This window comes from Rubellimicrobium mesophilum DSM 19309 (assembly GCF_000600335.2).
GTDB classification, from domain to species: Bacteria; Pseudomonadota; Alphaproteobacteria; order Rhodobacterales; family Rhodobacteraceae; genus Rubellimicrobium; species Rubellimicrobium mesophilum.
On sequence record NZ_KK088557.1, the window covers coordinates 1 to 54497 of the forward strand.

Annotated in this window: 56 protein-coding genes and 3 pseudogenes (1 of these 59 running past the window's edge); 32 read left to right on the plus strand and 27 right to left on the minus strand. The window is 72.1% G+C overall.

What is annotated here, in order from left to right; genetic code table 11:
* Positions 1–146: 146 nt before the first annotated feature.
* Positions 147–1232 (minus strand): isocitrate/isopropylmalate dehydrogenase family protein, encoded by a 1086-nt coding sequence (locus tag RUMESO_RS05390; RefSeq protein WP_037278711.1) that lies wholly within the window; start codon positions 1230–1232, stop codon positions 147–149.
* A 264-nt stretch (positions 1233–1496) separates the two neighbouring features.
* Between RUMESO_RS05390 and RUMESO_RS05395 the strand changes: the two genes are divergently transcribed.
* Positions 1497–2279, plus strand: a complete 783-nt coding sequence (locus RUMESO_RS05395; RefSeq protein WP_211262786.1) for a GntR family transcriptional regulator — start codon at positions 1497–1499, stop codon at positions 2277–2279.
* 467 nt (positions 2280–2746) lie between these two features.
* Here the strand turns inward: RUMESO_RS05395 and RUMESO_RS05400 are convergent, their stop codons facing one another.
* From RUMESO_RS05400 to RUMESO_RS28375, 7 genes and pseudogenes are all read right to left on the minus strand, one after another.
* A complete protein-coding gene (locus RUMESO_RS05400) occupies positions 2747–3607 on the minus strand; it encodes a Gfo/Idh/MocA family protein (RefSeq protein WP_211262787.1) in 861 nt (286 codons plus the stop codon).
* 21 nt (positions 3608–3628) lie between these two features.
* Positions 3629–4093, minus strand: a pseudogene (locus tag RUMESO_RS27695) (Gfo/Idh/MocA family oxidoreductase); the annotation flags it as partial.
* 16 nt (positions 4094–4109) lie between these two features.
* Positions 4110–4352, minus strand: coding sequence for a Gfo/Idh/MocA family protein (locus tag RUMESO_RS27700; RefSeq protein ID WP_211262789.1), 243 nt, complete (start codon positions 4350–4352; stop codon positions 4110–4112).
* 67 nt (positions 4353–4419) lie between these two features.
* Positions 4420–4800, minus strand: a pseudogene (locus tag RUMESO_RS28370) (Gfo/Idh/MocA family protein); the annotation flags it as partial.
* On the minus strand, positions 4797–5702 hold the full coding sequence (gene iolE / locus RUMESO_RS05410) for a myo-inosose-2 dehydratase (protein WP_037278712.1): 906 nt from the start codon (positions 5700–5702) through the stop codon (positions 4797–4799). The pseudogene RUMESO_RS28370 and the gene iolE (RUMESO_RS05410), both read right to left, overlap by 4 nt.
* An 8-nt stretch (positions 5703–5710) precedes the next feature.
* Positions 5711–5905: a Gfo/Idh/MocA family oxidoreductase gene (locus tag RUMESO_RS05415; RefSeq protein WP_051521051.1), complete on the minus strand. Its 195-nt coding sequence runs from the start codon at positions 5903–5905 to the stop codon at positions 5711–5713.
* Positions 5906–6045: 140 nt separating this feature from the next.
* Positions 6046–6753, minus strand: a pseudogene (locus RUMESO_RS28375) (Gfo/Idh/MocA family protein); the annotation flags it as partial.
* Between the two features lie 93 nt (positions 6754–6846).
* On the opposite strand from RUMESO_RS28375, the gene RUMESO_RS28380 reads away from it, so the two are divergent.
* The 3 genes from RUMESO_RS28380 (at position 6847) to RUMESO_RS05430 (ending at position 8980) form a co-directional block, all read left to right on the plus strand.
* Complete coding sequence (locus tag RUMESO_RS28380) at positions 6847–6918, plus strand: LacI family DNA-binding transcriptional regulator (protein WP_082483377.1); 72 nt, start codon at positions 6847–6849, stop codon at positions 6916–6918.
* 317 nt (positions 6919–7235) lie between these two features.
* Complete coding sequence (locus RUMESO_RS05425; protein WP_082483378.1) at positions 7236–7970, plus strand: helix-turn-helix transcriptional regulator; 735 nt, start codon at positions 7236–7238, stop codon at positions 7968–7970.
* A gap of 74 nt (positions 7971–8044) precedes the next feature.
* Positions 8045–8980: a DMT family transporter gene (locus tag RUMESO_RS05430; RefSeq protein ID WP_051521053.1), complete on the plus strand. Its 936-nt coding sequence runs from the start codon at positions 8045–8047 to the stop codon at positions 8978–8980.
* A 198-nt stretch (positions 8981–9178) separates the two neighbouring features.
* Here the strand turns inward: RUMESO_RS05430 and RUMESO_RS05435 are convergent, their stop codons facing one another.
* Both RUMESO_RS05435 and RUMESO_RS05440 read right to left on the minus strand, forming a co-directional pair.
* Positions 9179–9883, minus strand: a complete 705-nt coding sequence (locus tag RUMESO_RS05435; RefSeq protein WP_037278714.1) for an SDR family oxidoreductase — start codon at positions 9881–9883, stop codon at positions 9179–9181.
* A gap of 81 nt (positions 9884–9964) precedes the next feature.
* Positions 9965–10678, minus strand: coding sequence for a GntR family transcriptional regulator (locus tag RUMESO_RS05440; protein WP_037278716.1), 714 nt, complete (start codon positions 10676–10678; stop codon positions 9965–9967).
* Between the two features lie 199 nt (positions 10679–10877).
* Between RUMESO_RS05440 and RUMESO_RS05445 the strand changes: the two genes are divergently transcribed.
* From RUMESO_RS05445 to RUMESO_RS26160, 9 genes are read left to right on the plus strand one after another with little or no spacing between them, the layout of a single operon-like run.
* Positions 10878–11690: a substrate-binding periplasmic protein gene (locus tag RUMESO_RS05445; protein WP_156362696.1), complete on the plus strand. Its 813-nt coding sequence runs from the start codon at positions 10878–10880 to the stop codon at positions 11688–11690.
* 55 nt (positions 11691–11745) lie between these two features.
* Positions 11746–12522 (plus strand): amino acid ABC transporter ATP-binding protein, encoded by a 777-nt coding sequence (locus tag RUMESO_RS05450; RefSeq protein WP_037278720.1) that lies wholly within the window; start codon positions 11746–11748, stop codon positions 12520–12522.
* 10 nt (positions 12523–12532) lie between these two features.
* Positions 12533–13201: an amino acid ABC transporter permease gene (locus tag RUMESO_RS05455; protein ID WP_037278722.1), complete on the plus strand. Its 669-nt coding sequence runs from the start codon at positions 12533–12535 to the stop codon at positions 13199–13201.
* Between the two features lie 10 nt (positions 13202–13211).
* Complete coding sequence (locus RUMESO_RS05460; RefSeq protein WP_037278724.1) at positions 13212–13877, plus strand: amino acid ABC transporter permease; 666 nt, start codon at positions 13212–13214, stop codon at positions 13875–13877.
* Positions 13878–13905: 28 nt separating this feature from the next.
* A complete protein-coding gene (gene dapA / locus RUMESO_RS05465) occupies positions 13906–14811 on the plus strand; it encodes a 4-hydroxy-tetrahydrodipicolinate synthase (RefSeq protein WP_051521054.1) in 906 nt (301 codons plus the stop codon).
* Between the two features lies 1 nt (position 14812).
* Positions 14813–16045: an NAD(P)/FAD-dependent oxidoreductase gene (locus RUMESO_RS05470; RefSeq protein ID WP_082483371.1), complete on the plus strand. Its 1233-nt coding sequence runs from the start codon at positions 14813–14815 to the stop codon at positions 16043–16045.
* Positions 16046–16056: 11 nt separating this feature from the next.
* Positions 16057–17532: an aldehyde dehydrogenase family protein gene (locus tag RUMESO_RS05475; RefSeq protein ID WP_211262790.1), complete on the plus strand. Its 1476-nt coding sequence runs from the start codon at positions 16057–16059 to the stop codon at positions 17530–17532.
* On the plus strand, positions 17529–18560 hold the full coding sequence (locus RUMESO_RS05480; RefSeq protein WP_037278725.1) for a proline racemase family protein: 1032 nt from the start codon (positions 17529–17531) through the stop codon (positions 18558–18560). The genes RUMESO_RS05475 and RUMESO_RS05480 overlap by 4 nt, the downstream gene beginning before the upstream one ends.
* Positions 18557–20077, plus strand: a complete 1521-nt coding sequence (locus RUMESO_RS26160) for a glucose 1-dehydrogenase (protein WP_211262791.1) — start codon at positions 18557–18559, stop codon at positions 20075–20077. Before RUMESO_RS05480 ends, RUMESO_RS26160 begins: the two co-directional genes overlap by 4 nt.
* A 389-nt stretch (positions 20078–20466) precedes the next feature.
* Here the strand turns inward: RUMESO_RS26160 and RUMESO_RS05490 are convergent, their stop codons facing one another.
* Both RUMESO_RS05490 and RUMESO_RS05495 read right to left on the minus strand, forming a co-directional pair.
* A complete protein-coding gene (locus tag RUMESO_RS05490; protein WP_037278727.1) occupies positions 20467–21435 on the minus strand; it encodes an NAD-dependent epimerase/dehydratase family protein in 969 nt (322 codons plus the stop codon).
* Between the two features lie 389 nt (positions 21436–21824).
* Positions 21825–22514 (minus strand): hypothetical protein, encoded by a 690-nt coding sequence (locus RUMESO_RS05495; RefSeq protein WP_037278728.1) that lies wholly within the window; start codon positions 22512–22514, stop codon positions 21825–21827.
* A gap of 410 nt (positions 22515–22924) precedes the next feature.
* On the opposite strand from RUMESO_RS05495, the gene RUMESO_RS05500 reads away from it, so the two are divergent.
* The 3 genes from RUMESO_RS05500 (at position 22925) to RUMESO_RS05510 (ending at position 26368) form a co-directional block, all read left to right on the plus strand.
* A complete protein-coding gene (locus RUMESO_RS05500) occupies positions 22925–24451 on the plus strand; it encodes a methyl-accepting chemotaxis protein (protein ID WP_037278729.1) in 1527 nt (508 codons plus the stop codon).
* A gap of 153 nt (positions 24452–24604) precedes the next feature.
* Positions 24605–25720 carry a THUMP domain-containing class I SAM-dependent RNA methyltransferase gene (locus tag RUMESO_RS05505; protein ID WP_037278730.1) on the plus strand — a complete coding sequence of 372 codons (1116 nt, stop codon included), beginning with the start codon at positions 24605–24607 and terminating at the stop codon, positions 25718–25720.
* 318 nt (positions 25721–26038) lie between these two features.
* The gene (locus RUMESO_RS05510; protein ID WP_037278731.1) at positions 26039–26368 is read left to right on the plus strand and encodes a hypothetical protein; all 330 of its coding nucleotides are present in this window, start codon (positions 26039–26041) and stop codon (positions 26366–26368) included.
* 200 nt (positions 26369–26568) lie between these two features.
* Here RUMESO_RS05510 and RUMESO_RS05515 read toward each other — a convergent pair whose 3' ends face one another.
* The 3 genes from RUMESO_RS05515 to RUMESO_RS05525 all read right to left on the minus strand — a co-directional run bounded on the left by RUMESO_RS05515 (position 26569) and on the right by RUMESO_RS05525 (position 30983).
* Positions 26569–27459, minus strand: coding sequence for an MBL fold metallo-hydrolase (locus RUMESO_RS05515; RefSeq protein ID WP_037278733.1), 891 nt, complete (start codon positions 27457–27459; stop codon positions 26569–26571).
* Positions 27460–27546: 87 nt separating this feature from the next.
* Positions 27547–29229: a response regulator gene (locus RUMESO_RS05520; RefSeq protein WP_082483372.1), complete on the minus strand. Its 1683-nt coding sequence runs from the start codon at positions 29227–29229 to the stop codon at positions 27547–27549.
* Positions 29214–30983, minus strand: coding sequence for a PAS domain-containing protein (locus RUMESO_RS05525; protein ID WP_051521056.1), 1770 nt, complete (start codon positions 30981–30983; stop codon positions 29214–29216). Before RUMESO_RS05525 ends, RUMESO_RS05520 begins: the two co-directional genes overlap by 16 nt.
* A gap of 336 nt (positions 30984–31319) precedes the next feature.
* On the opposite strand from RUMESO_RS05525, the gene RUMESO_RS05530 reads away from it, so the two are divergent.
* Positions 31320–32531 (plus strand): M10 family metallopeptidase, encoded by a 1212-nt coding sequence (locus tag RUMESO_RS05530; protein ID WP_051521057.1) that lies wholly within the window; start codon positions 31320–31322, stop codon positions 32529–32531.
* A 112-nt stretch (positions 32532–32643) separates the two neighbouring features.
* Here the strand turns inward: RUMESO_RS05530 and RUMESO_RS26850 are convergent, their stop codons facing one another.
* Together RUMESO_RS26850 and RUMESO_RS26855 are read right to left on the minus strand one after the other, a co-directional pair.
* On the minus strand, positions 32644–33006 hold the full coding sequence (locus RUMESO_RS26850; RefSeq protein WP_245639158.1) for an ABC transporter permease: 363 nt from the start codon (positions 33004–33006) through the stop codon (positions 32644–32646).
* Positions 32940–33458, minus strand: coding sequence for an ABC transporter permease (locus tag RUMESO_RS26855; protein WP_245639159.1), 519 nt, complete (start codon positions 33456–33458; stop codon positions 32940–32942). Before RUMESO_RS26855 ends, RUMESO_RS26850 begins: the two co-directional genes overlap by 67 nt.
* 175 nt (positions 33459–33633) lie before the next feature.
* On the opposite strand from RUMESO_RS26855, the gene RUMESO_RS27705 reads away from it, so the two are divergent.
* The 6 genes from RUMESO_RS27705 to RUMESO_RS05550 all read left to right on the plus strand — a co-directional run bounded on the left by RUMESO_RS27705 (position 33634) and on the right by RUMESO_RS05550 (position 36882).
* The gene (locus RUMESO_RS27705) at positions 33634–34926 is read left to right on the plus strand and encodes a DUF2793 domain-containing protein (protein WP_037278737.1); all 1293 of its coding nucleotides are present in this window, start codon (positions 33634–33636) and stop codon (positions 34924–34926) included.
* 298 nt (positions 34927–35224) lie between these two features.
* Positions 35225–35425, plus strand: coding sequence for a hypothetical protein (locus tag RUMESO_RS26870; RefSeq protein WP_245639160.1), 201 nt, complete (start codon positions 35225–35227; stop codon positions 35423–35425).
* A 2-nt stretch (positions 35426–35427) separates the two neighbouring features.
* Positions 35428–35694 (plus strand): polysaccharide biosynthesis/export family protein, encoded by a 267-nt coding sequence (locus tag RUMESO_RS26875; protein WP_245639161.1) that lies wholly within the window; start codon positions 35428–35430, stop codon positions 35692–35694.
* On the plus strand, positions 35679–35924 hold the full coding sequence (locus RUMESO_RS26880) for a hypothetical protein (protein ID WP_245639162.1): 246 nt from the start codon (positions 35679–35681) through the stop codon (positions 35922–35924). Before RUMESO_RS26875 ends, RUMESO_RS26880 begins: the two co-directional genes overlap by 16 nt.
* Positions 35861–36199, plus strand: a complete 339-nt coding sequence (locus RUMESO_RS26885; RefSeq protein WP_245639163.1) for a hypothetical protein — start codon at positions 35861–35863, stop codon at positions 36197–36199. Before RUMESO_RS26880 ends, RUMESO_RS26885 begins: the two co-directional genes overlap by 64 nt.
* A 26-nt stretch (positions 36200–36225) precedes the next feature.
* Positions 36226–36882 (plus strand): ABC transporter ATP-binding protein, encoded by a 657-nt coding sequence (locus RUMESO_RS05550; protein ID WP_037278738.1) that lies wholly within the window; start codon positions 36226–36228, stop codon positions 36880–36882.
* A 41-nt stretch (positions 36883–36923) separates the two neighbouring features.
* On the opposite strand, the gene RUMESO_RS05555 is transcribed toward RUMESO_RS05550, so the two are convergent.
* The 4 genes from RUMESO_RS05555 to RUMESO_RS05570 all read right to left on the minus strand — a co-directional run bounded on the left by RUMESO_RS05555 (position 36924) and on the right by RUMESO_RS05570 (position 40700).
* On the minus strand, positions 36924–37445 hold the full coding sequence (locus tag RUMESO_RS05555) for a DUF4142 domain-containing protein (protein ID WP_051521058.1): 522 nt from the start codon (positions 37443–37445) through the stop codon (positions 36924–36926).
* Between the two features lie 83 nt (positions 37446–37528).
* Positions 37529–38566, minus strand: a complete 1038-nt coding sequence (locus RUMESO_RS05560; RefSeq protein ID WP_051521059.1) for a patatin-like phospholipase family protein — start codon at positions 38564–38566, stop codon at positions 37529–37531.
* 82 nt (positions 38567–38648) lie between these two features.
* Positions 38649–39764 carry a Gfo/Idh/MocA family protein gene (locus RUMESO_RS05565; RefSeq protein ID WP_037278739.1) on the minus strand — a complete coding sequence of 372 codons (1116 nt, stop codon included), beginning with the start codon at positions 39762–39764 and terminating at the stop codon, positions 38649–38651.
* 120 nt (positions 39765–39884) lie between these two features.
* Positions 39885–40700 (minus strand): HpcH/HpaI aldolase family protein, encoded by an 816-nt coding sequence (locus RUMESO_RS05570; protein WP_037278741.1) that lies wholly within the window; start codon positions 40698–40700, stop codon positions 39885–39887.
* A gap of 412 nt (positions 40701–41112) precedes the next feature.
* On the opposite strand from RUMESO_RS05570, the gene iolE (RUMESO_RS05575) reads away from it, so the two are divergent.
* The gene (gene iolE, locus RUMESO_RS05575; protein ID WP_037278743.1) at positions 41113–42012 is read left to right on the plus strand and encodes a myo-inosose-2 dehydratase; all 900 of its coding nucleotides are present in this window, start codon (positions 41113–41115) and stop codon (positions 42010–42012) included.
* A 47-nt stretch (positions 42013–42059) separates the two neighbouring features.
* Here iolE (RUMESO_RS05575) and RUMESO_RS05580 read toward each other — a convergent pair whose 3' ends face one another.
* Positions 42060–42440, minus strand: coding sequence for a response regulator (locus RUMESO_RS05580; RefSeq protein WP_037278744.1), 381 nt, complete (start codon positions 42438–42440; stop codon positions 42060–42062).
* A 28-nt stretch (positions 42441–42468) separates the two neighbouring features.
* On the minus strand, positions 42469–42795 hold the full coding sequence (locus RUMESO_RS24935) for a hypothetical protein (RefSeq protein ID WP_037278747.1): 327 nt from the start codon (positions 42793–42795) through the stop codon (positions 42469–42471).
* A 150-nt stretch (positions 42796–42945) separates the two neighbouring features.
* Between RUMESO_RS24935 and RUMESO_RS05590 the strand changes: the two genes are divergently transcribed.
* Positions 42946–43482, plus strand: coding sequence for a sigma-70 family RNA polymerase sigma factor (locus tag RUMESO_RS05590; RefSeq protein WP_211262792.1), 537 nt, complete (start codon positions 42946–42948; stop codon positions 43480–43482).
* Between the two features lie 11 nt (positions 43483–43493).
* Here the strand turns inward: RUMESO_RS05590 and RUMESO_RS05595 are convergent, their stop codons facing one another.
* The gene (locus RUMESO_RS05595) at positions 43494–44285 is read right to left on the minus strand and encodes a Crp/Fnr family transcriptional regulator (protein ID WP_037278749.1); all 792 of its coding nucleotides are present in this window, start codon (positions 44283–44285) and stop codon (positions 43494–43496) included.
* Positions 44286–44362: 77 nt separating this feature from the next.
* On the opposite strand from RUMESO_RS05595, the gene RUMESO_RS05600 reads away from it, so the two are divergent.
* The 3 genes from RUMESO_RS05600 (at position 44363) to fni (ending at position 47210) form a co-directional block, all read left to right on the plus strand.
* Entirely contained in the window at positions 44363–44755 is a 393-nt protein-coding gene (locus RUMESO_RS05600; protein ID WP_037278750.1) for a response regulator, read from the plus strand.
* A complete protein-coding gene (locus tag RUMESO_RS05605) occupies positions 44752–46116 on the plus strand; it encodes a sensor histidine kinase (RefSeq protein ID WP_051521060.1) in 1365 nt (454 codons plus the stop codon). Before RUMESO_RS05600 ends, RUMESO_RS05605 begins: the two co-directional genes overlap by 4 nt.
* Before the next feature lie 62 nt (positions 46117–46178).
* On the plus strand, positions 46179–47210 hold the full coding sequence (gene fni / locus RUMESO_RS05610; RefSeq protein WP_037278752.1) for a type 2 isopentenyl-diphosphate Delta-isomerase: 1032 nt from the start codon (positions 46179–46181) through the stop codon (positions 47208–47210).
* Positions 47211–47398: 188 nt separating this feature from the next.
* Here fni and hpnE read toward each other — a convergent pair whose 3' ends face one another.
* Genes hpnE through RUMESO_RS05625 form a run of 3 tightly spaced genes read right to left on the minus strand, consistent with a single transcriptional unit; the run spans position 47399 to position 50354 of the window.
* Positions 47399–48658 carry a hydroxysqualene dehydroxylase HpnE gene (gene hpnE, locus RUMESO_RS05615; protein ID WP_037278753.1) on the minus strand — a complete coding sequence of 420 codons (1260 nt, stop codon included), beginning with the start codon at positions 48656–48658 and terminating at the stop codon, positions 47399–47401.
* The gene (locus tag RUMESO_RS05620) at positions 48655–49518 is read right to left on the minus strand and encodes a squalene/phytoene synthase family protein (RefSeq protein WP_051521061.1); all 864 of its coding nucleotides are present in this window, start codon (positions 49516–49518) and stop codon (positions 48655–48657) included. Before RUMESO_RS05620 ends, hpnE begins: the two co-directional genes overlap by 4 nt.
* Entirely contained in the window at positions 49515–50354 is an 840-nt protein-coding gene (locus RUMESO_RS05625) for a squalene/phytoene synthase family protein (protein WP_169791135.1), read from the minus strand. The genes RUMESO_RS05620 and RUMESO_RS05625 overlap by 4 nt, the downstream gene beginning before the upstream one ends.
* A gap of 277 nt (positions 50355–50631) precedes the next feature.
* Here RUMESO_RS05625 and crtI point away from each other — a divergent pair, with 277 nt between their 5' ends.
* The 4 genes in view from crtI to RUMESO_RS05645 are tightly spaced (each overlapping or abutting the next) and all read left to right on the plus strand, a layout consistent with a single transcriptional unit that may run on beyond the window.
* A complete protein-coding gene (gene crtI / locus RUMESO_RS05630) occupies positions 50632–52176 on the plus strand; it encodes a phytoene desaturase family protein (RefSeq protein WP_037278757.1) in 1545 nt (514 codons plus the stop codon).
* Positions 52173–53696: a phytoene desaturase family protein gene (locus RUMESO_RS05635; protein ID WP_037278758.1), complete on the plus strand. Its 1524-nt coding sequence runs from the start codon at positions 52173–52175 to the stop codon at positions 53694–53696. Before crtI ends, RUMESO_RS05635 begins: the two co-directional genes overlap by 4 nt.
* Entirely contained in the window at positions 53693–54475 is a 783-nt protein-coding gene (locus tag RUMESO_RS05640; RefSeq protein ID WP_051521062.1) for a lysophospholipid acyltransferase family protein, read from the plus strand. The genes RUMESO_RS05635 and RUMESO_RS05640 overlap by 4 nt, the downstream gene beginning before the upstream one ends.
* Positions 54472–54497, plus strand: the 5' end (the start) of a protein-coding gene (locus RUMESO_RS05645) for a glycosyltransferase family 2 protein (protein WP_037278760.1). It continues 1081 nt past the right edge of the window; only the first 26 of its 1107 coding nucleotides appear in the window; the start codon lies at positions 54472–54474; its stop codon lies beyond the right edge, outside the window. The genes RUMESO_RS05640 and RUMESO_RS05645 overlap by 4 nt, the downstream gene beginning before the upstream one ends.

Sequence of the window (54497 nt, forward strand, 5' to 3'; positions counted from 1 at the left end):
CCCCAGCCCCGCCCCCTCCTGCGCCACCCCCGGACCCGCCAGCAGCGTGCCCGCCGCCACAACCGCAACCATCCTGCGCGTCAACCTGAGCATGGGTCTCCTCCCCCTTGTGTCGCTCGTCCTCGATCGTTCGGCCGCGGCCCTCCTCAGGGCGCCGTCTTGGGTTCTCCGGTCGGCGCGAGCCTTTGGCAGAGCTGCTCCGTGAACCCTTCGGTTCCAAGCGTGCCGCCGAGGTCGCGCGTCCGGGTCGCCGGATTCCTGATGGTCTCTTCCACCGCCGCCTCGACCAGCGACGCCCCCTGCGAAAGCCGGGCGTCGCCGTGGCGCTGGCCCAGCCATTCCAGCAGCATGGCCAACGACAGGATCAGCGAGGTCGGGTTCGCCACCCCCTGCCCCGCGATGTCCGGCGCCGAGCCGTGCTGCGCCTGGGCCACGCAGATGCCGTCCCCTGCGTTGATCGAGCCGCCGAGGCCAAGCGACCCGCAGAGCTCGGAGGCCTCGTCCGAAAGGATGTCGCCGAACATGTTGGTCGTGACGATCACGTCGAACCTGTCGGGCGAGCGGATCAGGTGCGCGGCGGCGGCATCCACGATCAGCTCCTCGAGCTGCACCTCCGGGAATTCCTGCGCGACCTTGCGGACCTCGCGCAGGAACAGCCCGTCCGACAGCTTGACCACGTTGGCCTTGTGGACCGCCGCGACCTTCCTGCGGCGGCCGCGCGCCAGATCGAAGGCCGCGCGGGCCACGCGCGACGAGGCGCGTGCCGTGATCTTCCGCACCGACAGGGCCATGTCGGGATCCGGCATGAACTCCCCGCTGCCGGCGAACATGTTGCGGTCCGAGTAGAAGCCCTCGGTGTTCTCGCGCACGATCACGAGGTCCATGGGCTTGCGCAGGATCGAGAGGTCCGGCAGCGACCGGCACGGGCGGATGTTGGCGAAGAGCTCGAACTTGGTTCGAAGCTCGCCCGAGGGATTCAGGCCGCCCCTGTCCTTGGGCGGATACTCGTAGTGCGAGACCGGCCCCAGGATCACGCCGTCCACCTCGGGGATGCGGCGCATCACCGCCTCGGGCAGGGTGGTGCCCTGCGTGGCCAGGGAGGCAAGGCCGATGTCCATGCTCTCGACCTGAACATCGAGCGACAGCCGCACCCGCACGGCGTCGAGCACGCGCAGGGTTGAAGCCGTGATCTCGGGGCCGATTCCATCGCCCGGCAGCACCAGCAGTCGCATTCGTCCCCCTACGCCTGGACGCCCGCCTCAGGTTGGTCTTTTGATCCTTGCAAATGCCGACTACGCGCCATTTTGGTATTTCACAAGCGTAAAGACCCGATATGATGCGTGGCATGGATACCAACCCGACCCCTCTCGTCCTCCGCTTGGCGAACGGCATGGTCGAGGAGATGCGCGCCGATGACCTGAAGCCGGGCGATCGCGTGACCGAGCGCAAGCTCGCGGAGCGCTTCCGCGTCGTCCCGCTCGCCGGTCCGCAGCGCCTTGTCCCTGCTCGTGAGGGCCGGTGTTCTGGTTCCAGGGGAACGCGGCTGCCGGATCGTCGATCTCGGGGCGGCCGAGGCCCTGCCCGTGCTGCGGGAGCCGCCGAGCGAGGACGAGGCCGCCTATCGGCGAATCGCCGACGACCGGGTCGCCGGCGACCTGCCGGAGCGGATCACCGAGAACGAGCTCCTGCGGCGCTACAGCCTCACCCGCGCGCGCCTGACGCGGCTCCTGAGGCGGATGGCGCAGGAGGGCTGGATCGAGCGGCTGCCAGGTCATGGCTGGACCTTCCTGCCCATCCTCACCTCGCTCGAAGCCTACGAGGACAGCTACCGCTTCCGCCTCGTCATCGAGCCGGCGGCCCTGCTCGAGCCGCGCTGGACGCTCGACCGACATGCGCTGGAGGCTCGGCGCGCCGAGCAGGTCTGGCTGATCGACGGTGGCGTGTTCGAGGTGCCCGACACCAGGCTCTTCGAGATGAACAGCGGCCTGCACGAGACGATCATGGAATGCAGCCGCAACGCCTTCTTCATCGAATCGCTGCGCCGGGTCGACCGCCTGCGCCGCCTCATCGACTATCGGCAGATGCTCGACCGCGACGTGACGCGGGAGCGCTGCCAGGAGCATGTGGCCATCCTCGACCGAATCCTCTCCCGGAAGAACGAGGAGGCATCCGATCTCATGCGGCGCCACCTGAGCAAGCTTAGGGGCCTCAAGACGGTGGCACGGGAACGGCGGGCCGTCGATCCTGTGCCGCAGGCGCAACCAGCATCCCTATCCTAGGCGGCTTTCCGTCGTCCTGCTGGCTCGCCCTCCGCGTCTCCGATCCCGCAAGGGAACCATTGGGCGGCCGACCCAGAGGCGGCCCATCCACGTCACGTTTCCGGTGATGAGCCATCGGCCCCGCCGCTGCCCTTCGCCTGCGCCTCCAGCCAGGATGGGGCGCCTGAACCGGCCCGGATCGGGCGGCAGGGGTCATCGAGCCCGCTGCGGGTCCGACGTGCTCATAGGTCCTGGATCTGGCCGGTTCCCGTCCGGCACACCCTTGGGCGCGTGCTCTCTCGCTATTCCGACAAGCCCGCTGCCGCGAAGTCGATGCCGACCGACGCGCGGATCAGGTCGAGCGTCTCCATGGTGTCGAGCGAGGCGTCGAGCGGGCGGCAAAGGGTTTCGGTCCGGCCCGCGGCGATGCAGCGCGCGACCTCGGCGGCCTCGTGGAACAGCCCCTCGAAGTGCCGCCCCGCAGGCTCCTAGTAGCGCAGGACGACGTCGTTCCCGCGCGACCGCAGCTCGAAGGGACCGGGGAGGTTGAACTCGCTGCCGAAACGGAGCGTGGCCTCCGTGCCGATGATTGCGGCCTGGGTCGGGCTGAAGCCATAGGGCGACGTGGCCATCGTGCCGATGTTCCCGGCCGCGTTGCTCATCACGACGGCGAGCTGGCCGTTGACGCCACTCGGGTCCGGCTGACCCAGGCCTGCCACGCGACCCGGCACCCCCATCAGCTTCGTGATGAGCGAGACCGGGTAGGTCCCGAGGTCGAGGAGCGGCCCGCCGGCGAGCTTGGGGTCGAACAGGCGATGGCTCGGGGGCAGGTATTCGCCGTATTCGGTCCAGACCGAGCGGACCTCGCCCAGTACGCCCGACTCGAGGACCTGCTCGATCACGTCGAACTTCGGCAGGAAGTAGGTCCAGAGCGCCTCCGCGAAGAACACGCCCTTGGAGCGGGCGAGCGCCACCATCTCGGCCGCCTGCGCGCGGGTGAGCGCGATGGGCTTCTCAACCAGCACGGGCTTGCCCGCATTCAGCGCCAGCAGCGCGTGCTCGTGGTGCAGGTTGTGCGGCGTGGTGACATAGACGACGTCGACCCCGGGGTCCGCCACGAGGTCCTCGTAGCTGCCATGCGCGCGAGGGATGCCATGCTGCGCGGCAAAGTCCCTGGCGGTCCCAGCGCTGCGCGACCCGACGGCGGCGATGATCTGGCGAGTATGGGCCTGCACGCTGGCGATGAACTGGCGGGCGATCCAGCCGGTCCCGAGGATGCCCCATCGCAGCGCGGGCGCCTCCATGGGCGAGGGCACGCGCGAGGGCGGCAGGGCGGTGGGGAAGGTCATGGCGCGTCTCCGTGTGGGGGCTCAGGCCGGGATCGTTTCCCAGGCGCGGGATTGCAGGCTGCGCTCCATGGCGTCGATGACGCGCTCGTTGGCAAGGCCGAAGTCGAAGTTGGGATAGCAGTCGGCGCCGTTGGCGATGCCCTCGATCAGGTCGCGCACCTCGATCACCTTGACGTCGAAGTAGCCCAGGCCCCCGCCCGCGAAGTCGAAGCCGAAGAAGGCCGAGAACTGCGGCACCTGGCTCCCGGCGTAGATCGTCTTGAAGCCCCGGTCGGGCTTGGGGTCGCCGAAGCGCGAGACCTTGAGCTCGTTGAAGCGCTCGCCGTCCATGATGATGGTGCCCTCGGTGCCCGAGACCTCCCAATAGATGCCGAAGACCTTGCCCGCCGCGACGCGGCTCGCCTCGATGGTGCCGCCCGCGCCCGAGCGGAAGCGGACCAGCGCCTGGATCTGGTCCTCGTTCTCGACCTCGGCGCGCGGCGCATCGGCCCCCCGCCGCGCGCTAGCCCGAGCCGCCCTGCGGGACGGGCCGCGTCGGGAAGTAGGTCTGCGCCTGGGCGATGGTGCTCTCGATGTCGCCCATCAGGTACTGCGCGACCGAGATCACGTGGCTGCCCAGGTCGCCCAGCGCGCCCGAGCCCGCCTCCTTGCGGGTGCAGCGCCAGGAGAACGGCAGGTCTGGGTCGTTGAAGAAGCCCTGCGTCGAACCAGCCGCGGAACCGCATGGGCTGGCCGATGTCGCCACGCTCGATCAACTGCTTGGCGAGCATCGCGGCCGGCGTCTTGACGTTGTTGAAGACGACCATGGTCTTGACGCCCTTGGCCTTGGCGGCGGCCATCTCATCGGCCTCGGCCAGCGTCACCGATAGGGGCTTCTCGCAGTAGACGTGCTTGCCCGCCGTGATGGCCGCCAGCGCCATCTCGTGGTGCAGCGCGTTGGGCGAGGTGATGTCCACCACGTCGACGCCAGGGTCGCTGACCAGCGCGCGCCAGTCGCCCGTGGACCTCTCGAACCCGAAGCGGCGCGCGGCGCTCGCGGCGAGTTCCTCGCTTGCATCGGCCAGCATGTAGAGATGCGGCACGGCGGGCAGGTTGCGGTAGAGGAGCTTCGCACGGGCGAAGGCGTCGGCATGGGCCTGCCCCATGAAGCCCGATCCGATCAGGCCGATGTTCAGTCGCTTGGTCATGCTCATTCTCGGAACAGCGCGGTGACGTGGTCGAAAGCCCGCTTCGTCGCGGCCCTGGGGCTCGCCTCGGGGCGGGACGGGTCCTGTTCGGCCTCGACGATCAGCCAGCCCTGGTAGCCCGAGCGGCGGACGAAGTCAGCGACCGGCGCGAAGTCGACCGCCCCATCCCCCGGCACGGTGAACATCCCCATCCGGACGGCGTCGTTGAACGACAGGTCCCGCTCACGCACCTCGGCCAGCCGCTCGGCCCGCACGTCCTTGAGGTGGATGTGGGTGACGAGGTCGCCGAAGCGCTCGAAGAGCCGGGCGTAGTCCCAGCCCGCCGCGAAGGCGTGGCCGGTGTCCACCAGCAGGCCGCAGCGGGCGCGCTCGATGACGCGGGACACCTCGTCGAAGGTCTCGGCCACCATCATCAGGTGGTGGTGATAGGCGAGCTTGAGCCCGTGCTCGCCGAAGAGCCGCACCTCGAACTCGCGCAGCCGGTCGGCGTAGGTCGTGGCCTCGTCGGCGGTCAGCCGGACCCGGTTCGTCATCGGGATGTCGAGCGGCGTCTCTGGCGCCATGCGGCCCACGGGGCCATAGACCATCACCTCGGCCCCAAGCGCGGCGAGGAGCGTGGCGTGGTCGCGCACCGCCTCCATCTCGGCCGCGATGTCGCGCTCGGCCAGGAAACCGGAGTGCCAGCCAGAGGCGAGCGCCAAACCATGCGCCTTGAGGAGCGGCCCCAGCACCGCGAGATCGCGCGGAAACTTGCGGCCGAGCTCGACGCCCGCGTAGCCGTTGCCGGCGGCCTCGGAGAGGCAGGTCTCCAGCGGGATGTCGCCGCCCAGCTCCTCGAGCACCTCGTTGGTCCAGGAGAGCGGCGACACGCCGAGGCGGACGCCGGCGGGAAGGTTGGCTTGGGTCATGGGCGGCCTCAAGGTTGCCAGTCAGGAGTGAGCGCGACGGGTGCGCCAGTGGCGATGGATACGAGCGCGGCCTCGGCCAGGCGCTGTGCCTCGATGCCGTCGCGGATGCCCGCGAGTGGCGCGGCGGCGCTGCGGACCATCTCGACGAAGGCGGCCATCTCGGTGCGGTAGGCGGCCTCGAAGCGGCTGATGAAATAGTCCATCGGCGGGGCGGTCGCGCGCCGGCGGGGCCGGCGATGCGAACGTCGCTCTGGGGCCGGTTGTCGATGAACAGGACCTCGTTCGCGCAATGCGCCTCGAGCCGCTGGTCGTAGCCCAGGGGCGCGCGCCGGTTGTTCGACATCTGCACCATCCGCCCCGAGGCGGTGAGCATCGTCACCATCAGGCTGTCGATGTCCCCCGCCGCGCCGATGGCAGGGTCGATCTGGCAGTTGCCCACGGCGTAGACCGAGACGATCTCCTCGCCCGTCATGTAGCGGGCCTGGTCGAAGTCGTGGATCGCCTGGTCCCGCAGCATCCCGCCCGAGACCCGGACATAAGGGATCGGCGGCGGCGCCGGGTCGCGGGTGTGCATGACGAGCTGCTCGAGCCGCCCGCTGGTGCCCGCCGCGATACGCTCGCGCACGGCACGGAAGCTGGGGTCGTAGCGGCGCTGGAAGCCCAGCATCGCCGGCAGGCCCGAGGCCTCGACCTGAGCGGCGACGCGGGCGACGGTGGGGAAGTCGAGGCTGATCGGCTTCTCGCAGAAGATCGCCTTCCGCGTGGCCACGGCGTCCAGCAGCAGCGCCGCATGGGTGTCGGTCGGGCTGGCGATGACCACGCCTGACACATCGGGGTCGGCAAAGGCCTCGCCGGGCTCGACCACTTGCGCCCCGGTGCGGGCGGCCAGCTCGTCGCGCGCGGCGCCGACGACGGGATCGACCAGGTACTTCAGCCGCACCCCGGGCAGCGTCGCCAGGTTCCGCGCATGGACCTGGCCGATCCGGCCCGTCCCGGACACGGCAAGCTCGATCATCGATCCCCTCCCCAAGCCCTTGATCGGGGCTTGCATAGGACGGAGCGCCGCGGGCAGGAACGATTACGTTGAAGAGATCTCTTCAAGGGACGGACGTCGGGACCATGGGACGAAAGACGACCGCGCGATGTGGCCAAGGCGGCCGGTGTCTCGGCCTCGACCGTCGACCGCGTCCTCAATGCGTCGGGCGATCTGCCCTGAAGGCCGCACTCGCCCGCCCTCCTCAGGGGATCTGCCGGTCGCATGGCAACCGATCCGGCCGGAGCGTTCAGCAGATGCGGGACGTCCCACAATAGCGAGGCTCCATCTCCTGACCGGGGCGGAAGACGAGGGACACGCGTGGGCCGCTCATGTCCGATCTCTTCGCCCCTTGGCCCCGTCTCACCGACCCCAGCCGAACGTTCCATGGCCAAGGCCCTGTGCACCCGAGCCCGAGGATCGCTATGGATCCGGCGTTCCGAGGGCGGCGCATGGCCGCCTGCCCTCACCGACAGATGCAGTGCTCGCCGAGGTCGCCGATGCAACCCGCTCTTCACGTCCGCTCCTATGATGGCGCCGGGGTGCTCCACGCGCATGACTTCGTGCAGGTCGTGATGCCCCTGCAAGGCGAGCTGGAGATCGAGATCGCCGGACGTGGGGCGCGGTTGTCCTCGGGGCTGTCGGCGTTCGTGGCCCCCGGAGAGGTACACACGCAGGCGGGGCATGGGTCCAACCGCTCGCTGATCCTGGACATGCCGGCCGCCGCGCTCCCCGACGCCGCCCAGGACAGCCTCCGGCGGGGGTGCTTCTTCGCGCCCCGGCCCGCGATGCGGCAACTGCTCGACTTCGCGGCCTTGCGCATGGCCTCCTGCGACCTCGCGGACCACGAGCGGGCCGCCTTGGCCTGCCTCCTGACCGGTACCTTCGGCCAGCCCGATCCGGGCCGGCGGACCCTCGAGCTCCTCCGGCAGGCCATCCGGCGCGAACCGGGGGCGGAGTGGTCGGTGACGCGCCTGGCACGGGAGGCGGGCGTCAGCCGGTCGGGCCTGTACCGGCTCCTGGCGGAGGACGGCGACACCTCCCCTGGCCGGTTCATCACCCGCGCCCGGCTGACGGCGGCGCGCAGCCTCCTGTCCGACCGTCGCCTGCCTTTGGCCGAGGTCGCCCTGACCTGCGGCTTCTCGGACCAGAGCGCCCTCACGCGGGCCATGCGGAGGGAGACAGGCCGCACCCCGGGCGCGTGGCGTCGCGCGGACGGGACGCCCGGCCCATAGGCTGGAACGCCCGGCCAAGAGGTCGGGCCCGCGTTCGGGTATGCTCCACCGGAATCCATGTGATGGAGTCCGGGATGACGACCTCCTCGAGACTGCCGGGCGTCGGCGCCATCCTGATGGCGGCGCTCCTCTGGGGCACGACCGGAACGGTCCAGACCTTCCTGCCGGAGGACCGCGATCCCCTTGCGGTCGGCGCCCTCCGGCTCCTGGTCGGCGCGTCGACGCTGCTGCTGATCGCGCTGGCCCGGCCCGAGAGCCGGCGGGCCTTCGCGCGCCTGCCCTGGGGCGGCATCCTCCTCGCGGGCCTTGCCATCGGCGGCTACAACCTCCTGTTCTTCCGGGCGGTGACGGAGACGGGGGTTGGCATCGGCACGGCCATCGCCATCGGCAGTGCGCCGCTGTGGGCCACCGCCTTCGAGGTGATCGTCAATCGGGAGCGGCCCGCGGGCCTGCGGCTGCTCGGGCAGGGCGTCGCCATCCTCGGCGTGGGCTTCCTGGCCCTGGCCGGCGGCGGCCAGGCGGGCTCGCTCCTCGGGGTCGCGCTCGCGGCCGGGGCGGCGGCCTGCTACGCGACCTACTCCATGGTCACCAGCCAGGTGGGCCATCGCGCGCCTCCGGCAACGACCGCCGCCGCGACCTTCGGCGTGGCGGCCCTCATGACCTCGCCCGTGCTGGCCGTCGCGCCCCTGGGCTGGATGGCCTCCCCTCAGGGCTGGATGTGGATCGGCTTCCTCGGCGTGGGCGTCACGGGCCTTTCCTACGCGCTCTACACCTGGGGCCTGACGCGCGTCGCCGCCTCGACGGCCGTCACGCTCGCGCTGGCCGAGCCGGTCACGGCTTGGCTCCTGGCCAGCGCGGTGGTGGGCGAGACGGTCACGGGGCAGAAGGTCCTGGGCGCTCTCCTGGTCCTGGCGGGGCTGGCGCTCATCACCCTGCTGCCCGCGCGGCGCTCCTTGCCGGCCTCGCCGGCGATGGAGACCTGCCGAGCCAACCGGGCGGCCCGCCCATGAGCCGGCACCCTGCGCCTCATGCGCGGAGCGGCGCAGGGCCGGGGCCGGTCCCCCAGAGCGCCGAGCTCGCCCCCTCCTGCCTCGCCAGCGATCAGGCGTCGGCGATCCTGGCCCTTCGCCGGCTCCGGTCGCCGATCCTGGCCCGCTCCACCTGTTCGCGTCGCCGGCGCCCTTGGGGATGGCAGAGGGAGGCCGGGGTCAGACGCTCCGCATGAGCCCGCCGTCCACCCGCAGGTTCTGTCCGGTGATGTAGCCGGCCCCATCCGAGAGCAGGAACGCCACCGTCGCCGCGATCTCCTCGGCCGTGCCGTAGCGGCCCATCGGCACGCCCGCCCGACGCTCCTCCACCTGGGGCAGGCTGTCGATCCAGCCGGGCAGGACGTTGTTCATCCGGACGTTCTCGGCCGCGAAGCTGTCGGCGAAGAGCTTGGTGTAGGCGGCGAGGCCCGCCCGCGCCACGGCCGAGGTCGGGAACAGGGGCGAGGGCTCGTGGACCCAGGCGGTGGAGATGTTGACGATCGCCCCGCCCTTCTGGGACCTCATGACCGGCGCCACCAGCCGCACCGCCCGCACCACGTTCAGGAAGTAGATATCCATCCCCTTGTGCCAGTCCTCGTCGCTGATCTCGAGGAGCGGCGCCCGGGGGCCGTGGCCGGCGCTGTTCACGAGCGCGTCGATGCGGCCCCAGCGCTCCATGGCGCCATCGACGAGGCGCTTGAGGTCCTCGGCCGACTGGTTCGAGCCGGTGACGCCGAAGCCGCCCAGCTCCAGGCCCAGCGCCTCGCCCTTGCCGGAGGAGGACAGCACCCCCACCGCGTAGCCATCGGCCCCGAGGCGCCGCGCCACCGCCGCCCCCATGCCGCTGCCACCCCCGACGACGAGGGCCACCTTCTGTCCGGACATGATCCTTCTCCTTGCTCTCGGCAAAATCCGGCGCGCCGGGCCCGTCGGGACCAAGCGGCACGACCACCCCGCCTGGCGGGACTAGAGAGCCGTCTGCCTGAGGACGACGCCCTGCGTGTAGTTCTCCGTCATGAAGCTGATGAAGTTGTCGCGGAACTGCCGCGTGTGGGCGTGCGCCAGCGCATCCGCGCGCTCGACATCCTGGCTGCGGATGGCCTCGAGCATCTCGTCGTGCTCGTCGGTGAGCAGGTAGCCGTCGTGCGTGCGCTCCAGGTACTCGAAGTGCAGGTGCAGCATCCGGCGGCCCTGGTCGAGCATCCGTTCATAGAAGGACGTCATGAAGGGGTTCCGTCCGGCCTTGGCGATGGCCATGTGGAACTGCTTGTTGGCTTCGGACATGGCGAGATGGTTGCCCCCCTTCACCGCCGCCTCGAAGTCCTTCTGGCGCCTGGCGATGGCCTTGAGGTCAGCGGGGGTCCGCAGCTCGGCGGCCAAGCGGGTGTTCATCCGCTGGAGGATGTCGAGCGCCTCGACGTACTTGGGAAAGCTCACCACGTCGATCGGCGCCACGATCGTGGAGCGGTTCGGCAGCGTCGTGACGAGCTCGTCGTTGGCCAGGCGGATCAGGGCCTCGCGCACCGGCGAGCGGGACATCCCGAACCGTTCGGCCAGCGAGGTCTCGTCGAGGAGCTCCCCCGGAGGCAGCGCAAGGGCGAGGATCTCGTCCTTCAGGGTCTCGTAGACCCATTTCCATCCCGCTCCCTTGGCGGGCCTCATCTCGACGACGTCCTGCATTCCTTCACCTCGCAACTGACGAGCAACATAGCGGTCCGCCGCCGCCCTGTCGACACGCTGCACGAAAACGCTTGACCTGCCGTCACCCTGTCGACATGCTCTCACCTTGTCGGCACCGTGTTGACACAAGAGCAGCAGACCAGCGCAGGCTGGCGACCCCTCATGGCGCAAGGCGCCTCAACAGGAGAATGGAATGCGGATGGATCGGATCCTTGCCCCGGTCGCGCTGGCGCTCGTCGCCGGCATGGCGAACCTCGCGGCCGCCCAGGAGGCCGGGAGCTACTGGCAGCAGGTGCAGGCTTCGGGCACGCTGCGCTGCGGGGCCGCCGTCGCGCCGCCCTATGTCATGCGCGATCCGGCGACGGGCGAGTACTCGGGCTTCTTCGCCGAGCTCTGCCGCGAGTTCGCCGCCACCCTCGAAGTCCAGCCCGAGTTCGTGGACACGACCTGGGACAACATCGTGGCCGGCCTGCAGGCGGGCCGATGGGACCTGTCGCTGGCGCTGAACCGGACGCCGGTCCGGGCCATGGCGGTCCAGTTCTCGATCCCGGCGATGGAGTATCAGATCTCGCTGGCCTACGACCAGAACAACCCCAAGATCCCGGCGAACCCGCAATCGGTCGCGGACATCGACCAGGAGGGCGTCACCCTCGCCGTGATGTCCGGCACGGCCCAAGACACGGCGATCGCGGCCGCCGTCCACAACGCCACGATCCTGCGGCTGCCCTCGAACGACGAGACGCGCCTCGCCGTCGTGTCGCACCGGGCCGACATCCTCGTGGATGCCTCGGACACCAACCAGCTCTTCACGCAGTCGAACCCCGACTGGGCCGTGGCCTTCAACCCGACCCCCGCCCTGGCCAAGCAGGGCGTGGCCTTCGGCCTGCCGGCGAGCGTGTCGGCGCAGGACGTCGAGGTGGTGAACATCTTCCTCGAGGAGAAGGTCGCGACCGGCCATGTCGAGCAGTTGATCCACGACGCCGTGGACCAGGTCCTAGCGACCGGCAACTGACCCGGAGGGGGCTGGCCCAAGGCTGGCCCCCCCGTCCCTGCGGGAGGACGACGGCATGTTCGACGGCACGAGAGACCAGACGGCCCTGGTCCGGATGGAAGGGCTGCACAAGAGCTATGGGGCGGTGAAGGTGCTCCAGGGGCTCGACATCGAGATGAAGCGCGGGGACCGGGTGGTCGTCATCGGGCCCTCGGGAGGCGGCAAGAGCACGCTCCTGCGGGTGCTGATGGGCCTCGAGAAGGTCGATGCCGGCAACATCAGCTTCGGCGGGCGGCCCTACATCACGGTAAGGAACGGCAAGACCGTGATCGACACCGAGGTGCGCCGCAGCATCGGCATGGTGTTCCAGCACTACACGCTGTTCCCGCACCTGAGCGTGCTGCAGAACCTCGTCCTCGCGCCCTGCAAGGTGAACGGCGAGGGCACGGCCTCGGCCAAGGCACGGGCGCAGGCGCTGCTCGACCGCTTCGGCCTGGGCGCCAGGGCCGGGGCCTACCCGGCGCAGCTCTCGGGCGGGCAGAAGCAGCGCGTCGCCATCGCGCGGGCGCTGATGCTCGACCCCAAGCTCATGCTCTTCGACGAGGTGACCTCCGCGCTCGACCCCGAGCTGGTGGCCGAGGTCGAGCAGGTGATGCTGGAGCTCGCGGCGCAGGCGATGCCGATGGTGATCGTCACCCACGACATGTGGTTCGCCCGGAACATCGCGAGCCGGGTGATCTTCTGCGCGGGCGGCGTGGTCGTCGAGGACGGCCCGCCCGAGCAGGTCCTGGGCAAGCCGATCCACGAGCGGACGCGCGAGTTCATCAACCGCGTCTTCCACATCCGGGCCTGAGGGGAGAGCGATGGACTACGTCCTCGACCTCGGCGCCGTCACGCGGCACTTCGGGCCACTCCTGGAGGGGCTCTGGGTCACGATCCAGCTCACACTGGCGGCGAACGCCATGGGGCTCGTGCTGGGCTTCGCAGTGGCCCTGCTCGTCTTGAGCCCGGTCAGGCTGGTACGCCTTCCGGCCGTGGCCTTCGTGGAGTTCTTCCGATGCACGCCGGCCATCGTGCAGATCGTCTGGTTCTTCTACTGCGTGCCCATGCTCTTCAACCTCTACCTGGGCTCGATGACCATGGGCATCCTGGCGCTGGGCCTCAACCTCGCCGCCTTCAACGGCGAAGCCTACCGGGCCGCGATCCAGGCCGTCCCGCGCGAGCAGCGCGACGCGGCCGTGGCGCTCGGCCTCTCGCCGCTCCAGAGCACGCTCCATGTCATCCTGCCCACGGCGCTGCGGCTGGCCATGCCGGTGCTTCTCACTAACGGCATCGTCATCTTCCAGCAGAGCGCGCTGGTGGCCATCGTCGCCGTGCCGGACCTGATGTACGAGGCCAAGTCCCTCGCCACCAAGACCTACCGGCCCATCGAGACCTTCACGCTGGTCGCGCTCGTCTACTTCGCGGTGTCCTTCCCGGTCAGCCAGGTCGTGGGCTGGCTGGAGCGGCGGCGCGCCGTGGCCATGGCCTGAGGAGAGAGCCATGCATCTCGACTTCAGCATCCTGCCCCGCTTCGCCGACGCCCTGGCCTACGGCCTCTGGCTCACGGTGCGGCTCACGCTGATCTGCATCGTGACCGGCGGCGCCCTGGGCTTCCTGCTCGCGCTGGCCCGCCGCTCGGGCAGCCGGCTCCTCCGTGCCGTCTCGACCGTCTACGTCGAGTTCTTCCGCGGCACGCCGGTGCTGATCCAGCTCTTCTGGATCTTCTTCTGTCTGCCGATCCTCCTCGGCGTGGAGTTGTCGAGCTTCGTCTCGGGCGTGATCGCGCTGACGCTCTACACCGGAGCCATCACCTCCGAGACGTTCCGGTCCTCGCTCGGCACCGTCGGGCGCGAGCAGATGGACGCCTGCGTGGCGCTGGGGCTGCCGGCCCGTGTGCGGATAACCTCGGTGATCCTGCCTCAGGCGCTCCTGCGCGCAACGCCCACGCTGCTGTCGAACGCGATCAGCCTCTTCAAGGAAAGCTCGCTGGTCTCGGCCGTCGGCATGGCCGACCTCATGTTCGTCGGCCAGAACATCTCGAACAACACCGCCCGGCCCGTCGAGGTGCTGACGGCCGTCGCGCTGATCTACTTCGCCGTCGCCTTCCCATTGACACGCGCCGTGGCCGTGCTGGAAGGGCGCATCCTCCGCAAGCTGGCCGTCTGACCCGGCCCCAGGACAAGGAACACCGACCATGAAGCTCAAGGGCGTCCTCCCCGCGCTCGTCACGCCGTTCGGCGCGGACGGCCAGATCGACTTCAAGGCCTTCGAGCGCCTGCTCACGCACCTCCGCGCCGCCGGCGTGAGCGGCTGGGTTCCCAACGGCTCGACCGGCGAGTACTTCTCGCAGTCCACCGAGGAGCGCCGGCAGGTGCTGCAGTTCGTCAAGGACTTCGCCCTGCCGGGCGAGACCCTGATCGCCGGCACGAACGCCTCCGCCACGCGCGAGGTGATCGAGCAGACCCGGATGGCCAAGGAGATCGGCTACGACACCGTGCTGCTCGCTCCGCCCTTCTACACGCGCCCGACGCAAGCCGAGCTGATCCGGCATTACGAGACGGTGCTGGACGCGGTGGACGTGTCCATCGTGCTCTACAGCTACCCGGCCAAGGACGGCTCGGACATCAGCTTCGAGCTGATGGACCACTTCGCCGACAACCCGCGCGTCCTGGGGATTAAGGAAAGCTCGGGCAGCCTGCAGCGCGCGATCGACATCGCGAGCCGCTACGAGGGCCGGATCCAGCTCGTCTCGGGCTCGGACGACATCGCGCTCGACTTCATGTTCTGGGGCGCCGACGCCTGGATCTGCGGGCCGTCGAACTGCATGGCAAAGGCCTGCTGTGACCTCGACCGGCTGTACCGGGCGGGCGACCTCGACGGGGCCAAGGCGCTGATGAAGACGCTCTACCGCGCCATGAACATCCTCGAATCCGGCAAGTTCGTGCAGAAGATCAAGTACGGCTGCGATCTGCAGGGCCTCCCCATGGGCGAGTGCCGCGCGCCGCTCGGCCCCCTCACGGACGAGGAGAAGGCCGAGTTCCGCGCCGCGATGGAGCCGCTCCTCGCCGCCCCGGCCCAGCGCATGGCGGTTCCGGCCTGACATGACCACCGTCGTCGTCGGCGCCGGCATCATCGGCGTCTCCATCGCCCACGATCTGCAGAAGCGCAGCCGCGAGGTGGTGCTGGTGGACAAGGGGGAGCCCGGCATGGGCGCCTCCTTCGGCAACATGGCCTCCATCGCCGTGACCGAGTTCATGCCGGCCTCCCGGCCCTCGGTCTGGAGGCAGATCCCGGGCTGGATGCTGGACCCCGAGGGACCGGTGCGGGTGCGGCCCGGCTACATGCCGCGCCTCGTGCCGTGGTTCCTGCGCTTCCTGGCCGCGAGCCGGCCCACGAAGCTGCGCGAGCTGGAGGAGCAGGGGGCGGCGCTCTGCAAGCTCGCGCTGGGCGACACCGAGGCGCTCCTCAAGGAGATCGGGGCGGCGGACCAGCTCACCGAGACCGGCTGCCTGTCGCTCTACGCCGACGAGGCGGAGTTCCGGGCCGACCGCGACCACATCGAGATCCTCGACCGCTTCGGCTTCGCCTACGAGGTGCTGGGCGGGAACGCGATCCGCGACCTGGAGCCGGAGATCACGACGAAGATCGGCAAGGCGGTGCTCTTCCTCGACAACCGCTCGCTGAAGTCGCCGCACCGCTACGTGACGCTGCTTGCCGAGCGGTTCCAGGCCCTCGGCGGGCGCATCGAGCGAGGCGAGGTCCTGGGCTTCGACCGCTCCGACCGGATCACCGGGGTGCGGCTCAAGGACGGGCGGGTTCTGGAGGCCGAGGAGGTCGTGCTCTGCGCCGGGGCCTGGACCGGCATCCTCGCCGCGCTCCTGGGCGAGCCGATCCCGCTGGAGACGGAGCGCGGCTACCACACGCAGATCATCGGACCCGGGGCTGTCGCTCCGGCACTCGATCATCTGGCCGGCGCGCGCCTTCATGGTGACGCCCACGGCGGGCGGCATCCGCGTGGGCGGGACGGTGGAGATGGCGGGCTGGACGCCGCCCCGGACTACCGCCGCTCCAAGGTGACGGTGCGCCGCGCGCGCGAGGCGCTGCCGAACCTCCGCGTCGGGCAGGCGACCGAGTGGATGGGCCACCGCCCTGCCCTGCCCGACACCGTGCCGATCATCAGCCGCTCGGCCAGGACACCCGGGGTCTTCTACGCCACCGGCCACGGCCACCTGGGCGTGACCTACGCCGCAACGACGGGGCGCCTCATCGGCGACCTCGTGACTGGGGCCACGCCGCCCATCGACCTCCACCCCTACCGGATCGACCGCTTCTGATCGGGACGCAGATGATGAAAACCGAGTTCTACATCGACGGCCGCTGGGCTCGTCCCGCCGACGGGGCCACGATCCCGGTCGTGAACCCCGCGACCGAGGAGGTGGTCCACCACATCCCCGCCGGCTCGGCCATGGATGCCGACGCCGCCGTCCGCGCCGCCCGCCGCGCCTTCGACGAAGGGCCCTGGCCGCGCCTCTCCGGTGCCGAGCGCGGGGCGTACCTTCGCAAGATCGCCGAGGGCATCCGCGCCCGCCTGCCCGAGCTGGCACGGCTGGAGGTCCTGGACAACGGCAAGCCCCTGCCCGAGGCCGAATGGGACCTCGCTGACGCGGCCGGCTGCTTCGACTTCTACGCCGGGCTGGCCGAGGAGATGGACGGGCAAGGTCCCGAAGAGATCGCCCTCGCCGACGGCCGCTTCACCGCCAAGGCCGTGAAGGAGCCCGTGGGCGTCGCCGTGGGGATCATCCCCTGGAACTATCCTCTCCTCATGGCTGCTTGGAAGGTCGCCCCCGCGCTCGCCGCCGGCTGCACGATGGTCCTGAAGCCCGCCGAGACGACCTCGCTCACCGCGCTTGAGCTCGCCGCCATCGCGGACGAGGCGGGTCTGCCGCCCGGGGTGCTGAACGTCGTCACGGGCCTCGGCACCACAGTCGGGCAGGCGCTGATCGACCACCCCGGCGTGGACAAGCTGGCCTTCACCGGCTCGGGCCCCGTGGGCTCCAAGGTCATGGCCGCCGCCGCCCGCGACATCAAGTGCGTGAGCCTGGAGCTCGGGGGCAAGTCGCCCTTCGTGGTCTTCGCCGACTGCGACCTCGACAAGGCCGTCGAGTGGATCATGTTCGGCATCTTCTGGAACCAGGGGCAGGTCTGCTCGGCCACCTCGCGGGTGCTGGTCGAGGCGCCGCTCTACGACCGGCTGCTGGAGCGGCTTATCGAGGAAGCCCGGAAGATCCGCATCGGCGACGGGCTCGCAGACGGCACGCTCCTCGGTCCCCTCGTGAACGAGGCGCAGTATCGCAAGGTGCTGGCCGCCATCGACCATGCGCGGGAACAGGGCGCGACCGTGGCGACCGGCGGCAAGGCCGAGGGCTTCAACCACGGCTACTTCGTCGCGCCCACGGTGCTGACCGACGTGCCGCTCCACAGCGACGCCTGGCGCGAGGAGATTTTCGGCCCCGTCGTCTGCCTCCGGCCCTTCACGGACGAGGCCGAGGCGATCCGCCTCGCCAACGACTCGCGCTACGGCCTCGCCGCCGCCGTGATGAGCGGGGACGACGCCCAGGCCGAGCGCGTGGCCGCCGCCTTCCGCGCCGGCATCGTCTGGATCAACTGCTCGCAGCCCACCTTCACCGAGGCGCCCTGGGGCGGATACAAGCAGTCCGGCATCGGGCGCGAGCTCGGGCGCTGGGGTCTCGAGAACTACCTCGAGACCAAGCAGATCACCCGCCTCGTCAGCGACGAGCCCTGGGGCTGGTACGTCAAATGAGGTTCGAGCGGACCCTCGAGATCCTGATGGTCCACGCGCAGGGCGAGATCGGGAACGTCATCGTCGGCGGCGCGCCGGAGATCCCCGGCGCGACGATCCTCGACAAGATGAACCACATCAACGAGGTGGACGACTCGCTCCGCCGGTTCGTCTGCTTCGAGCCGCGCGCCAACGTGGCGATGACGGTCAACCTGCTGCTGCCGCCCTGCCGCCCCGATGCGGACGCCGCCTTCATCGTGCTCCAGCCCGACCGGGCGCACCCGATGTCGGGCTCGAACTGCATCTGCGTCGTCACGGCGCTGCTGGAGACAGGGCGGGTCCCGATGGTGGAGCCCGAGACGGTCGTGCGCCTCGACACGGCGGCCGGGCTCATCACCGTGCGGGCCCGGTGCCGCGACGGGCGCTGCCTGTCGGTGAGCCTCGACAACGTGCCGGCCTTCGTCCAGCAGCTCGACGCGCCGGTCGTCACCCCGAAGTGGGGCACGATCCGCGCCGACATCGCCTTCGGCGGCGTGTTCTACGCGCAGGTCGACGTGGATCAGGTGGGGCTGAAGATCACCCCCGACCACGCCCGCAAGCTGGCCGAGGCCGGCATCGAGATCAAGGCGCTGCTGGCCGAGCAGGTGAAGGTCGCGCATCCCGAGATCCCGAGCCTGAACGAGATCGCCTATGTGATGTTCCGCGACACCCAGCCGGACGGATCGGTGACGACCTGCACCACGCTGAAGCCGGGGCGCGTGGACCGCTCCCCCTGCGGGACCGGCAGCTCCGCGAACCTCGCCGTCCTGCACGCCCGGGGCAAACTGAAGGTGGGAGAAACACGCACCTCGCAGTCGATCATCGGCGGCACCTTCCTGGCCGAGGCCATCGGCGAGACCACCGTCGGAGGCCGCCCCGCCGTCCTGCCCCGGATCACCGGGCAGGCCTGGATCTTCGGCCGCCAGGAGCTGCGGATCAGCCCCGAGGACCCCTTCAAGGCCGGCTTCGCGCTGTCGGACACCTGGGGTCCTCAGGTGGGCGAGTTGTGACCACGTCTCTCGACGGCCAGAACGTCCTCGTGACCGGCGCGACCGGCGCCATCGGTCGGGCCATCTCAACCGCGCTCGCGGCCGAGGGCGCCCATGTGGCGATCCACTACGGACGCGACCGGGACGGCGCCGAGCGTCTCCTCGAGGGGATCGGCGGCCGAGGCTGGCTCGTCCAGGCCGATCTGTCGCGTCCCGAGGCGGCGACCGAGTTGTGGGACGCCGCCAAGGACCTCGCCGGCCGGCTCCACGGCCTCGTCAACAACGCGGGCATCCGGTCCGAGGTGTCGGTCGAGGCGCCGCTCGGCGACTGGCAGGCGACCTGGGACCGCGAGTTGCGCGTCAACCTCCTGTCGGCGGTGGACCTGACCCGGAGCGCGATCCGGCACTTCCGGGCGCATGGCCGCGGGCGGATCGTCAACATGGCCAGCCGGGCCGGGCAGCGGGGCTATGCCTCGAACGCCATGGCCTATGGCGCGTCCAAGGCGGCGCTCATCAACCTGACGAAGTCGGTCGCGCAAAGCCACGGCCACGAGGGCATCACCGCCGTGGCGCTCGCCCGGCTGGGTCCGGACCGAGATGGCCGAGGCCTTCATCGCCCAGCACGGCGAGGCGGCGGCGCTCGCCGGCATCCCCGTCGGCCGCATGGCCGAGCCTGCCGAGATCGGCGAGCTGGTGGCCTTCGCGCTGCGGCCCTCGCAGGTCTCGCTCAACGGGGCGGTGCTCGACGTCAACGGCGGCAGCTATCTGAGATGAAGGACAATCCCATGCGCTTCCAAGGCAAGGTCGCCGTCGTCACCGGTGCGGCGGGCGGCATAGGCTCGGCCATCTGCCAGCGCCTCGCCCAGGAGGGGGCGGCCGTCGTGGTCTGCGACGTGAACGCCGATGGCGCCGAAGCCACCGCCGCCTCCATCCGCGAGGTCGGAGGCACCGCCCGCGCCTTCGCGAGCGACATCGCGACCCCCGAGGGCTGCCGCGCCAACGTCGCGGACGTCCTGGCGACCGAGGGACGGATCGACGTCCTCTGCAACAACGCGGGCATCAACCGGCGGGGGAACCTGCTGGCCCTGACCGAGGACGACTGGCGTCTGAGCTTCGCCGTCAACCTCGACGCGATGTTCCACCTCTGCCGCGCGGCCCTCCCCTCGATGATCGAGGCCGGAGGCGGCGCCATCGTCAACACGGCGTCGCAATGGGGCTTGCATCCCGCGCCGGACCACATCGCCTACAACGTGACCAAGGCGGCGGTGGCGAGCTTCACCCAGAACCTCGCCCGCGACTACGCGCCCCAGAAGATCCGCGTGAACGCCGTCTGTCCGGGCGAGATCCACACGCCCATGCTGGAGACCGGGGTCAGGCGCTCTGGCCGCACCATCGCCGACCTCGACCGGCTCGTCCCCTTCGGCCGCATCGGCAAGCCCGAGGAGGTCGCGGCGCTCGTGGCCTTCCTCGCCTCCGACGAGGCCGCCTTCATGTGCGGCTCGCTCGTCGAGATCACCGGGGCCCAGGCCGTCGCCTGAGCACCCTCTGCCACCCCCGGAGGTCGTCCCGCGCGCCCGGGCCCTGGCGCCCCCTTCCCCCCGAGGGCCGTTCGCCGCCAGCCACGGGCCTGAGGAAGCGCTCCCCGACCGCTTCTTGACATCCCAACAACCCCGAGCCGATGCGGGAACGGGGCCCTCACCCCTGATGGCGGCGCTCTCGCGTTCGAGGTCGGCCATCTGCGCGCCGCCGGCCAGGGTCGCATCGCGATCGCCTCCCACGCAGGTGAGATGCGCCCCGAAACGCGTCCGCATCAGGACGGCGGCCGCGACCACCACCGCGCAGATTGGCACCGAGGTCCGGAGCCCCGGGCCGCGCCCACCCCGCCGGCGAGCGCTGCGCCCCCGATCACGGCGGCAGCGCGGAGCGTTCAGGAGGGAGGCGGCGCCTCCACGCGGCCCTCGTCGATCAGGGCGGCGACGGCCTCCTGCACGGCCTGAAGGCTCGTGTGGCGCGGCTGGTAGCCGAGCCGCTGCCGAGCCTTCTCGATGGAATGGCATGAGCTGCGGACGATGTGCTCCCAGCTCTGGTGCGCCCGCTCCGGGTCCTGGCCCGCCTTCCACTCGTCGAAGGGCTGGAAGCGCAGCCGGGGCTCGTGCCCGAACCAGCGATACATCGCCTCGGCATAGCCCTTGAGGTTCAGCGCCTGGGCCGAGACGGTGTTGAACGCCTCGCCTGCCGAGGCCGAGCGGTTGAGCATGGCGCGCAGGACCACCTGCGCCACGTCGTCGGCATGGACGTGATGAAGGGTCTCGAGACCGAAGTTCGGGATCGCCAGCTCCTCGCCGCGCGCGATGCGGGAGAACACCTCCGGGTCGTTGTTCCCGACCGGGTTGATGGGCACCCAGCCCGGCCCGACGATGTGGCCGGGCCGGAAGATCGTGGCCGGGAAGCCCGTGCGCCGCGCGTCGGCCAGAAGCCAGGTCTCGATGGCGGCCTTGTTCACCCCGTAGTCGCCGAAGGTGACCAGCGGGTCGTCCTCGGTCGCGGGCACGGCGGTGTTCCGGGCATGGACCCAGATGGTCGAGCAATGGACGAAGTGCTCCACCCGCCCTCGCAGGGCCTCGACGATCTGTCGGGTGCTCGGCAGGTCGAAGGAGATCATGTCCACCACGACGTCGGGCTCCAGGGCGGCGATGCGCCCTCCGAAGGTGCCGGCGGCGTCCTCGGCCACCCGGTCGGCCGCCACCTGCCGGACCCGGGCCCAGGCCGGATGCGGCCGGTAGGGCGCGGCCTGGCCCCGGCTCACGTTGACCACCTCATGCCCGCGCTCCACCAGCGCCGGGACGAGGTAGGTCCCCACGTGGCCGCTGCCGCCGATCACCACCACTCGCGCCATGTCCGGTCTCCAGGAATCGGGGAGGGTCCGCGAGCCCCTGCGGCCCGACCCGACGATGCAGACCCCGGGCCGTGGTGTCCAGCGCTCCACTCGAGCCACGCGGCCGCTCCGACGGGCGCCCGCAGGCCGGGCCGGCGCCTCCGAAGCCACGCGGTCGCGCATCAGGCCCCGGGGTCGATGCCACGCCCCGGGGCGATCACGCCCGACCGGCCCCGTCGGCGGCGGCCCGGGGATCGGGGGCCCAGGCGGCGGCGCGGGTCATCAGGCGGGTCCTGGCGCGGGTGAACATGCGGTTGCTCCAGATGGCATGGAGGCCGAGGCCCAGGGGCCAGACGACCACGGTGGCGAAGGCTCGCGGCGCCCCCGGCGATCCGGCCCGCCCTGCGGACCTAGCGCCGGAGCCGCACCGTGAAGGGCCCGGCGCTCACGTCCACCTCGGCGAGGACCGGCCCACCGTCGGTCCGGACATAGGTGAGCGTCAGGTCGAAGGACCGGAAGCGGAAGGGCGACAGGTGCCCCGGCCCCGCCACGACCTCGTAGTCCATGTCGCAGGTCAGCAGGCCGTTCGCCTCCTCCGCGCCGGCGGGCGTGACCTCCACGACCCGGCGCCCGTCGTAGAGCCGGAAGGCTTCGGGACAGCCCTGCGTCTCGAAGAGCCGCCCGAAGGCCTCCACGGGATCGAGGACGCCGGCCGGCACCTGCGCGGCATCGGAAAGCTCGGTCGCGTCCTCGGCGGGATCGACCTGGACCGTCAGGACGCGCCCGTCGGCGTGAAGGAAGGTGATGGTCCGGTTCTTCCGCGAGGAGGCGGTGACCGCCTGGAACTGCACCGCGTCCACCCCTTCGCTGGTCCGCACGGGCTGCGACCCGGCCTGCCAGGTCCCGTTGAGGACCCCCAGGGGCGTGTTGTCGAGGTTCGAGCGGAGCAGCGCCGGACGTCCGCCGTCGGTCTCGTAGTCCACGGTCCCCAGGACGCTCCCGGCCAGGACGACCTGGAACGATGTGGCCTCGGCCCGGGCGGCCCCGGCAAGGGACGCAGTGGCCAGGGCGAGCCAGAGGCTCGGGCGGATCGGGATCATGGACATCTCCAGCTTGGCCTGAGGGCCGCCGGTCGCGGCGACCCCCCTCGGGTGCGGCGCACTCTGCCGCAGGCCCCGGGCGGAGGCGAGGGGGACCGAAGTCCGGCCGACGGGCGCGGCGCGGCCATTCCGCCGGCTTCCACCGATTCGGACCCGCCGGCCGACCGGCTCGATGGAACCCCGGGCGGTGACGGGATCGCCCGACGGGCCTCTTCGGCCCGCCTGCGCATCCCGCGCCCCTTCCCCGGCCCGCCCATGGACCGCGACCGAGGTCCCGACCCCAGTCAAGGATCACTTCACCAGAATCCCAATCAGCGTCCCGGCGTTTACCCGATCTTCAGGCCGCGGGCCGATACTGGCCATCATCGTTCACATCCTCGCTCCAGCGCGGATTTGCAAAGGACCCGCCCATGCGCCTCAACCTCAAGCGCAAACTTGCGCTGGTCTTCCTCCTCCTGTTCGCCGCCTCCGCGCTGAGCATGGGGCTCGCCCTCAGGTCCCTCCAGGACATCAACGCCCGGATGAACGACCTCGTCGACGTCAGGAGCGAGAACCTCTGGCTGTCCGAGGAGCTCCGGGCGAATGCGTTCGATGTGCAGAAGATGGTCCGGGACGCGATCCTCCACGAGGACGCCGCCAAGATCGAGGCCGTCGTGGCCGAGGTCGCCCAGGCGCGCGAGCAGGTCAGCACCTTCGAGGACAAGCTCGCGTCGCAGCTCGACGAGGCGAGCCTTGTTCTCCTCGACCGCTTCCAGGACCTCAACACCCAGCTTCGCGGCGTCAACAACCAGGTCCTCGACCTCGCCGGCCGGCAGACGCCCGAGGCCGACGCCTCGGCCTTCCGCCTCGTGACCGGCCACGGGTCGGAGCTCTGGGCGCAGATGAAGCCGCTCCTCGACCAGCTCGTCGAGACCGAGCGCGACAGCCAGGCCGCGACCGTGGCGCAGACGGAGGCCAGCTTCCAGCGCGCCCGCAACATCCTGTTCGCGATCGCGGCGGCCAGCGCGCTGATCGGCGTCCTGGGCGCGACCTGGGTGCTGCGCTCCATGAACGGCGCCGTCCGCACGATCACGGACCTCACCCATCGCGTGGCCGCCGGGGCGGCGCAGATGGCCGCGACCGCCCAGCAACTGAGCCAGGGCGCCTCGGAGCAGGCCGCCGCGACCGAGCAGGCCTCGGCCTCGGTGGAGCAGATGGCGGCCAACATCCGGCAGACGGCCGAGGGCGCCTCCGAGACCGAGGGGATCGCCTCGAAGTCGTCCGCCTCCGCGCAGTCCATGGGCGAGAACGCCTCGCTGGCCGTCCGCTCGATGCGCACCGTCGCCGAGCAGATCCTCGTGATCCAGGAGATCGCCCGCCAGACGGATCTCCTCGCGCTCAACGCCGCCGTCGAGGCGGCGCGGGCCGGCGAGCACGGGCGGGGCTTCGCCGTGGTCGCCGCCGAGGTGCGCAAGCTTGCCGAGCGCAGCCAGGCGGCGGCGACGCAGGTGAGCCGCCTCTCCTCCGAGACGATGACCGCCGCCGACAGCACCGGCCGCAGCCTCGAGGGGCTCCTCCCCCAGATCGGCCGCACCGCCGAGCTCGTGGCCGCCATCAGCCACGCCAACCGGGAGCTCGAGACCGGCGCGGGACAGGTCGCCCAGGCCATCGTGGAGCTGAGCAAGGTCACGCAGGAGAACACCTCCGCCTCGGAGCAGGTCGCCTCCACCGCCGCCGAGCTCGCCCTCCAGGCGGAGGGGCTCCGGTCCGCCATGTCCGTCCTCGGGGTCACGACGGGGGACCGCGGGCCCGTGCCCGCTGCCGCCTCCCTTGCGCCGGCGAGGGCCAAGCCGCCGGCCGTCGGGCAACGGCACCAGGGCCACGACTTCGACCTCGCCACGGGATCGGAGGACGAGCTGGACGCGCAGTTCATGCGGCACCAGCGCCCTGCGGCCTGACCCGCCGCCACAAGGCGCGGCGTCGGCGCCCGGCCCCCAAGGGGTCGGGCGCTACGGCCTTCGGGCGGTCCTGGCCCGACCGGACGGACGCCGCCGTCGGCCTTGCGTCGAATGGGGTCGAAGCTTCGCCGCCCTTCGGCTATCGAGCGCGGCATGACCGACGAGCCCTTCGAGATCTATCTGGTGACTCCTCCGGGACTGGAGCCGGCCCTCTGCCAGGAAGCGCGGGAGAAGGGATTCGCCGACCCCGTGGCGTCCGTCGGCGGCGTCACCGTCCGGGGCGGCTGGCCCGAGGTCTGGCGCGCGAACCTCGATCTGCGCGGCGCGACCAAGGTCCTCGCCCGCATCGGGGCCTTCCGGGCGCTGCACCTCGCGCAGCTCGACAAGCGCGCCCGCAAGTTCCCCTGGGCCGAGGTCCTGCGGCCCGACCAGCCGGTCAAGGTCGAGGCCTCGTGCAAGGGCTCGCGCATCTACCACGCCGGGGCGGTCGTCCAGCGCATCTCGGCGGCCATCCGCGAGGAGCTGGGCGCCCCCATCGCCGAGGACGCCGAAATCCGCGTCATGGCGCGGATCGAGGACGACCTCTGCACCATCAGCGTCGACACCTCGGGCGAGCTCCTGCACCGGCGCGGCCACAAGGAGGCGGTGAACAAGGCGCCGCTGCGCGAGACGCTGGCCGCCCTCTTCCTGCGCGAATGCGGCTACGACGGCACCGAGCCGGTGCTCGACCCGATGTGCGGGTCGGGGACCTTCGTGATCGAGGCCGCCGAGATCGCCGCCGGCCTCCGACCCGGGCGGTCGCGCGACTTCGCCTTCGAGCGGCTCGCGACCTTCGACCCCGCGGCCTGGGACCGTCTGCGCGAGCCGCCCCCGGCCCGACCCGTCCCCTTCCGCTTCCTCGGCCATGACCGGGACGCGGGCGCCATCGCCATGAGCCGGGCCAACGCCGAACGCGCCGGCGTCGCCGGCATCACGGACTTCCGCCGTCAGCCCCTCGCCGAGCTCCAGCGCCCCGAGGGCCCGCCGGGCCTCGTGATGGTCAACCCGCCCTACGGGACCCGGATCGGCAACAAGAAGCTCCTCTACGCCCTCTACGCCTCGCTGGGCGAGGTGCTCCGCAGCCGGTTCTCGGGCTGGCGCGTCGGCCTCGTGACCAGCGAGCCGTCCCTGGCCCGCGCGACGGGGCTGCCCTTCGCGGAGCCGGGCCTTCCGGTGCCGCATGGGGGCCTCAAGGTCGGCCTCCACCGCACTGCCGCTCCGCTCAAGTGAGCGGAGATTGCCCGGACAGGCCGGCGGGAACCCGGGGTCGGGGGCGCGGGTTCCCCGCTTGCGTCCACCAGGAGGCGCCGGCCTTCGGCCGTGACCGCGCGTCCCGGGCCTCGGCCCATGAGCCAGAGGAGATCCGACATGACCGTCCAGGTCGCGGGCCCGGCCAAGCCGGCCCGCAAGGGCGACCGGCGGGGACAAGCGCCGGGCCGATCGGTCGCGGCCATGTCGGCCGAGGGGAGTCCTTGCGGATCCGCCTCGACCGCCCCACCTCCTGACCAGCCGGCCCGCCCCGGACCGATCAGAAGGGACCCTCCCGACATGCGGCATCGGAGCGAGCGCATCCGGCACAAGCAGAGGCTGCTTCGGCAGTTCGCGGCCATGGAGCGCCGCTTCCCGTCATTGCGCCGGCCGATCCGGATGCTCCTGCGCGACGGTTCGGCCTTCGTGCGGCTGCCCTTCGCCGTGCTCCTGATCGCCGGAGGGCTCCTGTCGTTCCTGCCGTTCCTCGGGCTCTGGATGCTGCCGCTCGGCGTCCTGCTGCTGGCGGTGGACATCCCGGCGCTCCGGCCGACGGCCTCGGCCGCGATGATCCGCGGGCGTCGCTGGACCTCGGGACGCCTCCGCCGGCTCCGGGCGCGTCAGGGCTGACCCGTCGGGTCCTCCGGGCACGTCCCTCGGGCTCGGGAGGAAGCCTCGGCCCGGCGGGCGTGGGCTCCCTCCCTTCACCTCTCACGCGCCACCACTCCGATCGTCAACAGCCCCATCCTGCCCCCGAATCATGGGCGCGGGGCGGCGATCCTGTGGCGCTTTCCCGGCCCTTGTGGGAAGACGCGGCCCCGTCCGCGCGATCAGAGACCGTTGACCGGCACCTTGAGCATCGGCCGGCCCGAGGGATCGGTCGGGATCTCGCCCGCCCGCATGTTGACCTGCAGCGAGGGCAGGATGAGCTTGGGCATGGCCAACGTCCGGTCGCGCTCCTCGCGCATCCGCACGAAGTCCTCGCGCGACCGGCCCCCGCCCACATGGATGTTGTGGGCGCGCTCCTCGCCCACGGTGGTCTCCCAGCGGATCTCGCGCCCGTTCGGCCCGTAGTCGTGGCACATGAAGAGACGCGTCTCGTCGGGAAGGCTCAGCACGCGCTGGATGGAATCGTAGAGCGCGCCCGCGTCCGCCCCCGGGAAGTCCGCCCGCGCCGAGCCGCCGTCGGGCATGAACAGGGTGTCGCCCACGAAGGCCGCGTCGCCGATCACGTGGGTCATGCAGGCCGGCGTGTGGCCGGGCGTCAGCAGCGCATGGGCGGTCATGCCGCCGATCGCGTAGCTGTCGCCGTCCTCGAACAGCCGGTCGAACTGCGAGCCGTCGCGCTGGAACTCGGTCCCTTCGTTGAAGATCTTGCCGAAGGTCTCTTGGACGACCTTGATCTTGGACCCGATGCCGATCCGGCCGCCCAGCCGCTCCTGGATGTAGGGCGCGGCCGAGAGGTGGTCGGCGTGCACATGCGTCTCGATCAGCCACTCGAGCCGCAGGCCCCGCTCGCGGATGCGGGCGATGAGCCGGTCGGCGTGGTCGTAGGTGATCCGTCCCGCCGCGTAGTCGAGGTCCATCACCGAATCGACCACCGCGCAGGCCTCCGACCCGGGGTCCTTCACGAGATAGCTGATCGTGTTCGTCCCCTCGTCGAAGAAGCCCTCCACCTCAGGCTTGATCGACAGGTCGGGATTGACGGGCAGCGGCGGCATGTCGGGACCCCCGGGATTCCGGCCGCCGGACCGGCGGGCGCGCGCCCATGGTAGCCCGCTTCGCCTGCCCGGCCAAGGCACCCGCGCTCAGCCCTCGGGACGCGTCCGCGCCCGCAGAGGCATCACCGTCCGCTCCCCGCTCAGGAGCTGCGCGAGCAGCGTGGCGAGGTCGGCCTGCCGGAACGGCTTGGCCAGCACCGTGAGCCCGCGCGTCTGCTCGGGGGGCAGGTTGGCGTAGCCGGTGATCATCAGCACCGGCAGCCCGGGCGCCCGCTCCCGCAGCTCGGCGGCAAGCTGCGCGCCGGTCATGCCCGGCATCATGTGGTCCGTCACCGCGGCGTCGGGCTGGAGGCCCATCCGCAGCGCCTCCAGCGCCTCGGCGGCGGTGCCGACCTCGACCACCTCGTAGCCCAGGTCCCGCAGCCCCTCAGCGGTGGAGAGCCGGACCAGCGGCTCGTCGTCCACGAGGAGCACCATCGCCGGCCGGGGCGCGCGCGGGGCGACCGTCTCGGCGGCGGGCTCGCGCGCCGCCTCCTCCGAGGCCACCGGCAGCCAGAGCACCGCCGCGGTGCCCTCCCCCACCCGGCTCGACAGCTTGAAGAGCCCGCCCGACTGCGCTGCGAGGCCGTGCACCATGGAAAGGCCCAGGCCCGTGCCCTTGCCCATGCCCTTGGTCGAGAAGAAGGGCTCCACGGCACGCGCGAGCGTCGGCTCGTCCATGCCCATGCCGGTGTCGGTCACGCAGATCCGCAGGTAGCGCCCGGGCGCCAGGATGCCGGGGATCGGGCATTCCCACCCTTCCTTGGCCTCGGCCGCGATGGTGAGCCGCCCGCCCGTGGGCATCGCGTCGCGCGCGTTCACGCTCAGGTTGAGGAGCGCGAGCTCGAGCTGGTTGGGGTCCACCAGCACGGGCGGCAGGTCGCGCGGCAGGTCCACCCGCACCTCGATCGAGGGGCCCAGGCTGCGGCCCACCAGCTCGCGCATCCCGTCCACGAGCTCGGCCACGTCCACGGCCCGGGGCTGCAGCGTCTGGCGCCGCGCGAAGGCGAGGAGGCGGCTCACCAGCGTCTTGGCCCGCTCCGCTGCCTGGAGCGCGCCGGTGAGGAGCCGCTCGCTCCGCTCGTCCGTCGTACGGCGCCGCACGATGTCGAGCCCCCCCACAATGGGGGTCAGAAGGTTGTTGAAGTCGTGGGCGATCCCGCCGGTGAGCTGGCCGATGGCCTCCATCTTCTGCGACTGCCGCAGCGCCTCCTCGGCCTTCTCGCGCTCGGCCAGGGCCTCGGCCACGCGCGCCTCCAGCGTCTCGTTGGCCCGCTGCACCGCCTGGAAGAGCCGGGCGTTGTCGAGCGCGATGGCCGCCTGCCCGGCGAGGCCCACCATGAGCCTCTCGTGGCGCTCGGTGAAGCGGCCGGGCTCGGGATGGCCGAAGACGAGGCCCCCCAGCACCTCGCCCGAGCGGGAGACGACGGGGACGCCCAGGTAGCTCCGCACCGGCAAGTGGCCCGCCGGCATCCCGTGATGGGGCCCCATCTGGCCGTAGCGCGGATCGGCCTGGATGTCGTCCGACCGCACCACGCCCTCGTTGCGGAAGGTCGGGCCGAAGACGCCCGTCGCGCGCACGCCGCCCATCCCTTCGAAGTCCGACCGCTCGGCCCCGGACAGGGTGTAGAGGTGGAGCCTTTCCCCGCTCTCGTCCATGACGTTGTGGAAGAAGGCGCCATAGGCGCCGCCGGTCAGGGCGCGGCCCGCATCCGTCAGGCTCTGGGCCAGCCGCTCGGGGTCGAGTTCCCGGCCAGGGCCGCCGCCGCGCGGTTCAGCGTCTCGAGGATGCGGGTCTCCTCCCGCAGGGCCGCCTCGACGGCCTTGCGCCCGGTGATGTCCACGAAGGCGGCAACCGACCCGGCGGGCCGCCCCTGCGCGTCATGGAGCGGCGTGGCGTTGCCGAAGAGGTCGAGATGGCTGCCGTCCTCGAAGGCCACGCGGTATTCCCGGCCGGCGACGGGCTCGCCGCGCGCGGCCGCCTGGACGGGCAGGTCGCGGGGCGCGAGCTCCCGCCCCTCGGAATCGAGGAAGCGGAAGTGCCGGGTGGGCGCGTCCGGCGCGCCCTTGGACTGGTTGCGCCCCTGGGGGACGCGCAGGAACTCGTGCGAGCGGGCGTTGCCGGCGATCTCGCGCGCGTCGGGATCGTGGGTGATCCAGATGCCGGCCGGCACCGCGTCGAGCACCGCGCGCAGCTCCTCGGCCTGGGCGCGCTGCACGGCCTCGGCGGCCTTGCGCTCCTCCACGTCCTCGGTGGTGCCGTACCACTTGACGATCCGCCCCCCGGGGTTGCGGCGGGGGAAGGCGCGGGAGTGCATCCAGTGGAAGCGCCCGTCCCGCAGGCGGACGCGGTGCTCGATGTCGTAGGGCTCGCCCGTGGCGATGGCCCGCATCCAGGCCTCCCTGGACGCATCGAGGTCCTCGGGGTGGATCGCCTCGCCCCAGCTCGCGCCGAGGCCCGGGTTGCCCGTCAGCTCCACCCATCGCGGCGCGACGTGGTCGAGAAGGCCATCCGGCGTGGCGGTCCAGGACACCTGGGGGCTCAGCTCGACGGCGTGGCGGTAGTGGTCCTCGCTCTCGCGCAGGGCGTTCTGGACCTGCATCCGCTCGGTCACGTCGTAGCCCTCGACGAAGATCCCGGTGACGCGGCCCCCCTCCTCCGTCACCGGCTGGTAGATGAAGTCCACGAAGCGCTCCTCGGGGGCCTCGCCGGGGGTGCGCGCCAGCCAGACCGGCACCGCCTCGCCCCGGAAGGGCTCGCCCGTGGCATGGACGCGGTCGAGGAGGTCCACGAAGCCCTGCCCCGCGACCTCCGGCAGGGCGGCGCGCACCGGCAGGCCGACCACGTCGCGCCCGCCGATCAGCTCGCGGTAGGCGGCGTTCACCAGCCCGAAGACGTGATCGGGCCCGTCGAGCATGGCGATGAAGCCCGGCGCCTGCTCGTACATCTTGACCAGCCGCTCGTGCTCGGCCGCCCTGCGACGCCCGGCGAGCACAGTCGCCGTGGTCTCCACCACCACGGCCAGCACGCCGGCCGGCTGCCCGTCCTCCCCCGGCACCGGCGAGTAGTCGAGCTTCATGAACACCTGCTCGGGCCGTCCGTGGCGGAAGAGCGTGAGCTCGATGTCCTGGTAGGCCAGCGTCTCCCCCGCGAGGCCCACGCGCATGACGTTGTCGTTGAAGTCCGCCGCCTCCGGCCAGCCCTCGCGCACCCGGGAGCCCAGGAGCTCCGGGTGCCGCCCGCCCGCGAAGGCCGCGTAGCCGTCGTTGTAGAGCATGATGCCGTCCTCGCCCCACAGCATCACCATGGGCACGGGCGAGCGCAGGATCAGCCCGAGCGCGGTGCGCAGGCTTCCCGGCCAGCCCTCGACGGGTCCCAGCGTGCCCGACCAGTCCCGCGCCGCGATCAGGGCCCCCGTCTCGCCGCCGCTGGCGAGCAGGCTCCGGCGAAACGAATCGGACTCGGGAAGGTGGTGGACGGTCAAATGCGGCTCCGGACGCAGACATGCGAGCCGCCAAGTTAGCGGGTCTGCCCGGTGCTGTCATGCCCGGTCGGGAGACAGGCCGCAACGGAACTTGCGGCATCTCCAAGGTTGCCCAAAGACCACGGCGGCCCACGGGAGGCAACGGGTTTCTGCTCGCTTTCATGGACGACCGGCAAAGGACCGCGCGAGCGGGCCGCGGCGCTGGCGCCATCATGCCAATCCGGCGGAATCGCCGCTCCCGTGCCCTCGCCTTGCCCGAAGTTGGCCATTATCGACGCTCCTACTGGACCTCGTCCCGCGGGCCCAGGATCCCGCCAGCTCAAAGGTCCCGACGAGATGCCCACGCGTCCCACCTCTACGAATGCCCTGGCCGACTACCTGGCGAACGGCTACTGGCAGGACACAGGGCAATCGCCGCACCACTTCGACAAGCACACCATCACGGTGGACCTGACGGCGCTGAACAAGGCCGGCAAGGCCCTGGCGCGCACCGCGCTCGACTCCTGGGAAGCGGTGGCCAACCTCAAGTTCCGGGAACGCGCCCGGAACGCCGACATCACCTTCGACGACGCCGGCGGCGATGCCGACACTCAGGTGAGGATGAGCGGCCGCGCGATCAGTTCCGCCCATGTGAACATCGGGGCGGGCTGGATCGACGACTACGGCGCTTCGGTCGGCAGCTACGGCTTCCAGACCTATGTCCACGAGATCGGCCATGCTCTCGGGCTGGGCCATTCGGGCAACTACAACGGCAACGCCAGCGTCCGGCAGGAACGCTTCGCCACCGATAGCTGGCAGACCACGGTCATGTCCTACCTGGACCAGGACGAGAACCCGAACGTCGCCGCGACGAAGGCCTACGTGACGACGCCGATGATGGCGGACATCGCGGCCGTCCAGAAGCTCTACGGAAAGGCCCTGCACGGCTCCACCGCCGGCGCCACCACCTACAAGGTCGATCTCGGCCGCGCCTCCATGACCATCTGGGACGCCAACGGCAGGGACACCATCGACCTGTCGGGCGACAACCACGACAACGAGATCAGCCTCGCCGGCGGCAGCTTCTCCAATGTCTCCGGCGAGATCGGCAACCTCGGCATCGCCGGCCGCACCATCATCGAGAACGTGCTGACCGGGGGCGGGGGGACGACCACGTCGTGGGCAACCGGGCCGGCAACGGCGTCCGGCTCGGCCGCGGCGACGACTGGGCCGACGGCCGGGAGGGCAACGACGTCCTCGACGGGCAGGAGGCGGCGACACGCTCCAGGGCGGCGCGGGCAACGACCGGGCTCACCGGCGGCACGGGGCGCCGATACCTTCGCCTTCTCGAAGGGGGCGGACGTCGTGACGGATTTCGAGGACGGCCGCGACACGCTGGTGCTGGACCGGGATCTCTGGGGCGGCCAGGACCGGCCCGTCGAGGACGTGCTGCGCTTCGCCCATCTGGAGGGCGCCGACGTCGTCTTCGACTTCGGGAGCGGCAACACGCTCCGCCTCGAGAACCTGGGCAGCATCGACGCGCTGGCGGACGACCTGGCCTTCGCCTGACCATCCCTCGGGGACGACGGCAACGGGCGGCGGCATCCGAGAGGGGCCGCCGTCCGTCGCTTTCCAGGCGGGCGCCCCTCCTGGGCCGAAGGACCTCCCGCCCTCCTTCCGCTCAGTTCTCCAGGATGTAGCGGTGGAAGCGCCACAGGAACAGGAGCCCCACGGTCCCCGTCACCAGCGATACCCCGAAGACGTAGACGGGGGAGACGTAGGACGGATCGTAGCCGTGGTAGAACCCGGTGCGCGTCTCCGCGACGACATGGACGAGCGGGTTCCACAGCAGCACGTCGCGCCACTGCGGCGGCAGGCTGTCGACCATCAGCATGACCCCGGACAGCAGCAGGAGCGGTCGGGTGACGACGTTCCAGAGGGTGCCCCACATCTGGAACATGGAGATCAGGAAGCAGTTCAGCAGCCCGATCCCGAGGGCCAGGGCCGCCGCCATGGCGAAGCCCAGGACGATGTGCGACAGCACGAGCTGGGTCCCCGTGTCGTAGAAGATGACGATCCCCCGATCACCAGGTAGGCCACCAGCACCTGCGTGAGCAGGTTCAGGAGGTATCGCGCCATCAGCGTGTCCATCACCGTGACCCGCGGGTAGTCCAGCAGCCGGCCAGAGAACTTGAGGGACTGCGACACCCTCTGGCTCACGATCAGGAAGGTGCTGTAGGGCAGGAGCCCGGTCGCGTAGAAGATCGGGAAGTTGGTCCCGAGCGATGGGCTCCTGAGGCCGATGGCCATGAAGAGCCAGCTCATGATGGCGATGCCGGCGATGGGCTCCACCACCACCCAGACATAGCCGCCGGGCTTGCGCCCGTAGGTGGTCGCCATCTCGCGCAGCATCAGCGCCACCACGACGCGGGTCGTCGCGAAGGGCACCTGCTGGTGAACGGAGCGGAGCTGGGGGCTGTCGGGGAGGATGGTCATGGAGGCCGGAACTCGAGGCAGGGAACGCCGCCCGCGCGGGCGCGCCATACTGCTTCGGGACCGCCCGGGATGCAAGCGCGGCGTCAGGGGGCGACGCAACGCTCGTTGGTCTCAGAATTCGTTAACCTTTTGGTGCGAATCATGGGGGCATCAGTCAACCCAAGGACCCCGAACCATGCCCTCGACCTCGCCCCGCCTCGCCCTGCCCTATCTCCAGCCCGCCCAGGCCCAGAAGCACGTCACCCACAACGAGGCGCTCCAGCTCCTCGACGCGGTCGTGCAGCTCCGCATCCAGGACTTCGACCTGACCCTGCCTCCCTCCGACGTCCTTCCCGGCGACGTGATCGCCATCGGCGCGGGCGCGCAGGGCGACTGGGCCGGGCAGGACGGCCGCCTCGCCCTCTGGGACGGCACCGGCTGGCAGTTCATCGCGCCCGCCGAGGGCTGGCTCGCCTGGGACGCCGCGACGCGGGCCCTGCGCGTCCTCTCGGGCGGCGTCTGGCTGCCCTGCGTCCCCGCCCTCCAGAACCTCCCCGGCCTCGGGGTCGGCACCGCCTCGGACGAGGTCAACCGCCTCGCCGTCGCTTCGGAGGCCACGCTCCTCACCCATGCCGGGGCGGGCCACCAGCTCAAGGTGAACAAGGCCGCCGCCTCCGACACGGCGAGCCTGCTCTTCCAGTCCGGCTGGACCGGCCATGCCGAGATGGGGCTCGCGGGCGGGCTCGACTTCGCCCTCAGGGTCTCGGACGGGACCGCCTGGACCGAGGCGCTGCGGGTCTCCCGCGCGAGCGGCGTCGTGACCCTGCCGCAGGGCGCGGTCCTCGACGGCCCCCTCGCCGGCGCGGCGGTGCAGGCCTCGCCCACCGACGCCACGCCCGGCCGCCTCCTGACCGCCGGCGCCTACGGGCTGGGCGGCCCCCTGCCCGCCGTGGGCGACGCGACCGCCAGCCTCGTCCCCGGCCTCTACGCCTACGACACCGCCGCCGGCAGCTCGGGCGGGCCCGCAGGCGTGCTGCGCGGCGCCCTCCTCCACGCCCGGCGCGGCGCCTCCCTGGGCGAGACGCAGCTCCTCGTGGTCGAGGCCGGGTCCGCCCCCAACGTCACCCCCGGCCAGACCCACGGCCGCGCCCGCACGGGTGGCGCCTGGAGCGCCTGGACCTGCGGCTCGGTCGCCCAGAGCGACTCGGGCGCCAGCGGCCGCGTCCTGCGCGGCCAGGACGGCACCCAGACCTGCTGGCACACGCTCACGACCTCCGCCACCGGCGAGACGGTCTGGACCTTTCCACAGCCCTTCGCCTCCGCCGCGGGGCTCGTGGTGACGATGGGGGTCGGGGGCGCCACGCCCGCGCCGCTGTTCCCGCGCCACACCGCCAAGGGCGCGACGTCGGTGGCGCTCTCCGTGCTGGACAGCGCGGGCGCGCGGGTGTCGGCTACGCTCGACGTGATCGCCATGGGCCGTTGGACCTGAGAGCCAGGGGTGATTCGTGATGCGATTTTCCGCGCTCCCCTTCATGGGACGGGTTTTCGGCCCGCCGCGCAGCCGGTATGGGAAGGCAGAACCCGCGCGCGTCCGTCGCGACGCGGGAAGCCAGGTGTGTCGGGGGACCGCATGACGAGGATCACGTTCAGCACGGGCCTGGGGCGGCGCTCTGCCTGGCTTTGGCGGGTGCGGCGGGCTGCCGCGCGGCGCGGCCTTCGAATCCGAGATCCTGCGCGCCAGCAACGGCTCCTCGGAGGAGGTCGCGCCCGACTTCGCGGTGGAGCCCGTGACCCGCGACGCGCTCCTGCGCTTCGCCTCCTGGCCCCAGCCCGACGAGGACGACGACCTGGGCTGGATCGGCCACGAGGACGGGCCCGCGAACCGCATCATCGCCCCGGGCGACGTCCTCCAGGTGATGCTCTGGAGCTCCGAGGAGAACTCCCTCCTCACCAACCGGGCGACCGGGCCACCCGGCTCGAGGCGCTGACGGTGTCCTCCACGGGCGAGGTGTTCATCCCCTACGTGGGCAACGTCCGCGTCGCCGGCATGAGCCCCAGCCACGCCCGCGAGACCATCCAGGAGAAGCTCACCTCGGTCAGCCCCTCGGTGCAGGTCCAGCTCGAGCTCACCCAGAGCCTGGGCAGCATGGTGTCGCTGGTGGGGGGGTGTGGCCAAGCCCGGTTCCTACCCCATGCCCGACCAGAGCTACACCGTCCTGTCGCTCATCGCCGAGGGGCGGCGTGCCGCCCAACATGAACAACCCGCAGATCCGCCTGATCCGGGGCGACGCGATCTACGGCACCTCGATCGACCGTCTCTACGACAACCCCGCGCTCGACACCACGCTCAGGCCCGGCGACAAGGTCATCGTCCAGCCGGACGAGCGCTACTTCCTGTCACTGGGGCTGCGGGCAACGAATCCGTGCAGCCCTTCCCCCGCGACGAGATCACCGCCATCGACGCCCTGTCCATCATGGGGGGCGTGAACGACGCCCGCGCCAACCCCAAGGGCATCCTGGTGCTGCGCGACTACCCCTCCTCGGCGGTGCGGACCGACGACACTGGCCCCTCGCACGAGCGGGTGGTCTTCACCCTCGACCTCACCTCGGCGGACGGGCTGTTCTCGGCGGGGCAGTTCCCAATCCTGTCCGGGGACCTCGTCTACGCCACCGAGAGCCGCCTGACCTCGACCCAGACGATCCTGTCGGTCCTCGGCAACTCGCTCGGCATCGCCAACCAGACCGTGAACCTGGGCGACTAGCCGGACCGGGGCCAAGGGGCACCGCGATGATCGTGCTTCGCAACCTGACCAAGACCTTCGTCCTCGAAGGCCAGCGCAAGACCGTGCTGCGGAACATCAACGCGGTCTTCCCGTCCAACGTGGCCGTGGGCCTCCTGGGCCGCAACGGCGCGGGCAAGAGCACCCTGATGAACCTCATCTCGGGCACGCTGGACGTCACCTCGGGCGAGATCCTGACCGACGGCCAGATCTCCTTCCCGGTGGGCTATTCGGGGTCCTTCCACCCGGACATGACGGGCGCCCAGAACACCCGCTTCGTGGCCCGCATCTACGGCGTCGACAGCGACGACCTCATCGCCTACGTCGAGGACTTCGCCGAGCTCGGTCCGAGCTTCCACCTGCCGGTGCGGTCCTATTCCTCGGGGATGAAGGCGCGCCTGGCCTTCGGGGTCTCCATGGGGATCAGCTTCGACACCTACCTCATCGACGAGGTCACGGCCGTGGGCGACGCGCGCTTCAAGCGCAAGTCGCAGGCCGTCTTCCAGGAGAAGATCTCGCAGGCCGGCGTGCTCTTCGTGAGCCACTCCCTCGGGCAGGTGCGGGAGCTCTGCCAGGCGGGCGCCGTGATCGAGGGCGGCAAGCTCTTCTACTACGACGACGTCGAAGACGCCATCGCGCACCACCTCCGCAACCTCGAAGACTAAGGCGCGGGAGGGCGCCCCGCAGGCGGGGGCGCCGGAGGACCTCAGCCCTCGACCTGCTGCCGGAAGCTCCTCAGCATCACGAGATGGCTGTCGATCCCGGTCACGCCGACCATCGAGGCGCCACGCGCCATCGGGTCCTGGCCGCTCTCGGCGTAGTCCGCATGGATCGGGCGCGCCTCCTCGTGACCCGCGATCTGCGCGTCGAGGTAGGCCGCGTCGAAGGCGGCGCCCTCGGCCGCCTGGAGCTGCTGCAGAAGCGCCGCGTGGTCCTCGCGCAGCGGAACCTGGGCCCCCTCGGCCCCGAAGGCGCGGGCGACGGCCTGCTGCTCGGCCACCTCGAGGTCGGCGAAGGCCTTCACGTTGCTGCTCTGGCCCTTCTGCTGCGCGAGCAGGCTCGACTGCATCAGGAAGGCGCCGCCCTCGAGCGCGGGGACCTTGGCCGCCTCGATCGTCACGGCGGCGTCGCCCTGGGCCTGGGTGGCCTCCTGGGCCCGGAGGGCCTGGGCGGCGGGCAGGAGGCTCGCGATGGCGGCGCCACCGGCGAGGAGTTGTCTGCGATCCATTCGGGGAACTCCCTCACATGCGTAAGGCCACCCAACAGGATCGCCGGCCGAATGTTCCTGGCCCTTGGGCGGCGCGGGCGGAGTCACGCCGGCGGCACGGTCACGACCGCGAGAGGCTCGTCCCGGGGCGTCGCGGGCAGGAGGCGCAGCGCCGTCTCCATGTCGCTCCGGCCCTGCGCGACCCGCTCCTCGACCGCCGTGCCGGAGAAGTCGAGCGCCTTGAGCGCCCGCTGGTGGGCCGACGGGCGATGGACCAGATGGACGAGGATCGCCGGCGGCGTCTCGGGCTCGGCCCGCCGCAGGAGCTCCCTTTCGCGCGCCATCGCCCCGATGCGGGTTCGCGCCTGGAGGGCGAAGCCCAGGTCCTGCGCGCGAAGCGCGGCGCCGTCGAGGCTGCCGGGGCGCTCCCCCTCCGGCGCGTAGAGGTCCGAGGCGATCACCAGCAGGGGGCGCGGGGACGGCTCCCGGAGGACGTGATCCACGGGCAGGTTGTTGCCCAGGCCGCCGTCCCAGTGCCAGCGCCCGTCCAGCTCCACCGGCGGGAGGAGCGGCGGCAGGGCCGTGCTGGCCAGGACGTGCCGGGCCGTGACGCGGTCGCGGCGGTTGTCCCACCAGACCTCCTCCCCGCGTTCGAGGTCGATGGCCAGGAACGAGAAGCGGATGGGCGAGGCGTTCAGGCGATCCCAGTCCACCAGCCTATCGAGGAGGGCGGCGAGCGGGCGGTGGTCCTGGAGCGAGACGTCCGGCGGCATCCCCGGCAGCAGCGAGAGCAAGCCCGGGAAGCGCGGGGCGGTGACGCCCCTGCGCCCGGCCAGGAGCGCGTTGAGCCCGAGCCCGTTGCTCCAGCGCGCCCGGAGGGGCATGGGCATGAGCCGCGCCCAGGGCCTGTCGTGGATACCGACCTCCGACCAGAACTCCCGCAGGCGGGCCAGCCGGCCCTCGGCGGGATTCCCGAGCAGGATCGCGCCGGTCACGGCCCCGATGGAGCATCCGACGATCCAGCCCGGCTCGGCGGCCGGGAGCAGGGCCTCGCAGACGCCCAGGTGATAGGCGCCGAGCGCGTTGCCGCCGCTCAGCACCAGCACGGTCTCGAAGCCTTCCAGCATCTCCGTCCCGGCCATCCCGCGTCCTTTCCCGATCCCGGCCGAACGGCCTTGGCGCCGACCGGTTCCCGCCGCTCGGGAGTGTCGCTCCGGCGCTGGCCTAGGCGTCCCTCCACCGCTCCTCGCGGGCCGAGGCGAGGACGGTTTCGACGAGGCCCTGGATGCGGAGGCCCTGGCGGAAGCTGAAGGGCTCGGGCGCGCGGCCGGCGAGGGCGTCGAGGAAGCCCGCCATCTCGATGGCCTTGAGGTCGTTGAAGCCGAGCTGGTGGCCGGGCGCCACGCAGAAGCGGCCGTAGGGCGGATGGTCGGGCCCGGCCTCGATGCACCGGAAGCCGCGACGGCCCTTCGGGTCCTCGGCGGAGTAGAAGTGCAGCTCGTTGAAGCGCTCCTGGGTGAACAGGAGCGCGCCCTTGCTCCCGTAGACCTCGACGTCGTGCTGCATCTTTCGGCCCATGGCGATCCACGAGGCCTCGATGGAGCCGGAGGCGCCGCTCTCGAAGCGCAGGAAGGCGCGGGCCACGTCGTCGGTCTCCACGGGCCTGCGCCCGCCCTGGCCGTCGGGGCGCTCCGCGATGGCCGTCACGGCGTCGCCCATGACGCGCGCGATGGGGCCGAGGAGGAATTCGGCGGTCGCGAGCGCGTGGGAGCCCAGGTCCGCCATCACACCGCCGCCCACGGGGTCGTTGCGGAACGAGAAGGGGGCCGAGGCATCCGTCATGTAGTCCTCGGCGTGGATGCCCCGATACGAGCGGATCTCGCCCAGCTCGCCGGCCTGGATCATCTCGCGCGCGAGCGCCAGCATGGGGTTGCACAGGTAGTTGAAGCCCATCTGCGTCTTCACGCCCCTGGCCTCGGCGGCCTCGGCCATCTCGCGGGCGTCCTGGGCGCGCGGGGCCAGGGGCTTCTCGCAGTGCACGTGCTTGCCGGCGGCGATGGCGGCGAGCGCCATCTCCTTGTGCAGGGCGTTCGGCGCGGTGACGTGGACCACGTCGATCTCGGGGCTGGCCACCATCGCCCGCCAGTCGGCGGTCGCGCGGGCGAAGCCCAGGGCCTCTGCGGCCGTCCGGGCCAGCTCCGGGTTGGCGTCCGCCAGCGTGTGCAGCTCCACCGCGAAGGGCAGGTCGAAGACCTTGGCCGCCGTGCCGTAGGCGAAGGCGTGGGCCTTGCCCATGAAACCCGAGCCGATCAGCCCGACGCGCAGCAGAGGTTTGGTCATCTCATGTCCCCGTCCTTGATGGCCGCCCTCCCCGAGGCGGCGCGCCGTGGGGTAGCGGAGCCGGCGGCGAGCGCAAGACGGGGGCCCGCGTTCTTCGTCAAATGCGTCAGGCCCGGGGAGCTAGTAGCCCTGCCTGGCGTCCGTCCGCGGGGCCGTGCCCCCCTGCCCCGCCAGATCCCGGAACCGCGCGACCGAGGCGCTCGCGGCCTGCGCGAGGAGGCGCGAGTCGGCCGAGACGGTGACGAGGTCGAAGCCCCAGGAGACGCCGCGCGCCGCGTAGTCGGCCGAGGCGCAGTGGAGGCAGGCCTTGATCCCGGCGCGGTGGGCGCTCGCGCGGATCTCCTTGATGGCGTCGATCATCTCGGGCTCCTCGCGGTCCATGCCGGGGTCGAGCCGGCCGTTCGAGAGCGAGATCGAGAGGTCCGAGGGGCCGATGTAGAGCGCGTCGATGCCAGGCGTGGCGGCGATGGCGTCGAGGTTGGCCATCCCCTCGGCGGTCTCGATCATGGCGAGGCCGAGGACGAGGTCGTTGGCCTCGCGCGAATAGTTGGCGAGGCCGTGGGCCACGCCGACCCGCGTCGGGCCGAAGCTGCGGGCGCCCCGCGGGGGATAGCGCAGGAACGAGGCGAACTCGGCGGCCTGCTCGGGCGTGGAGACCATCGGGCAGATGATCCCCATGGCGCCCGCGTCGAGAAGCTTCATGACGATGCCGGGCTCGCGCCAGGGCGCCCGGGCCATCGGAAAGACGCCCGAGGCGCGCATGGCCTGGAGCATCGGCAGGGCGTCGGAGTAGTCGAGCGCGCCGTGCTGCACGTCGATGGTCACCGCGTCGTAGCCCTGCGCCGCCATGATCTCGGCGGTGAACGGGTTGCCGATGCCGAGCCAGGCGTTGAGGACGGGCCGCCCTTGCGCCCAGAGGTCGCGGGGATGGGTCATGCCGACCTCCCCCGGCCCGCCGTCCGCCCGATCGTTCCTGCCTGTCCCATAGCGGCCTCCCGTCCCGCTGCCTCGTCGCGAAGTCATCGGGGCGGACCCGGGCGGTGTCAACGCGGCGCGAGGGGGTCCCCGGACGCGGCCATGCCCCCGTGGAACGCCGGACGGCATGGGCCGGGCGCGGAGGACCGGCCAGCGACGGCGAGCGGCGGCATGGACGGGAGGCGCCCCGGAGAGGGCGCGCGGCATGTCGCGGGACGCACCTATCCCGTGGCGCCGACGAGGGCGCGCCGCCTGAGGTCTTTGACGCGTTTCGCTGGATTCGGCGGTCCAACACGGGTCAAAGGGCGGCGTCGGGGTCGGCAGCCCCGAATCGTCTGGCCCGTCCACCATCGCACAGAAGGATTAACGAAGGATGAAAGCCCGTCTCGGCATCTCGCCCATCTGCTGGTGGAACGACGACCTCCCGGAACTGTCGGACGACGTGAGCCTCGAGGAATGCCTGCGGCAGGCCTCGGAGGCCGGCTACACCGGGATGGAGACGGGCCGACGCTTCCCAATGGACATCCGGGAACTGGGGCCGGTCCTCGACCGCCACGGCATCTCTGTCTGCGGCGGGTGGTTCTCGGGGACGGTCCTGAACGGCGACCTCGAGGAGAACAAGGACCGCATCCGGGCGCAGATGGACCTCTTCATCGCCGCCAAGGCGCCCTGCATCGTCTATGGCGAGGTCGCGCGGTCCATCCAGGGCGACCGCTCCCGGCCGCTGGCGCAGAAGCCGCGACTCTCCGAGGACGAGATGCGGACCTACGCCCGCAACATGACCGCCTTCGGGGAGTGGTGCGCCGAGCAGGGGATGCCGCTCGCCTATCACCACCACATGGCGGCGGTGGTGGAGACCGAGCCCGAGCTCGACCTCTTCATGGCCCATTCGGGCGAGGGCATCCCGCTCCTCTACGACGCGGGCCACATGGCGATGGCCGGGGGCGACGTGCTGCGGGTGATCGACAGGCACCACGCTCGCATCAGCCACGTCCACACCAAGGACATCCGCCGGGAGGTCGTCGACGGCCTCGACCGGTCGCGGGAGTCCTTCCTCGACGCCGTGGTGAAGGGCGCCTTCACGGTGCCGGGCGACGGCAGCCTCGACTTCCGGGCCATCCTCCGCAAGCTCGCGGATCACGGCTACGAGGGCTGGTTCGTCGTCGAGGCCGAGCAGGACCCGAAGACCGCGCCGCCGCTGCCGACCTCGGCCAAGGGCAACGCCGAGCTGCGCCGCCTTCTGGCGGAGGTGGGCTACGAGGTCGCCGCCTGATCCCCCTGGGGGCGCCACGGGCCGGCGCCCGGTAAGGCCCCGGCGGCTCAGCGCGCCGGGACCAGCCCCCCGAGGTCCAGCGTCCGCAGGACCTCGTCCGCGTCGAGCGGCTTGTCGCAGCGGGGCACCCGGGCGAAGGCCTCCGGCAGGGCCCAGCGCTCGTAGCCGGTGGCGAAGACGAAGGGCACCCCCCGGCGCGACAGGACCTCGGCCACCGGGAACACCATCCGGCCCGCGAGGTTCACGTCGAGGATCGCCGCGTCCACCCTCCCGGCCTCCTCGATCAGCTCCAGCGCCTCGGGCACGGAGGCCACGGGACCCAGCACCCGCGCGCCGGCGGCCTCCAGGTCGCGGCGCAGGTCGTCGGCCAGGAGGTATTCGTCCTCGACCACCAGGATGCAGGGGGATTCCGGGGACTTGGTCGCCATGCCGCTCCTTCCGGGCGCCGCGGCCCGTCTACGCCACGCGGTCCAACGCCGCGGGCCGCGCCGCGGTTCGGCCCGCGCGCTCACCTTTCGGCGAGCCGCAGGGCTCGGCCGCGTCCAGCACCTCGCCCAGGAGGCTGGCCCAGGCCTGGCGCTGGGCCAGGGCCAGGGCGGGATCGTCGGCCACCCGGGCAAGCTGCAGGCAGAGCCAAGCGTCGTTGAGGCGTGCCTCGAGCCGCCGCCCCCGGGCCGCGTCGGGCACCCGCCCCGCCAGATGGCGGAACAGCCCGCGCGCGAGGAGGATGCGGCGCTTCTCGGCAGCGGCCTCGACGGGCAGCTTCCGGCTCGAACAGATCATGGCGGTCGCCCCTCTCCCGCTGTGGACCGACCTGAGCCTAATCCGACGGAAGCGCACGGCAAGGTTGCATAGGTTAAGGCGCGGCGAACCGATCTGTGGCTCTTGGGACCAGGGGGCCCGTCGCGGGTCCGTGCCTCGGAGGATCGATCCGTGACCTTCCATCCCAAGTGCAGCCTGACCGAGGACGAGGCGAGCGCCATGGCGCGCTTCGAGCAGGAGGTCCTGGCGCTGCGACCGGCGCTCTGCGCCTTCGCGCGGCGGCTGGCGCGGCAGGAGAGCGACGCCGAGGACCTCGTGCAGGACACGATCCTGCGGGCGCTCGCCGCGCGGGCGCGGTTCCGGGAGGGCAGCAACCTCAAGGCCTGGCTGTTCACGATCATGCGCAACGCGTTCAACACCGGCTGGCGGCGGTCCCGGCGCGAGACCCTGCCCGGCCCCGAGGCCATCGAGGCGGGGGTGGTGACGCCCGCGCTGCAGGGGACGGGCCTCTGGGCCCGGGAGACGATGGGCCGGCTGCTGCACGACCTGTCCCCCGCGCACCGCGAGATCCTGATCCTGGTCCCCGTGCTGGGCCTGGGCTACGAGGAGGCGGCCGAGGTCTGCGGCTGCTCGGTGGGCACGATCAAGAGCCGGCTCAGCCGGGCGCGGGCGGCCCTGGCGGTGCTGGCGGGCGAGGCGGGGCCATGAGGGCCGCGGCCTCAGCCCCGGCCGGTCAGGGCCGCCTCGGCGCCGTCGTTGGCGTCGAGGTGGCGCCCCTCCTGGCCGAGGTGGAGGTAGTTGGGACTGAAGAGCGCGGCCTGCATCAGGGCGTCGAGGTCGCGGATGGTCAGCACGCGGTCGCGGACCTCCACCAGCCCCTCCTCGCGCACCGCCTGGAAGGTGCGGTTCACGTGGACGGTCGAAAGGCCGGTGATGTCGGCGATCATGGCCTGGGTCAGCGGCCATTCGCAGCTCAGCCCCTGGGTCCGGCCGGCCGCGCCGAGGCGCAGGTAGAGCTCGCACATCAGGTGGGCGATGCGCTCGAAGGCGGTGCGGCTGCCGAGGTTCATCAGCCATTCGCGCTGGATCGCCATGTTCACCAGCGTCTCCCACCACAGCGCCTGGAGCAGGCGCGGATGCGCCAGCGTCAGCGCCTCGAAGGCGTCGCGGGTGACCTGGGCGACGGCGACCGACGTGACGGCGCCGATGAAGTGGTCCATCTCGCGCAGCAGGAAGACGTTGAGGTCGCAGATGTCGCCCGGCAGGAAGAGCCCCACCACCTGCCGGCGGCCGTCCTCCAGGTACTTGTAGCGGCAGGCCCAGCCATCCAGCACGATGCGCACGACGCGCGGCGCCTCGCCCTCGCGCACGAGGTCGTCCTTGGCGCGGAAGCGCTGCACCCGCTCCCCGCAGAGGCCCAGCGCGGCCGCCCGATCCTCCTCGGACAGCCGGGTGTAATGCTCCAGCTTGCGGATCAGGGCGTTGGACGGGGGCTGGACCGGAGCGGACATCTGGCGCGAACCTCACCGGAAGCGGACCTGCCCACAATAACATATGTTGCACATCCTTGTCGGGGGAGACAGGCTGCATGAGCAGGCGCGACGGACTGGGAGGCCGGGTCATCCTGGTGGTCGAGGACGACTGGCTCATCGCGGAGGACATCGCCGTGGCGATCCGGCGCGAGGGCGCCCGCGTGGTGGGGCCGGCGGCCAGCTCCGACGACGCGCTGCGCCTCATCGAGGACGAGCCGGGGATCGACCTCGCGGTGCTCGACGTGGCCCTGGCCCACGACGGCGGCCTCGAGGTGGCCGACGCGCTGGAGGCCAGGGGCGTGCCCTTCGTCTTCGCCACGGGCTACGACCGGGCGATCCTGCCCCTGCGCTTCCAGGGCGCGCCGCACTGGGAGAAGCCCTTCGACGCGGACGCCCTGGCGCGGTTCCTGACGGCCCCCGCGCGCCCGGGCGCCGAGCACCCCGCGTGAGCGCCGGGCCGCCTCCCGGCTGGCTGACCGAGAGGCGCGCCCTGGCGCTGCTCGGCGCCACGGGGCACGCCCATTTCCGCATGAGCGCCGACTGGTCCGTGATGCACCGCCTGTCGGGCGGCGGCCTGCTGGAGGACGCGACCGGGCCGCTCTCGGGCTGGATCGACCGCTACGTCCCGCCCGGGCAGCGGCCGCTGGTCCTCGGCGCGGTCGCCGAGGCCGTGCGGACGGGGGCGCCCTTCGACCTCGAGCACCAGGCGCGGCGGAGCGACGGAGGGCTCGCCTGGATCCGCTCCCGCGCGGTTCCGATCCTGGGGCCGGACGGCGGGATCGAGGAATGGCTCGGCGCCTCCGAGGACGTCACGGCGCGCCACGAGGCCGAGGACCGGCGCCGCGAGAGCGAGGAGCGGCTGGGGCTGGCGCTCGGGGTCGCGGAGCTGAGCACCTGGGACTGGAACCTCGTCACGGGCGAGATCGTCTGGTCCGAGGCCTACTTCCACTTCTACGGCTACGTCCCCGGCGAGGTGACGCCGAGCTACGAGGCCTGGGCCGCCCGCGTCCATCCCGAGGACCTTCCGGCCGTCGAGGCGCGCATCGGGCAGGCCCGCGACGCGGGCGGGCCCTTCGAGGCCGAGTTCCGCGTCCTGCCCGGCCAGGGCGCGATGCGCTGGGCCCGGGCGAAGGGCAGCTTCTTCGGCGAGGATGGCCGGGCGGCGCGGATGATCGGCGTCATGCAGGACGTGACCGCGGCCAGGGCGGCCGAGGCCCGCCAGCGCCTGCTGATGGCCGAGCTGCAGCACCGCGTCCGCAACAGCCTGGCGGTGATCCGCTCCATCGTGCGGCGGAGCGCGCAGGCCGCCACGGACCTCGACGACTACGTCTCGCACCTGGAGGGCCGCATCGAGGCCCTGGCCCGCGTGCAGGCCGCCGTCACGCGCGCCCCGGGCGCGGGGCTCGACCTCGAGGCGCTGCTGCGGGACGAGCTCCGGGCCGCCGCGACGGCGAAGGGGCAGGTCGCCTTCTCGGGACCACCCCTGCGCCTGCCGTCGCGCGCGGCCGAGATGCTGGGCCTGGCCTTCCACGAGCTCACCACCAACGCCATCAAGCACGGCGCCCTGGCCGGGGACGCCGGGACGGTGACGGTGGCCTGGTCGGTCGAGGGGGACGGCCCGCCCCGGCTGCGCCTGCGCTGGAGCGAGCGGGCCGCCCGCCCCCTCGGCCCGCCCGGCCCGCCCGGCTTCGGGACCGAGCTCCTCGATCGGATGCTGGCCTACAACCTGGGCGCCGAGGTGGAGACCCGGCGCCGGCCCGAGGGGATCGTCTGCGACATCGCCCTGCCGCTGGGCGACGGCCCCGGCTGACGGGACGGCTTGCCCCCGGCCCCGGGACGCGCCACCTCTGGCGGGGACCCGGAGGACCGCCCTTGCTCAGCGACCGCAAGAACCAGCATCTGGACATCGTGCTCGGCGGGCGCGGGCGCGGCGGGGCGCGCACGGGGCTGGAGGACATAGTCTTTGCCCATGTCGCCCTGCCCGAGCTCCACATGGACGAGATCGACCTGTCCACGGCCTTCCTGGGCCGGCGGATCGCGGCGCCGCTGCTCGTCAGCTCCATGACCGGGGGCCCGGCGCGGGCGGCGGGGATCAACCGCAACCTCGCGCGGGCCTGCGCGGCGCTCGGGCTGCCGCTCGCCGTGGGCTCGCAGCGCGTGGCCCTCGAGGCGGGCGAGGCCGGGGGCCTGGGGACGGAGCTGCGGCGGCTCGCGCCGGACGTGCCGCTGCTCGCGAACTTCGGGGCGGCGCAGCTCAACACCGGCTTCGGCGCCGAGGAGGCGCGGCGGGCGGTCGAGATGATCGGGGCGGACGCGCTCATCATCCACCTGAACCCCCTGCAGGAGGCCGTGCAGCCCGAGGGGGACCGCGACTGGCGGGGGCTCCTCGGCCGCATCGAGGCGCTGGCGCGGGCGCTGCCCGTGCCGGTGGTCGCCAAGGAGGTGGGCTCCGGCATCTCGGGAGCCGTCGCGCGGCGGCTCTGGGACGCGGGCGTCGGGGTCATCGACGTGGCGGGCGCCGGCGGCACGAGCTGGGCCGCCGTGGAGGCGGAGCGGGCGCTCACGCCCCGGCAGGCGGCGGTCGCGCGCGCCTTCGCGGACTGGGGCCTCCCCACCGCGCGGGCCATCGAGGAGGTGCGCGCGGCCTGCCCGGAGGCCGTGGTGATCGGGTCGGGCGGCATCCGGGACGGGCTCGACGCCGCCCGCGCGATCCGGCTGGGCGCCGACCTCGTGGGGCAGGCCTCGGGGCTCTTGGAGGCCGCCACGCAGTCGCCCGAGGCGGTGGTCGAGCACTTCGAGACGGTGATCGCCCAGTTGCGCGTCGCCTGCTTCTGCACGGGCTCGCGGGACCTTCCGACGCTGCGCCGGGCGGCGCTCCAGGAAGGGTCGGGGTCGGTCGCGTAGGGCACGCGTCGGCGCATCCTCCCACGACGCGGCCTGCGATGGCCGGCGCGCTGGAGCGCACCCTGCTTAACGACTTCTTAACCTTTCCGTGCCATGGTGATTCCTGTCTCCGGGTCGCCGCCCGGCGGGGTAGGGGAAGTTGCGCCCGGAGCCCTGACGCCCGCTCCGCGACGCGGCCCAAGGCCGCCCTACCCGCCCAGGATCGCCCGCGCGGCGCGGCGGCCCGAGATCACCGCCCCCTCCAGCGTCGCGGGGAGGCCCGTCCGCACGTGGTCCCCCGCCAGCACGACGTTCCGCAGGGGAGTCCGCGTGGCGGGGCGGAGCGCGACGCCGGCCGGGGACTGGTCGAAGGTCGCCGCCCTCTCGCGCAGGAGGCGCCGGGCCAGCGGGGTCGCGGCGCCGAGGTCGAGGGCGCGGGCGACCTCGGACCAGAGGAGGGACAGGGCCCCGTCGCGCGGCATGGCCCAGACGGGCGAGGACTCGGCGGCCGAGATGGTGACGGACAGGACGTCGCCACGCCGGAACAGCCATTGGGCGTGGGCGCCGAGGAGGCCCAGGATCGGCGGGGCCTCGGCGGCCAGTTCGGGGGCGACGCGGAAATGGGCGTTCAGGATCGCGGGACCCGGCGCGGGGCCCGGAAGGTCGGGAAGGACCTCCGCGAGGGCGGGGGGCGGAAGGGCCAGCACCACGGCGTCCCCCGGCTCCAGCGCGACGGCGGACCCGTCGCCGAAGGCCAGCCGCTCGGCCCGGCCCTCCGCCGTGGCGATCCCCACGAGGGAGGAGCGCAGGCGCAGATCGACCCCCCTCTCCCGCAGCCGCTCCAGGGCCGGGTCGACCAGCGCGGCGCCGAGGCCCTCGGGCGCGAGGACGGGGCGGCAGGCGCCCGCGCCCCGCAGGAAGCTCCGCAGCAGAGCCGCGCGGAGCAGCGCCGCCGAGCCCCGCTCGGGCGGCATGTTGAGGACGGCGGTCGCCATCGGCTCCCAGAAGGTGCGCCACATGGGCCCCCGGTCGCGCACGGCCTCGGCCACGGTCCGCTCCCGTCCGGCGGCGAGGAGCGCCACCACCCCGCCCAGCGCGGCGGCGGGCCTCGCGCCGGGGGGCCTCGTGTCCGGGCGCATGGCCCCCAGCGGCGTGCGCGGCACCCGCACCGTCCAGCGCCGCCCGTCGGCGAGGTCGGCGAAGGGAAAGGCCGCCTCGGGCAGGGTCAGGAGCCGATCCGCCGCGCCGATCCGCCGGGCGTGGCCCAGCACGGCGACGTTTCCCGAGAGGATCAGGTGGTTGCCGTTGTCGATGCGCCGGTCCAGCACCGCGTCATGGTAGCTCCGGCACCGCCCGCCCGCCTTGGCCGAGCCCTCGTGGACCGTCACGCGGAGCCCCGCCCCGCTCAGGTCGAGCGCCGCCGCCAGCCCGGCGAGGCCCGCCCCGATCACATGGACATGGCCCCTCACCGCCAGGCGAGCCCTCCGGCCGCGCAGGCGAGTCCGTCCGCGGCCTTGCGCCAGCCGGGGCGGGAGGCGGGCGGGCGCGTCCAGTCGGCCTCCATCTCCGAGAGCAGCCGCTCGTAGGGGCCCATCATCACCAGGGCGGGAAGGATGCGGTGCCAGCGGTGCCCCGCCCGCGCCGCCCGGGCGCGGCCATACTGGAGGCGCGCGACGCGCCCGAGCTGCCGCCGCGCCTCGGGGAGCGCGGGATGGCTCCAGGCGACATGGGGATCGGGCGGCACGCCCGCCGCCTCGAGGATCGGCGCGGGGAGGTAGAGACGGCCCAGGCAGGCGTCCTCCTCCACGTCGCGCAGGATGTTGGTGAGCTGCATCCCCCGGGCGAGCGACAGGGCGAAGCGCCGCGAGGCATCCCCCCGCCAGTCGCCGAAGACCCGCATGGAGAGGAGCCCCACGGCTCCCGCGACGCAACGCACGTAGCGTTCCAGCCGCACGGGATCGGGCGCGACCATGCCCTCCGCGTCCATGCGCATCCCTTCGAGGATCATGTCGAACTCGCGCCGGGGAAGGTCGTAGCGCTCGATGGCGCGAAGGAGCTCCTCGCCCACGGCGGTCCGGGGCAGGCGCAGGAAGACCCCGTCGATCTCCCGCGCCCAGGCGGCCAGGGCCTCGCGCTTCTCGGACGCGGGCGCGTGGCCGTCGGCGATGTCGTCCACGACGCGGCAGAAGGCGTAGACGGCGAAGATCGCCTCGCGTCGGCGGCGCGGCAGGAGCCTCATGCCCGCGGCGAAGGAGGAGCCCGCGGTCTCGACGATCCGGCGGACCTCCTGGGTGGGGACGGGCGCGAAGGCGGCGGGAAGGGCGGTCACGCGTCCCCCCCGCGCAGGCGGCGGTCCGCGCCGGGGAGGGGCCAGGGGGCGAGCGTTGTCCCGAGTCCCCAGAGGCCCGCGCGGGCGAAGTCCAGCCGCGACGGGGCCACGCGCCCCGCCAGCGGGTCGCCCGCCCGGAGCCGCGCCGAGAGTCGCCGGGCGAGCCAGAGCACCGTGGCGGCCTCCCCCGCCAGCCGCCGGGAGGCCAGCGCCCTGGGCAGCGCCCCCGCCTCGTCGAGGAGCGCGTCGCAGCGGTCCAGCGCCCGGCCCACCGCGCGCCGCAGCGCGGGGGTCAGGGCCGGGCCTCCGAGGTCGCCGAGGGTCGCTCCCTCCTCGGTCAGCCACTCGGCCGGCAGGTAATGGCGCCGCAGCCGGAGATGGTCGGCCCCGAGGTCCTGGAGATGGTTCAGGACCTGGAGCGCCGTGCAGAGCGCGTCGCTCGCCCCGCAGGCTCTCCCGCCCTCGTCGTGCAGGTCGAGGAGGAAGCGCCCCACCGGGTTGGCGGAGTCCTCGCAATAGGCGAGGAGGTCGGCCCAGGTCGCGCAGCCGCCGCCCCGGGCGTCCCACCGGAAGGCCCTCAGCAGTCGGCGGGCGTGGCGCGCGGGCTCGGGCCGGGCCAGGGCGTGAAGCGCGAGGCCCTCGGGCGCGCCCTCCCGGTCCCCGTCGACCCCGGCCTCGAAGCGGTCGAGACGGCGGAGCTTCTCCCCGGGCGGGAGGTCCGGCGCGTCGGCCACGTCGTCGGCGGCGCGAGCGAACCGGTAGAAGGCGACCACCACCTCCCGCAGGTCGCGACGGATCAGCAGCGAGCCCACCGGGAAGTTCTCGCCCGTCGTCATGAGGCGGCCCGCTCCGCGACGGAATTTTCCTGATGACGGGCGCGCATCGCGACTTAGTTCCATCCAGCGGGGCTCGGGGGAGCGTTTTCCCTCCGAGCAGATGGGACCCGACGATGATTTGGCAAATGAAAAGCGCTTGGGCGGTGCTGGCGGCCTCGGTCGCGCTCCGCCGCCCCGGGACGGGGGACCCGAGGGCCGGGATCGTCCGGCGGTCCACCGCGATCGGGGTCGCCTTGACGAGGGGCGCGACGGGGCCGCAGCCGAAGGGGGCCATTCCGTGAGGCCTGGACGCAGGACGCCCGGCGGGCGCAAGGTCGTGGTGATCGGCGCGGGACCGGGAGGCCTCGCGGCCGCCATGCTGGCCCGCGCGGCGGGGGCCGAGGTCACGGTGCTGGAGCGCGGCGACCGGGTCGGCGGCCGCACCGCCTCCATCGAGCAGGACGGCTACGTCTTCGACACCGGCCCGACCTTCTTCCTCTACCCCGAGGTCCTGCGCGAGGTCTTCGCCGCGACGGGGCGCGACCTGGAGGCCGAGGTGCCGATGGTGCGGCTCGACCCGATGTACCGCCTCCTCTTCGAAGGTGGCGGCAGCTTCGACGCCTCCGCCGACATGGACCGGCTGAAGGCGGAGGTCGCCAGGATCGATCCGGCGGACGCGGCGGGAGTGGAGCCCTACTTCGCCGACAACCTCCGCAAGTTCGAGGCCTTCAAGCCGATCCTCCAGAAGCCCTTCCTGAACCTCGGGGCCTTCGCGGACCCGGCGATGGTCCGGTCCCTGCCCCTTCTCCGGCCCTTCGCGACGGTGGACCAGGACCTGTCGAGGTGGTTCAGGAACCCCCTCGTGCGCCTCGCCTTCTCGTTCCAGAGCAAGTACCTGGGCATGTCCCCCTTCAAGTGCCCGTCGCTCTTCACGATCCTCGCGCATATCGAGTACGCGCACGGGGTCTGGCACCCGCTGGGCGGCTGCAACGCGATCCCCAAGGCCATGGCCCGCGTGCTGGGCGACATGGGCGTGGACATCCGCCTGAGCGAGCCCGTCGAGGAGATGCTCTTCGAGGGCCGCCGCGCGACCGGGGTGCGGACGGATCGCGCGACCTACGCGGCCGACGCCGTCGTGGTGAACGCCGACTTCGCCCATGCCATGAGGCGCATGGTCCCGAACCGGTTGCGCCGCCGCTGGACGGACGAGAGGATCGACGCCAAGAGCTTCTCCTGCTCGACCTTCATGCTCTACCTCGGTCTCGACACGCGGATCGAGGGCCTCGCCCACCACACGATCGGCCTGTCGCGCGACTACGACCGCAACATCCGCGAGATCGAGGAGGGCCTCGCGCCCTCCGATCCCTCGCTCTACGTCCAGAACGCGAGCGTGACCGACCCGAGCCTCGCGCCGCCCGGGCACTCGGCGCTCTACGTCCTCGTGCCGGTGGGCAACCTCTCGGGAGGGACGGACTGGACGACGCTGGCGCCCGCCTACCGGGAGCTCACGCTCGACCGGCTGGCGCGCTTCGTGGGCCGCGACCTGCGGCCCCACATCCGGACGGAGCGGATGCTGACCCCTCGCGACTGGGAGGCCATGGGCATCCATCTGGGCGCGACCTTCAACCTGTCGCACAACCTCGGCCAGATGCTCCACAACCGGCCCCACAACCGCTTCGAGGACCTCGATGGCGTCTACCTGACCGGCGGCGGCACCCATCCGGGGAGCGGGCTGCCCACGATTTTCGAGAGCGCCCGGATCAGCGCGAGGCTGCTGGCGCGGGACCTGGGACTGGACGCCTCGGCGGTGCCGCGGGGCGCGATGGCGGAGGCGGCGGAATGACGACGGTGGGGATCATCGGCGGCGGGCTCGGGGGGCTGGCGGCGGCCTGCACGCTGGCCGCGCGCGGGCACAGGGTCACGCTCTTCGAGAAGAACCCCTGGCTCGGCGGCAAGGCGGCCGTGCTGGAGGAGCAGGGCTTCCGCTTCGACATGGGGCCGACGATCCTGACCATGCCCCGCGTGCTGGAGCGCATCTTCGCCGAGGCCGGGCGGAACCTCTCGGACTACCTGACCCTGGTTCGGCTCGACCCGCAGTGGCGGTGCTTCTACGACGACGGCACCGTGCTCGACCTGCGCGACGACCCCGTGCGGTCGCGCGAGGCCATCGGGGCGCTCTCGCCTCGCGACGGCCAGGGCTTCGACGACTTCATGGCGGTGGCACGCCGGCTGGCCTCGGTCTCCGACCGCTTCTTCTTCTGGAAGTCCGTCGAGGACCTGAGGGACACGATGGACCTCAAGGCCAACATGAGCCTCGCCACGCTGTCGGACGTGCTGTCGCTGCGGATGCACCGCACCGTCGCGGGCCAGATCAAGCGCAACATCGCCGATCCGCGCGTGCGGCAGATGCTGGAGCACTTCATCCAGTACGTCGGCAGCAGCCCCCTCGGCGCGCCCGCCGTGCTCTGCGGCATCGCGCAGATGCAATTGGGCGAGGGCGTCTGGTATCCCATGGGCGGCACCCGCGCCGTGCCGGTGGCGCTGACGCGTCTGGCCGAGGAGCTGGGGGTGGAGTTCCGCCCGGGCGTGGACGTGACGCGCATCCACACCGAGGACGGGCGCGCCAAGGCCGTCGTGACCTCCCATGGCGACAGGTTCGCCTTCGACCGGATCGTCTCCAACATGGACTCGGTGCGGACCTACCGCGAGCTGATCGGCGGCTCGGTCTGGGAGGCCTTCCAGCGCGGTCGCAAGCGCGAGGCCGCCTGCTCGGGCGTGGTGCTCTACCTCGGGCTGCGGAAGGCCTACGACCACCTCGCCCACCACAACTTCGTCTTCTCGCGAAGCCCCGAGGAGGAGTTCGGTGCGATCTACGACCAGGGCGAGCCCGCGCCCGACCCGACGGCCTACGTCGCCGCCCCGGCCCGGACCGAGCCCGGGGTCGCGCCCGAAGGGGGCGAGGCGCTTTACGTCCTCGTCCACACCCCCTATCTCCGCGACCGGCACGACTGGTCGAGGATGCTGCCGGCCTATCGCCGCACCATCCTCGACAAGCTCAGGCGGACGGCGGGGATGGACGACATCGAGGAGCGCATCGTGGTCGAGCGGACGCTCACGCCGCAGGACATCCACGACCGCTACAGGGTGCTGAACGGGGCGATCTACGGGCTGGCCTCCCACGGCAGGGTGCTGGGGGCCTTCAAGCCGGGGAACCGCTCGCGGCAGGTGCGGGGGCTCTACCTCGCGGGCGGCTCGGCGCATCCGGGGCCGGGGATGCCGATGGCGCTCATGTCCGGCTGGATCGCGGCCGACGCGCTCCACAAGGACGCGACCGCGAACGCGCCTCCCGTCGCCGCGCAATGAAGCCCAGGGACCCTGTCGCGCTGCGCCACCCGGGGATGGTCCGGTTCTTCGGCGCCGTCATGGCGCGGGACATGGCGCGGGGATTCCACGCCGTGCGACTGGCCCGGCCGGGCCTGCCCGACCTGCCCGAGGGCCGGCCGGTCATCGTCTGCGCGACCCATCCCTCCTGGTGGGACCCGGCCTTCTGCATCGTGCTCCATGCGCGCCTGTTCCCGGACCGCGAGGGCTATGCCCCGATGAAGGCCGCCATGCTGGAGCGCTACGGCTTCTTCCGCCGCATCGGCCTCTTCGGGTTGGAGGACGGCCCCCGGGGGGCGGCGCGGTTCCTGTCCACCTCGCAGGCCCTCCTCGCCGACCCGGACCGCGTGCTCTGGGTCACGCCGCAGGGCCGCTTCGTGGACCCGCGCGAGAGGCCGCTGGGCCTGCGCCCCGGCGTGGCGCACCTCCTGGCGCGGATGCCCGAGGCGGTCGCCCTGCCCCTCGCGCTCGAATACCCGTTCTGGAGCGAGAAGCGCCCCGAGGCGCTGGCCGCCTTCGGAACGCCGCTGGACGCGCGGGAGGGCGGGACGCCCGCCGCCTGGAGCGAGAGGCTGGAAGCGGCGCTGACCGGGACCGCCGACCGGCTCGCGGCCCTGTCGCAGGCCCGCGACCCCTCGGCCTTCGAGAACCTCCTGGCAGGCAAGAGGGGCGTCGGCGGGGTCTATGGGACTTGGCAGCGGCTCAAGGCCCTGGCCCGGGGCGAGAGGCACGCCCCCGACCACATGGCGGAGCGGCCGTGACGCTGGCGCTGTCGGTCCTCGC

Bases quoted from the DNA above. Each gene is read 5' to 3' on its own strand.
- iolE (WP_037278712.1), bottom strand. From the start codon at position 5,702: ATGACCCAAGCCAACCTTCCCGCCGGCGTCCGCCTCGGCGTGTCGCCG.
- RUMESO_RS05430 (WP_051521053.1), top strand. From the start codon at position 8,045: ATGACGACCTCCTCGAGACTGCCGGGCGTCGGCGCCATCCTGATGGCG.
- RUMESO_RS05440 (WP_037278716.1), bottom strand. From the start codon at position 10,678: ATGCAGGACGTCGTCGAGATGAGGCCCGCCAAGGGAGCGGGATGGAAA.
- RUMESO_RS05480 (WP_037278725.1), top strand. From the start codon at position 17,529: ATGAGGTTCGAGCGGACCCTCGAGATCCTGATGGTCCACGCGCAGGGC.
- RUMESO_RS05510 (WP_037278731.1), top strand. From the start codon at position 26,039: ATGCGGCATCGGAGCGAGCGCATCCGGCACAAGCAGAGGCTGCTTCGG.
- RUMESO_RS05600 (WP_037278750.1), top strand. From the start codon at position 44,363: ATGAGCAGGCGCGACGGACTGGGAGGCCGGGTCATCCTGGTGGTCGAG.
- RUMESO_RS05565 (WP_037278739.1), bottom strand. From the start codon at position 39,764: ATGACCAAACCTCTGCTGCGCGTCGGGCTGATCGGCTCGGGTTTCATG.
- RUMESO_RS05450 (WP_037278720.1), top strand. From the start codon at position 11,746: ATGTTCGACGGCACGAGAGACCAGACGGCCCTGGTCCGGATGGAAGGG.
- iolE (WP_037278743.1), top strand. From the start codon at position 41,113: ATGAAAGCCCGTCTCGGCATCTCGCCCATCTGCTGGTGGAACGACGAC.
- RUMESO_RS05570 (WP_037278741.1), bottom strand. From the start codon at position 40,700: ATGACCCATCCCCGCGACCTCTGGGCGCAAGGGCGGCCCGTCCTCAAC.
- RUMESO_RS05595 (WP_037278749.1), bottom strand. From the start codon at position 44,285: ATGTCCGCTCCGGTCCAGCCCCCGTCCAACGCCCTGATCCGCAAGCTG.
- RUMESO_RS26855 (WP_245639159.1), bottom strand. From the start codon at position 33,458: ATGACCATCCTCCCCGACAGCCCCCAGCTCCGCTCCGTTCACCAGCAG.
- RUMESO_RS05445 (WP_156362696.1), top strand. From the start codon at position 10,878: ATGGATCGGATCCTTGCCCCGGTCGCGCTGGCGCTCGTCGCCGGCATG.
- RUMESO_RS05495 (WP_037278728.1), bottom strand. From the start codon at position 22,514: ATGATCCCGATCCGCCCGAGCCTCTGGCTCGCCCTGGCCACTGCGTCC.
- RUMESO_RS05470 (WP_082483371.1), top strand. From the start codon at position 14,813: ATGACCACCGTCGTCGTCGGCGCCGGCATCATCGGCGTCTCCATCGCC.
- RUMESO_RS05415 (WP_051521051.1), bottom strand. From the start codon at position 5,905: ATGGACTATTTCATCAGCCGCTTCGAGGCCGCCTACCGCACCGAGATG.
- RUMESO_RS05390 (WP_037278711.1), bottom strand. From the start codon at position 1,232: ATGCGACTGCTGGTGCTGCCGGGCGATGGAATCGGCCCCGAGATCACG.
- RUMESO_RS05530 (WP_051521057.1), top strand. From the start codon at position 31,320: ATGCCCACGCGTCCCACCTCTACGAATGCCCTGGCCGACTACCTGGCG.
- RUMESO_RS05500 (WP_037278729.1), top strand. From the start codon at position 22,925: ATGCGCCTCAACCTCAAGCGCAAACTTGCGCTGGTCTTCCTCCTCCTG.
- RUMESO_RS05460 (WP_037278724.1), top strand. From the start codon at position 13,212: ATGCATCTCGACTTCAGCATCCTGCCCCGCTTCGCCGACGCCCTGGCC.
- RUMESO_RS24935 (WP_037278747.1), bottom strand. From the start codon at position 42,795: ATGATCTGTTCGAGCCGGAAGCTGCCCGTCGAGGCCGCTGCCGAGAAG.
- RUMESO_RS05580 (WP_037278744.1), bottom strand. From the start codon at position 42,440: ATGGCGACCAAGTCCCCGGAATCCCCCTGCATCCTGGTGGTCGAGGAC.
- RUMESO_RS05475 (WP_211262790.1), top strand. From the start codon at position 16,057: ATGATGAAAACCGAGTTCTACATCGACGGCCGCTGGGCTCGTCCCGCC.
- RUMESO_RS05560 (WP_051521059.1), bottom strand. From the start codon at position 38,566: ATGGCCGGGACGGAGATGCTGGAAGGCTTCGAGACCGTGCTGGTGCTG.
- RUMESO_RS05515 (WP_037278733.1), bottom strand. From the start codon at position 27,459: ATGCCGCCGCTGCCCGTCAATCCCGACCTGTCGATCAAGCCTGAGGTG.
- RUMESO_RS05635 (WP_037278758.1), top strand. From the start codon at position 52,173: ATGACGACGGTGGGGATCATCGGCGGCGGGCTCGGGGGGCTGGCGGCG.
- RUMESO_RS05640 (WP_051521062.1), top strand. From the start codon at position 53,693: ATGAAGCCCAGGGACCCTGTCGCGCTGCGCCACCCGGGGATGGTCCGG.
- RUMESO_RS27705 (WP_037278737.1), top strand. From the start codon at position 33,634: ATGCCCTCGACCTCGCCCCGCCTCGCCCTGCCCTATCTCCAGCCCGCC.
- RUMESO_RS05550 (WP_037278738.1), top strand. From the start codon at position 36,226: ATGATCGTGCTTCGCAACCTGACCAAGACCTTCGTCCTCGAAGGCCAG.
- RUMESO_RS05455 (WP_037278722.1), top strand. From the start codon at position 12,533: ATGGACTACGTCCTCGACCTCGGCGCCGTCACGCGGCACTTCGGGCCA.
- RUMESO_RS05505 (WP_037278730.1), top strand. From the start codon at position 24,605: ATGACCGACGAGCCCTTCGAGATCTATCTGGTGACTCCTCCGGGACTG.
- RUMESO_RS05625 (WP_169791135.1), bottom strand. From the start codon at position 50,354: ATGACGACGGGCGAGAACTTCCCGGTGGGCTCGCTGCTGATCCGTCGC.
- RUMESO_RS05400 (WP_211262787.1), bottom strand. From the start codon at position 3,607: ATGACCTTCCCCACCGCCCTGCCGCCCTCGCGCGTGCCCTCGCCCATG.
- RUMESO_RS05435 (WP_037278714.1), bottom strand. From the start codon at position 9,883: ATGTCCGGACAGAAGGTGGCCCTCGTCGTCGGGGGTGGCAGCGGCATG.
- dapA (WP_051521054.1), top strand. From the start codon at position 13,906: ATGAAGCTCAAGGGCGTCCTCCCCGCGCTCGTCACGCCGTTCGGCGCG.
- RUMESO_RS05425 (WP_082483378.1), top strand. From the start codon at position 7,236: ATGCAACCCGCTCTTCACGTCCGCTCCTATGATGGCGCCGGGGTGCTC.
- RUMESO_RS05555 (WP_051521058.1), bottom strand. From the start codon at position 37,445: ATGGATCGCAGACAACTCCTCGCCGGTGGCGCCGCCATCGCGAGCCTC.
- RUMESO_RS05490 (WP_037278727.1), bottom strand. From the start codon at position 21,435: ATGGCGCGAGTGGTGGTGATCGGCGGCAGCGGCCACGTGGGGACCTAC.